Genomic DNA, 57,671 nt, shown 5'->3' with positions numbered 1-57,671 from the left:
AGAATTAGGTATACTGTCCCCCTAATTCCCCCCTAATTCCCACTCGCCATCTCCTCAATCGCGGCACTATCAATATACACCGTGACCGAGGTCTTCTTGTCCTTGGTGATCTCCTGTGCTTTGGCGAGGTCGCGGTTCAGGCCCTCCAGCCCGGCATCGGGGTCGGAACGGATGATGATCTCGCCCTCGCCGATGGTGGCGCGGTTGATCTGGCGGCGGTCGTGGGAGGAATGGGGGGGGGGTATGTAAAAGAAAAGGCCCGGTTGCGCCGGGCCTTTAAGCGGTTAAATACGTATGATCTCACTCTAATTCCTAGCAAAACAACAAAAACAAGACCTGCCCCCATTCTTATGATTCTTGTTATTTTTTATATGTAACTATGTACTTGCCTGCAAGCTGCTTCTTGAGCTGAGGATATAAATACTGTCCTTCTTCCTCAAGAGCTTGGGTGAGAAGCCTATTAGCACTCTTTGAAGAAAAACCAATTTCAGAGGGATCCTCTTGTACATAAGTAGACTGGAATACTTTATTCCATTTTTTTATATCTCTTTTTAATTTATCATCAATCGGTAAATCGTCTGCTTCCAAGGTGTAAATTGCTCCGCTATCGTTACTATACCATAAAGGAGAAGTGAGCCACTCAAGCATCAATCTAATTTTGTCCATAGCTATTTGCTCCATGGATAAGATGTTACGACAAAACCGTTGTTACCAATTACCACTCCCAAATCAAAGTCTTTCCCACCATAGTTCACTCTATAAATAGACAGGCCAGACTTTGTCACGGTGAAAGGGGCCTTGGTGGCAACTGTCTCCGTGAGAAGATTGATGGAATTAGAGGGACAGTATACCTAATTCCGCTTCTTCGGGCCGGGTTTCCGGCGTCGCAAGTCCACTCCTGTACGGGCTTGCAACCGATCGAAAAACGCGTCGTTGCCGAGTGGGCGGCCTGTCCGTGCATGCTTACTCAAGGCATCCATAGCATCCTGCGCATCCCCTGAGGCTATGAAGCTTCGCCAATCCGGAACCATGGAAAGCAGAGGCCCTGCCTTTACCAGAATATCGTCCCGCCCCTGCAAATGGGCCAAGGCGCTGCTCCAGGGGTAATCGGCAGGGTCCGAGACCATGCCTGCACGCACGGGATTGCGTTCGATATAGCGGGCAGCCGCGAGCGCATGCGCCTCATCCATGACAAAGGAGGAAAAGCGATCCTGCCACAGGTGGCCGGTCCATCCCTCACGCTTGTTGACATGGAGCGAGTAGCGGCGGTGAGCCTCCCCGAAAGCCAGGCGCAAACCGCTTTCGGTCTCTGGAACGGCAATCAGATGCACATGATTGGTCATCAGGCAGTAGCACCAGATGGCCACGCAATATCTGTCGCACCACTCCCTGACAAGTTCCAGATACAATTGGTAATCCGCCTCGCAAAAGAACGTGGGCAATCGGCGGTTTCCTCGCTGCACCACATGGTGGGCCTCACCGGGTACGACAATACGAGCAATTCTCGGCATGGGCGCAATATCCTACATGGACTCTACCAAGTCAAGAATTAGGTATACTGTCCCCCTAATTCTCATCACACTCATGCGGGCAAAAACCTTATAATTCAAGACCTGACCCCGTTCTTTACTTCTTGTAACAGGTCACAGATTCGACAAAGAGATTTCACATACATATCACATTTATGCTTTTCAATATCAGTTAATGATGTCTGAAAAGTGCTAATTAATGCCTCAATATAATGAAAATCAATAGTCACCTCCCTCCCATTAACAACTGAAAATGCCATGCCGAGATAGTAACTATCTGTTTCAATTAACTCTGAAATAAAATCAGCATAGATATCATTTTCACCAGCTGTAGGAATCTGTATTGACATATGACTTTTAATTGCTTTACTTAATTTTTCCATGTTAGTCCCAATAAGTAACTAGTTTTCCACCTTTAGTCCAATAGCCACCTTGTCTTACTGCCTTTCCGTTGACAATAGTCTTGATTTGAACTTTGAGACCTGGTGTGCCATCTTTAAGCAATACCTCTTGAGCCTCGCCTTTATGTTTTGAGAAAAACTCCATTGCATCATTGGTGTACTCTTCTGCGCTTCGACCTTTGCCATGTTTAGCAAGATGATAATCAATGGAACTAGTTGTATCTGGAAATGTTCCTTGATGCCAATTTTCTTCAACCTGAGTAACAACACCATTATAATCAACCTGCCCACTTGTATCTCCGCTGACCGTGCCGGAATCCACAAGTCCAGAATCGTCTGGTGTAGTCGTGCTTCCGCTGTCAACGACGGTGTCACTTGGAGATCCTTCTGTGCCAGTGCTTACACCATTGGTCGGAGTAGAAGAGGGTATCCCGATTATCTGTTGTTTCTCTTCGTCTGACAAGCTTGCACTCAGATTGGCAGCAAATTGTTTCAGTGCTGCCAAAGCACTGGCAGATCCTTGCCGTATTTCGTCCTGATGGGTTTGGATATAAATCGCACCTGCGGCTGTTCCCACCATCAAAGCAAGTACAACTGGATTGAGAGTGCAAAGAACGAATAGAAACTGAGCGGCATTATTAGCGGCTGCATTTTCTCCGGCATTGGCTGCCGTATCAATATCCTGACCAGCCGCAGCAGCTGCGAGCCCTGCGGCAAGCTTAGAAAGGTCCACGCCCGCGTCAGTCCATTCCTTGATACGACTAGAAGCAATGTCACCCGACAACAACGCTTCCTCAATTTCGCCCGCCAGAGCCTCACCGGTTATCTCGCCGACGACACCACCGATGGCTCCAGAGACACCATCGCCGCCCATTGCCACATCCATGGCACCGCCTAAGGCGGCATGGGCGATCTTGTGGGTGACGTAATTCAGATCGCCATCGGCGTAGGCCGAACCGATTTCGTTAGCGAGTTCAGCACCTAATGAGGAGACCGCAGCACTGCGCATATTCGCCAGGAGGTTCTCGCCCAAGTTGCCGCCGTTGATGGCGGTGTCTACTCCGGTGCTTACTCCGGCCTGGATAGCGTTGTCCTGAAGGCTCTGGGCAAGGTCGGCGATGAAGGAGGCCTCGTTGACAGTTTCGCTCGCATCTGAGGCTGCTTCGGTGGCTGCGGCAACTTGATCGCCACCATTGATGTAATCCGTGAGTCCTTTGCTCAGCCCAGCCGTGAGCATAGCCGTAGCCAGTGCGCGGATCGTGTCGATGGAGGCCAGAGCCTGCAACGCGGCTCCGATGTCGCCACCGTTGCCGACAATCTGCATGCCTGCCTGGATGACCAGGGAGTTGAAGCCTGCTGCTACGGCGGCTGTCATTGCAGAGTCTCCAGCCATTTTTAAGACGCCCGTGGCGAAACTCTGGCCGCCGGGAGTAAATGACAAAGCTACGGCCATGGCCAGAGACACGAGCTGCATGCCCGGTCCTCCGATGCCGCTATCGGATTCCTTCCATTGGTTGTGCACTTCCTGCACAGCCTGCCAATCCACGTCGTCACGCTGGGCTATCTCGCCCATCCATTCCAGGCCCGGTGCCTGGGCCAGTTGGGCGATGTCCTCCTGGACGTTGCCGGTCTCCTTATACTGGACCACCACGCCCTCGGCCGTGGTGATGGTCAGGCCACCTCCAGCTGTGATCTTGGTGTGCTGGACGGTCTCGTCATTGGTGCCCTCGTCCGAAGTGGACCAGGAAAAATACCCGGTACTCGATTTGACCACCCGCTCATACTCGCTGTCCTTGGTCACCAGCATGGCCACCTGGCCATCGGTACTGGTGATCTCGGTCTCATCTCCGGATTTGATGGTGGCGGCCTTGAGGGTGATGTCGTTTTTGGCTTCCAGCGCAACTTTACCGCCGCCTTCGACTTCGCTACGGACGGTGGATACACCGTTGTGCTCACTGAGCTCCATGGAGCCGGTGCCCATGAAGCCGGATTTTTTCTCCTCGTTCTTCTGGTAATGTTGTTCCTCGCCCGAAGCGATGAGCAACTCATTGGCGGATTTCAGCGTGATGTCATCTTCTGCTTCGAGTTTGCTGCCGACGACGGACAGGCTGCCGGTTGCGTCCGAGGTTCCCGACTCCATCGTGACTGAGCCGCCGGACTTGATGGAAGAGGCGACATTCTGCTTTTGCTGTAGAACGGCAGTTTGGGATTTCTTGCCGCCGAAGAGACCTCCTCCACCGCCGGAGATGTGGGAATAAAAGTCTGTGCTGTCTGTTGCAGCCGTGACAGACACATTGCCACCGGCCTTGATGTTAGTGTCGCCGCTGGACTCAAGTTGGCTGCCATGGACAGCAACATCCTTTCCGGCTTCAATCTTCAGGTTGCCGCCGGTATCGACCGTGCTCGACCGATTGTGTGTGATATCGGTGTGGGTGCTGAATCCCGACCCACTCAATTTATTGGCATACTCCAACTCTTGGGAACTGATGACCACAGAGTCTCCCGCCGAGAGGGTCGTATCCCCCCCTGACTTCAGATCCGTTCCCACAACAGTGACGTTGCCTCCCGCCTGTATGGAAAGACTGCCCGTGGATGAAATGTTTGCTCTCTTGGACACTTGGTCATAAGCGGTGCCAAGCCCAGAAAACTCCACGGTTTCAGACGTGGAAACCACATCTTTTGCTGCCGTTAATGCTACAGTGTCACCGGACACGGTGCCGCCGGTGTTATAGATGGAGTCCGTGGCCGTAATGGAGATATCCTGTCCGGCGACCGTGCCGCCCATGTTGAAAAACGATTCAGCCGTGGCGGTAAGCTGACCATCGGATTTTATCAGACCTGCATTTACCACAGTATCGGCGTCGATCTCCACTTCCCTGCCGATGATGGACGAGCCGTCCTGAATAATGTCCTTCATACTATTGGAGCAGAGGTAGACCACCGGTACCAACACTTCCTCGCCGTTGACCGTCTGCCGTTCAAGCCAGACAATATCCTGGGTCAGAGCGGCAACCTGCTCCCTGGAAAGGGCCACGCCCACACTCAGGCTGAGACCGGTCTGAGCCTGGACCGCATTATCCATGAGCTTGACGAACTGCTCGGTGTCCGTGGCGACCCCGTCTTCAAGGAACCGGCGGCCTGTCAACTCCTGGATCTGCTTGCTCACCGTTGTGGTTTCGCAATATCCGTCACACAGCCGCTTGTTCGCGATGTCGTTGGGGTCGAAGCCCATGTGCGTCAGGGCATAATCCGAGCCAAAGAAGTTATTCAGATCCGTCAGGTTCGGGTTGGTTTCAATCTGGTAATTCTGGGCAGGGTCAGTATTGGGCTGAAACAGGCCATTACTGGGCAAGGCATTGGTGATGGCAGCGACATCGTCCACTTTTTGGGCCTGGCTCGCCGGGTCGGGAGGATTGAGGACCCCGTTGTGCTCGACCACACCGTTGGCAACCACACCGGAACTAATGCTTACCTTGCCACCCGCTTCAAGCAGACCATAGGCAGAGTCGATGGGAGTCAGAGCCGTTTCCTTCCCTCCGCCGGTGGGCACAATGTGCGGAGTACTGTGGCTGTGGTAGACGCCACGACCCCACTCATAGGTCGTACGCTTGTAGATCCCCTGACCCACGTTTGCAAAAGTATCGGCATTGATCTGGATGTCGCCGGTGGCTGAGGTGATGGTGCTGACGTTGTTAGTGGCTGTGTCCGCTTCCACGAGAATATTGCCCTGAGCGGCAATGGCTGCCCCTTGGTCCTGGCCTGTAGCCGTATCTTGAGTGACCGAGGCGGCCACAAAATAGCCACTGGTGAAAGCCTCTATGGTTCCGAAGTACAGTTTTCCCGTATTGACCATCGTGCGAACCTGGTCCACGAGCAGGATTTGATCGGCAGTTAGGGCATCGGGGTCAGCGGCCTGGGCAGCGTCTACGATAGCCAGGGCGTCGAGCATCTCCTGCCGTGAATGGGCGTGGCGAGAAGAATCAAGCCCAATAGCCTCCAAATGGCCCGGATAAATAAGAGCTATGGTTCTGGGCGGTGATCCCAACGGCGCACGCCCAGTGTAGAGTTCAAAAATTGTATCGGTCCTGCCCCTATTGCGATCTCTTCCGGTCCAGTATCCTGCTTCTTCGTAGAACAGTACTTGGTCGCCCTCGACCAGGGTGAACAGCGAGTTGTTGTTATTGAATGTCTTGGCACGGAAGGTCAGCCCTCCATCAAGCGACTCTATGACCGCAGAGTCATTGTGCAGCGTCTCCATCTTCTGGCCCGCTGCTGCGCCTTCAAACACCATGTCACCCTTGGAAAGAATGGTGCCTTGGTTATTGTGCAGGGTGTCGCTGATCCGGAAAAGGCCGGTGCCCCCGGAGTAGAGCGTGCCGATATTGTTGAGGAAGGTCGCGGAGACGGTCAGATCAGTGTCGGCAGCAACAAGGTGCCGGTTATCCAGGGTGCCCGCATTGACCACGACCTTGGCCGCGCTGATTACGGCAGCATCCGTTGGATCGACCTTGGTCACGGTGACGGTCTGGCCGGCAATGGTGGCCGTGCCTGCGGCCTTGACCGTGCCGGATATCTCCACGGCATCGCTATTCGAGGTGAGCGCCAACGTTCCTGCCGAAGAGGCGCTGTCCTTGATCTGAATCTTGCCGTCCGCCGTCATTTCCAGATGCTGGGTTGCCTGGACAATGCCCTGGGTGTTGACACCCACGCCTGCCTCGGTGCCGACGAGCTTGATGCGGCCCGCGTACATGCCGCCCAGGGCGGTGGAGTCAATGGAAACAGTCGGGACCGGGGAGCCGTCTGCCGCAAGCGGAGTCGCGGTCTCCGTGGCCGGGTTATACAGGTTGCGGCCAGTGACGATGTTCAGCTTCTTGGCATAGATTTCGGCATTGATATTGGCAACACGCGTGACCAGCTCGAATGCGTCGATGTTGTTGGCGTTGATACCTGCGCCGTGCACGAGGATGTCACCGCCGGAGACATTCAGCCCGAGCAGATTGTTGCCGCTGAACTCCGGGGTGCCGGTGACCAACGAGGCCTTGGGCGTATTGATAAACCCGCCGCCGTTGACGGAAATACCATTGGGGTTGGCGAGGATGTAGTTGGCGGCCTGGCCGAATATCTCGGTGAAGCCCTGGATATTCGAACGCCCGTTGCCGGTCACCTCATTGAGGATGGTGGAAGCTGCCCGGCCATTGAAATTAGGGTTGGAAGCAAGTGCACCGCCAAGTTGGGACACACCGACCCCGGTGCTGTTGTTGATGACGACGCCCTGGGTGCCGACATTGAAGTCCGTAAACTGGTTGTGGGACAGGCCGCTGCCGTTGGGTGCGGCAATGTTGACCACCGGGACGCCGTTCCGGGCGGCCTCCATGGTGGCCTGGTGTTGTGCGGCGGCATTGGGGTCGACATGAATGCCTTCGGCATAGACCAGGGAGGGCGGACACAGGATCAGCCCGATCATGAAGGCAATCAGCAGTTGTTTCAAAGCGTTAAGCATAGCAGTCTCCCACAACTAAAAGGCGTATTGAATGGATGTGTAAAATTCGAGATCGTCGTTTATCATAGAGGCCGGCGCGTCCAGGGGCTTGGCAATGGCCATGTCCATGACAATGTTGCCGCCGGAAGTTCGGACACCGAGGACAGCGCCCTGAAGCGAGCCACGCTCTTCCAGCTCCTTGTCATCGGACTTGATTATTCCGGCATCGTAGCCCGCATAGAGCTGCGCCTTGCCCAGCATCTTTGCCATTAGGGACGCTGTGCCGCTGATGCCGGTCATATCCATGGCCAGCTCATTTCGGATGTACACCCCGGTGTCGCCGCTCAGGCTGTCCTCATGAAAGCCGCGCACCGTATACCGGCTGCCGATACTGATGCGTTCGGCGCTGTAAAGCGTGTGCTCCGACCATTGGCCGGAAAACCTGGTGCTCCAGGTAAAATTGGTCTTTTCGATCGTGAAGGGGCGGTAATAACTCCCGCCGAAGATGACCTTGGAAAACTGGGCGCGGGGAGTGTCCGGTGCGGGATTCCTGTCGCGTTCGGCACCCAGTATGGGAAGGCCATGGCTGATGCCGACTTGTCCGGAAACCAGCCCGCCAAAAAGCCGGTGGCTATGGTTGAGAGAAGCGCCCGCCACCGCCAGGACCTGGCTGGTTGCGGCCAGCTTTACGCCGCTGAAATAGTTTTGGGTGTCACGATGGGTGTAGGAGAGACCAAGTGAGGTTTTGCTGTTGGCATCACGCCTGAGCACCCGGTCCACGGACAGGCTCGTGGTCGTGGTGTTACCGGCGGAGCTGTATTCCGAGGCTCCGCTCTTGATGGTGGTCCGGTAGTCGTACCGGCTGAGTGATGTCGAAAAGGTCCAATATCCCAAAGGAATCGAGTAAAAACCATTGATCGTCCCGCTTTTCTGATGCTCCCCATTGGTCCAGGCTTCGGCATCGCCGTTTATATGCAGATCCAACAGGTCGTTCATTTCGAGCAGGTTGTCTTTGCCAAACGTCAAAATATACTGGTTGCGCCCGGTGGAATCCTGACCGGAGTTATCCAGCCCGGCAGATAACCGCCAAGACCGGGAGGGCTCGTTCTCCACCACAATCCGGCTCGTTCCCGGTTCGTCGCCGGGTACTAACTCCATCTTGGCGTTGTTGGACGGAAGCCGGTTCATTTGATCCAGCCCCTGCTCGATATCGCGCAGATTCAGGTACTCGCCGGCAATGCCGGGGAAGGCTCCCCTGAGTTCTCTGACAGCTCCCTGACCGTCCTTGAACTCAATGCCTTCCACCTTGCCCTCCACAACGAGGATGACCAGATGCCCGGCAGATAAATCTTGCTGAGGAATAACGGCACGTGTGGTGACGTAGCCCTTGTCGATATAGGCGTTGGTCACGTCGCGGACGAGGTTGTTCACGTCATTCAGCGTCAGGCACTTGCCGAGATATTTTTTCGTTATGCTGTCGACTTCAGATCGACTGAGGAGGGTGACGCCCTTGAGTTCAATGGATTTTGCCTGGAAGCACGTTGCACCCGGAGCGGCCTGGGGGACTTCGGGGAGACGCAAGTCTTCACCGGAAGGCGGCTTTTCAAGCCCCTCCAGGTGTTGGCGTTCCAGCTCCTGGCGACGCTGTTCCTGCTGTTGCTGAATCTGCTGTTGCTGTCGGATGGCGTCGTCAATGGGTGCGCCGCAGCAAAGGCTGGGTGCAAAAAGCGCGATACACAAAAGAAAATAGAATGCAAATTGTCGGTGGCAGCGAGTGCCTCCACCGTGCTTTCTCTTGTGAAAGAGAAGCATCCCCCGCTCTTTGACCACAGCAAAGCCCTCGCAGCTTGCCGCATGGCAAACTCGGTTAGGCCAAAATTTAGACTATGATAGGAGAATGGAAGCTCTGACGCAGCTTTCACTCGGCAACCCGGCTGTCTTCAATCAACATGAAGACCCGTGGCTTTCCGTCTCCGCCTCACGACGAATTTGGCTTTATTTAGAATATCAATTGGTTAAGATTCCACCCCGGAATCACATTCAGATCAGCAATGAGCTCTATAGAGGATAGATATACAAAACTCAACAAAGAATGCAGCAGTGCATTAAATATGGACATTCAGATAGCCGACAGCTGTCAGAATACTTAAAACGTTAACAAATGCTTAAAAATTTCATTACGCAGCACAAACGATAAAATTTGGCATAAAAAACACTGGTCTGACATAGATCTCTCTCCATATAAGGGAAACCATGAGGTTAAAGAGATCACGTTTATCGGGCGTATTTCGGATCGCCTCATTGAACATTTCGTTGCAGGCACCCCATCCCGAACTGCCAGTGACTTGGTAGGGGTAAACCGCAATACGGCAATTAGCTTTCACCAAAGATTGCAGTGTATTATAGACCATCAAACGCCCTCAGTTGAGATGTTTTCTAGTGAAGGTGAATCGACGAAAGCTACTTTGGTGGCTACAGGCGTGGGATTCGAGGCCGAGGAACTGCTGGCAAAGTCGCAGTATTTGGCATTCTTAAGCGGAATGGAAAGGTCTTCGCTCAGATTCTGCCAAATACTCAATCAAAAACCGTAAAAAAGAGCATCGACTCTCAGGTACAGCCCGATAGCGTTGTTTATACGGATGGATTGTCGTCATATAAAATACTGGATGTATCTGAATTTAAACACTATCGCATCAACCACCTGAAAAGGTATGTTGATGGACACAACCATATCAATGGAATTGAGATTTTTTGGAACCAGGCCAAGCGCCAACTGAGGAAATACAATGGGATTCCTCGCCAGTATTTTTGGCTGTATTCAAAAGAATGTGAATTCAGGTGTAATTACGGCTCTCCAAAAGAGCAGTTATCTATGTCAGCCCAAAAAGTTCAAATCCGCATGGCGGGTTTGAACCTTTTTTTGGTCATGAGATTATGAGTATCGACTCAGAGGAGGAATAGATGTGTCCCACCTCAGTACGGCACGGCGGATACTCCGAGTTCAGATATTGTTCCAATGCCGCCCCTTCCAGATGAGCTTAACAGCCCAAATCATACCCCATTTCCGACTCGTCAGGCTAACGGCCACGCAAATGATGCCAAGTCTCCATATTGATAATATAAATTGCCACCATTGATACTTTCGCTGTATAGCCCAATACAATTCATCATAGTGGGAGGCTTAATTGCGCGCAATACATAGCATAATTGGTGATAAAAGCCTGGATCGCACAAGCAGCGATCCAGCCGGCGCCATCAATACGATGGCGTTCGCCGGGCTGGACATCGGTTCAACAGCCACCAAGGCTGCGATTATAGACGGGATTTCCAATGAAGTGATCGCTGTTGCCGAGAAAAGCACTGGCTGGAATCCCAAAGCGGCGGCCCAAGAGGCTTTGGAGGAAGCTCTTTCCCTCCTGCCCTCCTCCGATTTTGAAATTATCCGAACGGTCGCAACGGGGTATGGCCGGAATATGGCCTCCGGGATTGACAAACGGGTAACGGAAATATCCTGCCATGCTCTGGGCGCGAAACATTTGGTGCCTGACGCCATGACCGTGCTCGACATCGGCGGCCAGGATTCCAAGCTCATTTCCCTGGATGAACACGGCAATGTCCGTGATTTCCTCATGAACGACAAATGCGCTGCCGGAACCGGCCGGTTCATTGCCAACATGGCAATAGCATTGGGGGTCGATCTCGATAATTTCGGAGTTCTTGCCTCCTTGGGAAACCCTGCCCCCATTTCGAGCATGTGTGCCGTTTTTGCGGAATCCGAAGTGATCGGCCTGACCGCCTCCGGTGTTTCCCGAAAGGACCTGGCGGCCGGAATCGTGATTTCCATTGCAAAACGATTGACCAGCCTGGCAGGGCGGATTCCACTGACTCCGAATATTGCCTTCACGGGCGGAACCGCCAGAAATGCCGATCTTGCCGAGTGCTTTTCCAAGGCACTCAACATTGAACTCATCGCCCCGCCGCTCGCCCCCTTTGCCGGAGCCATCGGGGCAGCCCTTATTGCAGCAAAAAACGCGTAACTGCATAGCCAATTCATTCTGACAACTTGAAGAAGGAGACTCCATGAACTACGCTTCTATTGACCAGTTGACCACGAGAGCAGAACAGAACCCCTTGGAGGTTGCCGGAGCCAAGGATAAAGGACAAAAGGTTTTCGGTTTTTACTGTCTGTATTCACCGGTTGAAATAGCTCTGGCAGCAGGCGGCATTACGGTCGGCCTGTGCGGCACACGGAACGACCCCATTCCCGCCGCTGAAAAAACACTGCCGCGAAACCTCTGTCCCCTGATCAAATCGAGCTTCGGGTTTGCGGTCGAAGATTCTTGCCCCTACTTCAAGGCAGCCGACCTTATCGTTGCCGACTCCACTTGCGACGGCAAAAAGAAGATGTTCGAGCAAATGGCCGAGCTGAAGCCGCTCCATCTGATGTATCTGCCGCACAATCAGGAACTTTCAGTGACAGCCCCGTTCTGGGAGGGCGAAATACTGCGCTTCAAGGAGCGAGTCGAACTGGAATGCGGGGTCGAAATAACCGACGCCATGCTGAGGGAAGCCATTCAACTGACCAATCGAGAGGCGGCCGCACTCAAGGGGCTCATGGATCTCAACCAACAGTCTCCCGCGCCGATTTCCGGCATGAAAATGCTTGAGATTATTTTCAAAGCGGGCTTCTTTGCGTCCAAGCAGGAGTCTGTCAAACTCCTTGAAGCAGTCGTCGATGAAATCGGCAACACGCCAATCGAAAAGATCAAACAAGGACCTCGTATCATCATTTCCGGTGTCCCCATGGGCATGGGCTCGCACAAGGTCTGCCAGCTCATCGAAGACGCAGGCGGCACTGTCGTGGCGTTTGAGAACTGCACGGGCTACAAGAAGACCATGATGGTGGACACTGACAAGGCTCCGATCACGGCCCTGGCAGAAAAGTATCTCGCAACCCCCTGCTCGATCATGTCTCCCAACCCTGGCCGAATCGAACTCCTCAACACCATGATCGATGATTTCAGCGCAGATGCCGTCGTAGACCTCACGTGGCAAGCCTGCCATACGTACAACGTGGAAGCGGAAACAATCCGCAAGTTCGTGCAGGGCGACAAGAAAATGCCCTACCTGCACATCGAGACAGACTATTCAGATGCGGACACCGAGCAACTGCGTGTTCGCATTGAGGCCTTTCTGGAGATGATCGGGTAAGCAAGGCTGGCGATATTCGCATAATTCCGGGTGGTCAGTAGAAATACTCACCACCCTTTTTTTGTGCAGAAAAGCTGCATGTCCATGGGCAGACTCCACCTGAACGGACAAGACATCCCAACGCTTCCGTACGTCGGGTTTTGTCAAAATCAGACATCAGTTTCACGTCCCGCCAGACAAGCTAACGGTTGCCTCGGATTGCATTATGCTGATAGTTCATCCCACATGATCACTTCAGATGAACCCCCAATCAACAGGAAAGCGGCCGAACAGGCGCTCCGTCACATAAATCACCATGGCGGCGTGAACCAAGGCTGGTATGTGGGCATTGATGATGCCGGTTCCAACCGGGACGACAGCAGCCACAAGCACCCCATGCGCTATGAAATGACATCTCGAGACGAGGCCATACACACCATGTCCTGGCTGCTGGACGCCGGGCTTCAAGCTGATGACGAGTACGGCGCAGAGCCGACCATTTTATTCATCTACAAAAGGACTTGAGCCGCTTTTTACAGAGTCACGTTCCCGCCTGTCCCAAGTCATTTGGGATGAAGCCGCCGCGCCTACGGACCGCCTTGGGCTTCTTCGCAGGTAAAGACTTTTCGAGCCCGAAGCAGGGACCGGCACCATCACACAAAAGATGTCAAACCATACCAACACGTTATCAGGCAACACCGTTGCCGGAGATCCAAAGATTTTTGTCGTGGATCACAACCCCGACCGAATAAACATGAGCATTCGATCACCCCTGTGTGCTACATGCAGGATCTGCCCGTTCGCCATGAGTTCTCGTTTTTCTCATGAGAAGCCTTTCATAATTCCGCAAATAGCTTAACATGGATTTCCTGCGCAAAATGAAAAGGCAAGGATTTGGACATAACAACAAAAGTAGAAAAAAAACAGTTCGCCGGCATTGAAACACCCCTTTTCGAACAGAAGAGGCGAACATGTCATCCGAAGGCGCCGCATTGCAACGATTCTGCCGCAGTACCACCAGGGGGGTTACGGAACTCCACCGGGATACTTGTTAAACTTGTGGTGGACTGATTCGAACGGCAGTGCTAGGTTGCGCATCTTCCTTGCTATTGGAGGTTTACATATGTTCGATTTCTTCTGTCTGAATTATAAAAAAGCGGCCATGACGTTTCTCAACCAACACCAGGTCGGACAGCGGCTTTTCTCCTATGGAGACGGCGGCAGAAAAATGCGCTACCTGCGTGAACGGGGATACGTTGTTTCCGACCGTGTCTCTGAAAACCGATGGGTCCATAAAATCGTGAAAAAGCCCTAAGATACGGCCCTCCCATCGAGAACAGCCCTTTGCTTTTCTCGATTTTTCATCCTGTCTCACCCAAAAAAAGACCCTTCCAACCGGAAGGGTCTTTTTTTCTGCCCCGAGTCCTCTCTGCATTCACTTGCTTCCCCCCAAAAAAAACAACCTGTTTCCATTTCCGGCATATAAATTTCTACTTTTTCAGTAGGTAATTTTCGCCACGGTGTTTTTCCAGAAAAACCGTGCCGTCTCTGACCGAAAAGCAGAACTTGAAAACAGTTTTCAACAAAACCTCCTAAACAGGTTCCTCTTTAATTCAATGTAGTTATAATACTTATAAGAATTATTACCAAAATGAAAAATATGCTTGACTAGTGCCTTATATATAACATACCGGCCCGGTATGGAGTAAAAACCTCGCGACCCGGTAGGTATTTTAACCAACCTGGACAGGAGGATTTTAAGACCAGTTTTTTGCGCGGCAATCTCAAGCCGCGCTTGGGGGCCGGAAGAGTCCCGTAAAGGGACTAGGGGAACGGGCCAAGAGGCCGGTTCATTGCCATCAACGCTTTTGAGTAAAGGGATCGACACATGGCAAACGGTAAACGGATACTGCGATTGACTGCCATCGTGATCGCGCTGGTCGGCGTGCTGGGCTTCCAGTTGGAAGCCATGGGTATGCTCGGCTCGGCGGATGAGGCCGCCGGGCGACCGGACGTGATCATGATCGACACCATCGCGAAACTAGAGGTACTCGAACAGTCTGCGGCCGTGTTCAAACACGACGCACACACCAAGGCCCTGAAAGATCAGGGCATGAGTTGCGAATCCTGCCACAAGAAGGACGCCAAGGGCGACATGGCCCTGACCTTCAACAGGCTGGAAGGCGAAGGTCAGCCGGAACTGACCGCGTCCGAGCTCAAAGACATTTATCACGACGGCTGCATCACCTGTCACGTCAAGAGCGACGACAAGGGATTCAAGACCGGCCCCATGGTCGGTGAATGTCGCAGCTGTCACCAGGCCAAGCCTGAGGTGACCTCCCGGCAGGTGAGATCGGGTATGGACAACATGCTCCACTTCATCCACTGGGATTCCAAGGTCATTCCTGCAGACGCCGGAGAGAAGACCAACTGCGGTTCCTGCCACAAGAAAAAGGGCGAGGAAGACAGCTGGCGCTTCGCAGCCGACAACGCTGGAAAGAGCACTCAGGAAGTCTTCCACAACCAGTGTGTCACCTGCCACCAGACGCTCATCGAAAAGAAAGCGGAACGCAGCGGCCCGGTACAATGTGCAAGCTGTCACGGCACAGAGGAAGTGGCCAAACGCAACGTCGAGCTGGCCAAGGACCTCAAGGCCATGGGCGGAGAACTGCCGCGCCTGCCGCGCAAACAGCCTGACGCTGTCCTGATGATGCCAAAAGCCGAAACCCCTGCGCCTGAAAAGGTCTCGGGCATGGCGTACGTTGCCTTCGATCACAAGTTCCATGAAGGAAAGGTGGACAACTGCCTGACCTGTCACACCAAGGGTGTCAACGCCAAATCCGACGAAATGACCTTCGAAGCCCTGCATGACGTCAAGTCCGACAGCTCCTGCATCGGGTGTCACGCCGTGGAACAGAAGAAGCCCGAATGCGCCGGTTGCCACGCAAGCCGTCCCGCTGCCAAGGTGCTCTCCGATGCCTCCTGCGTCGCCTGCCACAACGTGGGCAACCAGGAAGACGGCTCCCTCAAGATGCTGGCCGCCGCTCCCAAGGAAACCCTGGCAGCCAAAGCCGCCACCGTCATCGCAGCCCGTCCCCAGAGCCCGGCTCAGGTGGCTGTGGAGGACATCCCCGAATTCGTGAACATCGGGGTCATCTCCGACAAATACCTGCCGAGCAAGATGCCCCATCGCAAGATCGTGCTCTCGCTCATGGACGGCATGAAGGACAGCCAACTGGCCACCGCATTCCATGCCGCGCCTGAGGCCATCTGCGCAGGCTGCCACCACAACAGCCCGGCCACCAAGACGCCGCCCAAGTGCGCCTCCTGTCACGGCAAGCCGTTCGCTGTCGAGGGCAAGCCCGGCCTCAAGGCCGCCTACCACGGCCAGTGCATGTCCTGCCATACTGAAATGAAACTCGAAAAGCCCGCTGCCACCAATTGCGTTGCGTGCCACGAGAAGAAAACCAACTAACCGAAGGAGTAAATGATGTTACGCAGAACATTCCTCGGATTGTTGGGCGCCGCAGGCGCGAGCGTCGCGCTTCCCGTGTCGGCTACGGCCGGGGGCAAGAAATTCGGCCCGCATCCCGACACCAAGGGCGTGCTCTTTGACGCAACCCGCTGCATCGGCTGCCGCAAGTGCGAGCTGGCCTGCAACGAAGTCAACGAGCTGCCAGCGCCCGATATGCCTTTCGACGATCTGACCGTGCTGGAGACCCGGCGCCGGACCGACGAAAAGACCTATACCGTGGTCAACAAGTACCAGGGCAAGACCGGCCCGGTGTTTCGCAAGTCTCAGTGCAACCATTGCCTGGAACCCGCCTGCGCCTCCGCCTGTTTCGTCAAGGCCTTCAAGAAGGAACCCAACGGTGCCGTGACCTACGACGCTTCCGTTTGCGTCGGCTGCCGCTACTGCATGGTTGCCTGCCCGTTCTCGATCCCGGCATACGAATATGACGAGCCGCTGACCCCGAGGGTCATGAAGTGCACCATGTGCGCACCCCGCCTGGCCGAAGGCAAGCTCCCCGGCTGTGTGGAGAAGTGTCCCAAGGAGGCGCTGACCTTCGGGCCGCGCGCCGAACTGATCAAGATCGCCCGCGAGCGCATCAACACCTACCCCGAACGCTACGTGGACCACGTCTACGGCGAGCACGAGATGGGCGGTACCAGCTGGATGTATATCTCTGGCGAGCCCTTCTCCGAAATCGGCCTGCGCGAGGACCTGGGAACCCAGTCCGCGCCGGAGCTGACCGCCGGAGCCCTGGCAGCCGTACCCATCGTGGTCGGCCTGTGGCCCGTGCTGCTGGGCGGCATCTATGCCGTGACCCAGCGGAACGCGAAGATCGCCAACGACGAACGCGTCGCAGCTGTCAAGGATGCCCTGAAACGGGCTGGCGAAAAAGCCGAGCAGAAGCTCCACGAGGAGCTGGGCAAGGCCGAACAGAATAGCCAGCGTCGCATCGAGGTCGAGGTCAAGAAGGCCGTTGAAGAGGCTCTCGCTCCCAAGGCAGAGGACGCCGAAACCAACGAGGAGGAGTCCTAGATGTCTGTCGACACCACCATGGCCGAAAAGAGATCGCTCTTCACGCCGTTCAATATCATTGCTGGAATCATTCTCATCGCCGGACTCATCGTCACCGTGATGCGTTTCACCGTCGGCCTCGGCGCCGTCACCAACCTTGACCAGAACAACCCCTGGGGCATCTGGATCGGCTTCGATCTGATGTGCGGCGTTGCCCTGGCAGCCGGAGGATACACCACCTCGGCCGCCTGCTACGTGTTCGGTCTCAAAAAGTTCCATTCGGGGGTCCGCCCGGCCATCCTGACCGCCTTCCTGGGCTATGCCCTGGTGGTCTTCGCCCTGCATTACGATGTGGGCCGTCCGTGGCGTCTGCCCTACCCGATCTTCGTCCAGCAGGGCACCACGTCCCTGCTCTTCGAAGTGGGTCTCTGCGTGTTCCTGTACCTGACCGTGCTGTTCATCGAATTCACCCCGGCCCTTTTCGAATGGCTCGGCATGAAGAAGATCCGCAACGTCGTGGTCAAGCTGACCCTGGCCCTGACCATCTTCGGCGTGGTCCTGTCCACCCTGCACCAATCCTCCCTTGGCGCGCTGTTCACCATCGTGCCCTCGAAGCTGCACCCGCTGTGGTACTCCCAGTACCTGCCGGTCTTCTTCTTCGTGTCGAGCATCTGCGCGGGCCTGTCCATGGTCATCTTCGAAGGAACCCTCTCCCACAAGCCCATGCACCACTTGATGGATGAGGAGTACCTGAGCAACCACGATGGCCTTGTCCTCGGTTTTGCCAAGGCCGCTTCCCTCGTGCTGTTCGGGTACTTCTCCATCAAGCTCATCGGCCTGGCCTACGACAACAACTGGCACTACCTGACCACGGGCTACGGAGCCTGGTACCTGGTCGAGATGCTCGGTTTCGTGGCCCTGCCCTCTTTCCTCTACGCCATCGGCGTACGGGACAAGAATATCACCTTGATCAAATGGGCCGCGGGCCTCACCGTCCTCGGCATTGTCGTCAACCGGTTCAACATCTCCATGATCGCCTTCAACTACCAACTGCCTTCGGCGGAGCGGTACTTCCCGAGCTGGGGCGAGATCACCATCTCCCTGTTCGTGGTGACCATAGGCGTGCTTGTTTTCCGGTTCATCACCACCAGGATGCCCATCTTCTACGTGCACCCTGACTACAAGGACGAACACTAGGAGGCACCCAGATGGAATTCTTCACACTCCAAGACTACTACACGTTTACCAAGGGTACCGTGTACCTGATCATGGGCGGGATTCTCGTAGGGGTCACCCTCTACTGGCAGTTCCTCATGGGCGGCAACAAAAAGGACGACTAGCCTTCAGGGCCATCGTTTTCCGATTAACGATATGACAATCAAGGAGAAGCGGAAATGTACGATTTCCTGACAGGGCCGATGCTCTGGGTGACGTTTCTCGTCAGCTTTGGCGGCCTGCTCGTTCGCGCCGTGATGTACGTCCGAGGACTACACTGGCAGCTCGACCGGGTGGCATACCGCCCCAACATGAAATACGGTATGCGGGGCGGACTACGGTCCATCCTGGCCTTCATCATCCCGTTCAAGGCCCGGCTGTGGCGCGTGCGTCCCGGTTTCACCATCATCTTCTTCGCTTTCCACATCGGGCTGCTTGTCACCCCGATCTTCCTGGAAGCCCACAACGTGATGCTGAGCAAGGCCTTTGGCTTCAGCCTGCCCACGCTGCCCACCATGGTGGCGGACGTGCTCGCCTGGACCTGTCTGGTGGGCGGACTGTTCATGGTCCTTCGCCGTATCGCCTTCCCGGAAGTGCGCATCATCACCACCTTCTACGACTACCTGCTGATCGTCATCACCGTGATGCCCTTCATCACCGGTCTGATCGCACGGTACGAGATGGGTGACTACAACTTCTGGCTGATGGCGCATATCATCAGCGGAGAAATCTGGCTTCTGTGCCTGCCCTTCACCAAGCTCAGCCACGCCGTCCTGTTCTTCATGTCCCGCATGCAGCTGGGCATGGACTACGGCATCAAGCGCGGTGGCATGAAGGGCTCGGACATGGCCTGGTAACCAGGCGTCTCATACAGCCTACTCAGAATGGAGAAGCAAAATGCCTGAAGGAATACTTTGCAACAAGACGCCCATCAACACCGACGAACAGCTCAAGCTGACGCTGTCGGACAAGGGCGGCAAGCAATACTACGAAGAAATGAACCACCTGGAAGTTGACTCCGACAAGCTTTGGGGCGCCATCCAGAAAACCATGAAATCAAGAACCAAGACCTGGCTTGAGATCTGTGCTCACTGCGGCCTGTGCGCCGAGAGCTGCTTTCTCTATCAGGTCAACGGACGCGTCCCCGAACAGGTCCCGTCCTACAAGATCCAGTCCACCCTTGGGGTGATCGTCAAGAAAAAAGGCAAGGTCGACAACGCCTTCATGCAGATGTGCATGGAGACCGCCTGGTCCAAGTGCACCTGCTGCAACCGTTGCGGCATGTACTGCCCGCACGGCATCGACATGGGCGTCATGTTCGGTTACCTGCGCGGTCTGCTCTACTCCCAGGGCTTTGTGCCGTGGGAACTCAAGATCGGTTCCGGCATGCACCGCGTGTACCGCGCCCAGATGGACGTGACCACCGAAGACTGGGTCGATACCTGCGAATGGATGGCCGAGGAGACCGAAGAAGAATGGCCGGGTCTTGAAATCCCCATCGACAAGGAAGATGCGGATATCATGTACACCTGCAACGCCCGCGAGCCCAAGCACTACCCGGAAGACGTGGCCGAAGCAGCCATCCTCTTCCACGTGGCCGGAGAAAACTGGACCGTCCCCTCCGAGGGATGGGAACAGACCTCCCTGTCCATGTTTGCCGGTGACTGGGAATGCTGCAAGGACAACGTCCAGAACGTCTACGACGCCATCGAGCGGCTGCGGCCCAAACGGGCCATCGGCACCGAGTGCGGCCATGCCCACCGTGCCACGGTCATCGAAGGCCCCTACTGGACCGGTCGTCCCGACGGACAGCCCCCCGTGCCCTACATCCACTATGTGGAATGGCTGGCCGAGGCACTGCGCACAGGCAAGCTCAAGATCGATCCGACCAAGCGCATCAAGGAACCTGTCACCTTGCAGGATTCCTGCAACTACGTGCGCAACCAGGGGTTGAAAGACGTCACCCGCGAGATCCTCAGCTACATCGTGGAACCGGGCTACTTCGTGGAAATGGCCCCGGCCAAGGAGCACAACTACTGCTGCGGCGGTGGCGGCGGTTTCAACGGTATCGGCATATACCGCCCCCAGCGCAACATGGCCCTGCGCAAGAAGATGGAGCAGATCATCGATACGGGCTGCAAGCTCGTCATCGCGCCCTGCCACAACTGCTGGGACGCCATCCGCGACCTGGAGGAAGAGTATGAAATCGGCATCCGCTGGTCCTTCCTCAAACCGCTGGTGATCAAGATGCTGGATGTTCCCGAGCATCTTCTGCCCAAGGACGAGTAACCAAAGGACGAGGTGAAATATGTTCAAAAAGATTCTGTTGGCCACCAGCGGAGCTCCGTCCACCTTCGGTGCCGCCCGTGTCGCATTCGACATGGCCAAGCGCTATGGAGCCGAGGTCGTGGTGTTCAATGTCATGGGCGTCCCCACCAAGGCGTTTTCCCAGGTGGTCAATGACGTCCGCACCGGCGAAGAAATCGAGGTTGACGACGAATACCGCGCCTGGGTTGAGGAGGAGCTGAAATCCACCTTCCAGAAGCAGATCGAATCCGTGGAGTTCTCCAAGATCATCACCACCACCGGCGTGCCGCACCGCGAGATCCTTCGCGCTGCCCGCGCCGAGGACGTGGACCTGATCGTCATGGGTGCCAGCTCCGGCGACTCGTCCGCATACCGCAAGGGCTACCCCGGTTCCACCCTGCAACGCGTGGCCAAGGCCGCCCGGTGTCCGGTCATGACCGTGCACCGCGAAACCGCTTCCTACTGGGGCGGCTTCGGCAGCATCCTCTTTGCCACGGACTTCTCCAAACAGGCAGAGAGCGCATTCAAGTATGCCCTGGCCTCGGCCAAGGAACTGGATTGCGATCTGACGCTGTTCCACGCCCTGGATATCAGCGGCAAGGTGCTTGACCAGAACGCCATCGAAGACGAACTCATCGCGGCCCGTGAGCGCATCCGCGCCACCTACGTGTCGCAGATGGGCGACTTCAAGAACTTCGATGTCGAGGTGTGGGAAGGCGTGCCCTATGTGGAAATCGTCAAAATGGCCCGCGAGCGGAGCGCCGACCTCATCGTCATGGCGCACCACAACCGCGAACTGGACCCGGAACTGGCCCGCATCGGCTCCACCATGGAGCAGGTCATCCTGCGCGCCGGTTGCCCGGTGGTCAGCGTCAGCAAGCCTGACAAGGTCTAACGCGTGAACAACGCGCCCGGCATCAGCCGGGCGCGGATAAAATATTAATGCCGCAGTCGGCCTTGGCGGGAGCGACTGCGGCAAATCAAGAATCAATTCAATTGATTCATGCGTACCAGGAGGTATGTTATGTCCAAGAAGATTCTCATTGTCGATGATGACAAGGAAATCCGTTCTTACTTGTCCGAGCTGCTCGGCGACAACGGCTATGAAACCGTGACTGCCACCGACGGCTCCGAGGCCGTGGAGATCGCCAAGGCGGAAAAGCCCGATCTCATCACCCTGGACCTGGAAATGCCCAACGAATGGGGTCCGAGGTTCTACCGCAAAATCAGCCAGGATGAAGAGCTCAAGCGCACTCCCGTTGTGGTCATCAGCGGCCTCAACGCGATCAAGTACGCTATTCCCAAGGCAATCGCAAGCCTCACCAAGCCTTTTGAGCCTGCCCAGCTGCTGAAAATCGTCAAGGACGCTATCGGCTAGTCTGAGCAGTGGGGGGGGGATTTACCGGCCTGCGGATCGGAACCGATCCGCAGGCCGCATCTTCCGACTTGAACTCGCGTGCAGGTTGAGTATACGTTGCTGGCATTGCGGGACATACCCGCCACTCGAACACAGGTAGAGCACATGCCAAAGAAAATCATGGTGGTGGACGACGACCCTGACATCGTCGATTACCTCATCAGCGTATTCGAAGATCACGGATACGACACCTGCCGCGCCTCCGACGGGATATCCGCCTATGAGGTGGCCATGGCTCAAAAGCCGGACCTCATTACGCTGGATATTGAAATGCCCCACGAGTGGGGGCCCAGATTCTACCGTCGGCTGACCAATGAGGAGGAATTTTCGGACATCCCGGTGATCGTCATCAGCGGGCTGTCGGGAATTCATCTGGCCATCCGACGGGCCGTGGCAACCATCAAGAAGCCCTTTGATCCGGCGGATGTGATCCAGATAGTGCGCGAGGCTCTGGGCGATTAGCCGGACCGGCAAACAAGGGACTGGGAAACTCGCTTGCCCCATGCGCAGGGCAGGGAAGATCGGCAAACAGGGCTTTCCCGGAGGGTAAGATGAATTTCAGGAAATTGATGCTCGTCGATGACGAGGCAGGTGTCCGCCGCTTCCTAGGCCTCTCTCTCGTGGACCTCGGCTACGAAGTCGAAACGGCTGCCAACGGCAAGATCGCCATGGAGCTTTTCGACCGTTTCAAGCCCGACATCGTCTTCACCGACATCAAGATGCCCGTCATGGACGGCATCGAACTGCTCAAGGCCATCAAGGAAAAGTCCCCGGACACCGAAGTGGTCATGATCACCGGTCACGGCGACCTTGACCTGGCCATTGAATCCCTGAAATTCGACGCCTCGGACTTCATCACCAAACCCATCAACAACGATGTGCTGGAAGTAGCCCTGGAACGGGCGCGAGACCGCTTCACCATGAAGCGCCAGTTGCGCAACTACACCGAAAACCTGGAAGCCCTGGTCGAGGAAAAGACCCAGCGCATCGTGGAACTGGAACGACAGAAAGCGGCCTCCGCAGTGGTCCAGGGCCTCTCGGCCGCACTCTCGGACGCGGCTCAGGACGTGGAGACCGGCGACGGCCTGTTCAACGAACTGCCCTGTCTGGTCTCCATCCACAACCGCTATCTCGAAATCGTGGCCCACAACACCCTGTTCGAGGAACGGCTGGGCAATCAGGTCGGCTCCAACAGTTTCGACATCTACTCCGACCGCAACTCTCCGGGCAACGCCTGCCCGGTGCAACGGACCTTCGAGACAGGACACGGACAGCGCAGCAAGGAAAATTTCCTCGGAAAGGACGGCGAGGAGATTGCCGTCACGGTCTTTACCGCGCCCATCCCCGGCAACAACGGGGACATCGAACTGGTCCTGGACATCTCCGTGGACATGAGCGAGCTCAAACGTCTTCAGGACGAACTGTTGACCACCCAATACAAATATCAACGGCTTTTCGACGAGGCACCCTGCTACATCACCGTCCAGAACCCCGATCTTACCATTGCCGAGGCCAACAAGAAGTTCGTCGAGGACTTCGGCGAGGCCGCAGGCAAGCCCTGCTTTGCCTACTACAAGCACCGCCATGAGCAATGCAGCGACTGTCTTGTCGAAAAGACCTTCAAGGACGGCCTGTCCCGACAGCGCGAGACCGTGGTCACCACGTTGAACGGCGAGCAGAAGAACATGCTCGTGCAGAGTGCGCCCATCCACGACGCCTCGGGCAAGATCGTCCAGGCCATGGAGATGTCCACGGACATCACCGAAATCCGCCGTTTGCAGGATCACCTGACCTCTCTGGGCATCATGCTCGGTTCCATGTCCCACGGGGTCAAGGGCATGCTCACCTCCCTGGACGGCGGCATCTATCGGCTCGAATCCGGCCTGAACAAGGGTGACGGAAAACGCGTGGAAGACGCCACCAGGACGCTGAAGACCATGATCGGCCGGGTCAAGAAAATGGTCCTGGACATCCTGTATTACGCCAAGTCGCGGGAGCTGGAGGCCGAAACCGTGGATGCCTCCCAGTTCCTCAGGGACACTGCGGCAATAGCTGCGGCCAAGGCTGACGCGGCCTGTGTGGAATTCGTCTGCAACGTGCCCGACGATCTCGGAGAGTTGCAGGCCGACACTGCGGCCATGTCCGCAGCGCTGATCAACTTTCTGGAAAACGGGGTGGACGCCTCCGAACGCATCAAGGGCGGCCGGGTGGAGCTGGCCGCCGAGCGCCAAGGAACCGATCTGGTCATCACCATCACCGACAACGGCATGGGCATGGACCAGGAGACCAAGGAAAAGATCTTCACCCTCTTCTTCTCGTCCAAGGGCAAAAAAGGCACGGGCATCGGACTGTTCATCTCCAATCAGACCATAGAACAGCACGGCGGCTCCATAACGGTAGCCTCCTCCCTGAACCAGGGGTCGACCTTCACCATAACCCTGCCGGAAAAGGCCGGACGGTAGTTTGCCACCGAGCCGAATGGCCCGATTGATCTTCCCGTATCTTTTCCATATGCTGGATGGCGCAATGAATTCACTCACCATCTACGCCACCAGGGACAGGCATTTATGAAACTGACCACACGCAGCAGATACGGCACCCGGTTGCTCCTGGACATCGCCCTCCACTCCAAGGACGGCACCCCTGTCCCGAGCAAGGACACTGCCGAGCGCGAGGGGTTATCCATCAAATACCTGGAAAAACTCATCAAGATGCTCAAGCAGGAAGGGTATGTGACCGGCAAGCGCGGCCCCAACGGCGGCAACGTCCTGGTCAAACGCCCCGAGGACATTTCCATCGGCGAGGTGGCCCGCATTCTTGACGGCGAAGAACAGGTGCTGGGCTGCGAGGGCGACGTGTCCACCTGTCCGAGGGCAGCGGTCTGCCTGAAGCGCTCCATCTGGGACGACGCCAGCATGGCCATGTACAAGATGCTCGATTCCTATTCCCTGGCCGACCTGATGAAGGACGCGTTCCTGTGTCCGCAGAACCCGCCGCTCCAAGAGTAGCATCCGGCCGCAATCCATGCCCCACGGGCCAAAGGAGTGAGCATGTTCAAGAGATTCCGCGAAAGCCTGATCGCCAAGATGATCCTGTCCGGCGGAGTCACGCTCCTGTTCTGCATCTTCCTGTGGAGCGGGTTCAACGTCTATTACTTCAAGCGCAACGTCCTCTCCAACGTCATGTCGGACATCGAAATGATCTCCGACACCATCATGCTCGCCCTGCACTATGCCATGATGCTCGACAACGAAGAGGACATCAAAGAGAACATCAACAACATCAGCAAGCAGGAAGAAATCGAATCCATCCGCGTCTACAACAAACAGGGACGCATCGTCTTTTCCAACATTCCCGAGGAGATCGGAACCGTTATCGGGCTTGAATCGCCCTCCTGCTGGAACTGCCACCAATACGACCCGCCGCCGCCCACCATGCCCCTGTCCAAACGGACCCGGATGGTCGAGTCCGGCAAGCGTCAGCTCATGGCCATCATGACTCCCATCGCCAACACCGAAGGATGTTCTCCCGGTCCCTGCCATGTGCACAAGGAGGACGAACAGGTCCTCGGCCTGCTGGACGTGACCGTGAACATGGATGCCAAAAATTCCATGATCATGCTGTTCGAGCGGGCCAACATGGGCATCTCCATAGTGGTCTTCGCGGCCACGTTCCTGGCCCTGTTCGCCTTTACCTACAAATTCATCTTCCGGCCCATCAAACGTCTCATTTCCGCCACCGAGGGAATCAGTGCAGGACGGACCTTTTCGGACATCAGGATCGAGCAGGTGGACGAAATCGGCACCCTGGGCCAGGCCTTCAACATGATGGGCCAGCGTGTTCACGAAAAGCACCACGAACTCATGGAACAGCGCGAGGAATTCCGCAACCTGTTCGAAAACGTCCCGTGCCTGGTCAGCGTGGTGGACACCGATTACCGGGTCATCCGCCACAATTCGGCCTATGAACGCCACTTCGGATTGCCCATGGGAAAACGGTGCTGGCAGGTGAACAAGGGGAGAATCGAAAAATGCGAGGTCTGTCCTGTGGACCGCACCTTCAAGGACGGACTGTCCCACATGTCCGAGGAATCCGGCCTGTCCAAGGAAGGCATGCCCATCCACTGGATAGTGTACACCTCACCCGTCAAGAACAAGGACGGCCGGGTGGTGGCGGCCATGGAGATGATGATCGACATCACCCGCCGCAAGGAGCTTGTAAACCAGCTCGCCGCCTCCGAACACCGGTATCACGCCATTTTCGATTCCATCCCGAACGCGGTCTTCGTGCTGGACCGGGATACCCTGGAAATACTCAACTCCAACGAGTCGTCCCACGACATCTATGGTTGGCACCACCTGGAACTGCGCGGCCGGTCGTTCATGCAGTTTTTCCGCGAAGAAGAGGCCCTCGACTGGGAGGAAGCCGTCCGCACCAGACCCGAAATCGAGCTGTGCACGCACGTGACCAAATCCGGCAGGCCCATTTTCGTTTTCCTGCGCATCTCCCCGGCCCGGTTCGAGGATAGGGACACCCTCATTGTCACCTGCACCGACGTGTCCAGGAAGATCGAGGCCGAGCGGCAACTCATTCAGGCCAGCAAGATGACTACCCTGGGCGAAATGAGCACCGGTGTTGCCCACGAGCTCAATCAGCCCCTGACCATCCTCAAGGCCATCTCCAACCTGCTCTCGCGCAAAGTGGAAACCAATGCGCCGCTGGACCCGGAGATCATGGCGGAAATGGCGGAAGGCATCTCCACCCACGTGGACCGGGCCAGCAAGATCATCGAACACATGCGCGAATTCGGACGAAAATCAGACCTCAAGACCATGCCCGTACAGATCAACGAGGTGTTGGCGCGCGGCTTCGAATTCTTCAGCCAGCAGCTCATAGTGCACAACATCGAAATGATATGGGAACTGGAAGAGGGACTCCCGCTGATCATGGCCGACTCCAACCGGCTGGAGCAGGTGGTCATCAATCTCCTGCTCAACGCCCGGGACGCCATTGAAGAAAAGTGGAGCAAACACAAGCTCGATGCCGACAAACGCATCAAGATCACATCCTTCAGCAGCAAGGGCATGGTCGTATTCAGGATATGCGACACCGGCGCGGGCATCCCCCCGTCCATTCGGGAGCGTCTGTTCGAGCCCTTCTTCACCACCAAGAACGTGGGCAAGGGGACCGGGCTGGGCTTATCCATCTCATACGGCATCGTCACCGACTACGGCGGGGACATCAAGGCACAGTCCTGGGAATCGGAAGGCGCCTGTTTTGAAATATCCTTCCCCAAGGCCGAGTGCGAACTGTAAACAGTCACTGTATACACAGCCTTCACCGGGAACGTCAGGGGAGACACTCCCCTGACGCTCCTCTCATCCTTCAGGGACAGCCAATGAATAACTCCCAAATAATAACATTTCAGTACTTTCCTTTTTCCCCAAATCTGATAAACAGATACAGACTTCCCCTATATCCGGGCCGGGGGTGATTTGCCCGAGTAGGAACACTGCAACCAGGAGGAGGTATGGAACGAAAAACCAAGTCGATCCTGTTGGTTCTCTTCGGCGTATTGATTGCCTTTCCGCTTTTCAGCATGACCTATTACACCATGGTCAGGACCTCGACACCGGAATTCTGCGGCTCATGCCATGAAATCCAACCAGCGGTCATGGCCTGGAAGATGTCCACCCACGTCAACAACGGGCAGGGGTTCGTGGCCGACTGCATGGACTGCCATCTGCCCGCTCCTCACGACACGGTCGACTTTTTCTTCACCAAGACCCTGCACGGGGTCAAGGACGTGGTCTCCCACTTCACGGGAGGCGCCGAACGCTATGACCGCAAGGTCATGCGGGAACGCATATGGGCGACCATGAAGAACGACCAATGCATGAAATGCCACCGGAACATCCTGAACATGCCGGCCAAACGCGGAGCCATGCTGGCCCACCGCCGAGTGCTCTATGCGGGTGGCGGCGAGGAGTACCGGTGCACGGACTGCCACAGGAATCTGGTCCATGCGGACAGGCAATTTTTCGACTACAAACAGTTCAATGCGCCTTACAGGGCCAGCGGGCTGTCAACTCTGGGTATTTAGGAGGTTGTTGTATGTATCGCAAAGTGATTCTCATGCTTGCCGCCCTGCTGGCTATCACCGCCTTCACTGCGGTCACTGCCGGAGCGCAAAATTTCCCCAAGGTTCGCGAACTTCGCATGGACCGGGCCACGCCGCCCCAGGGCACGGCCTGTATCGAATGTCATAAACAAGAGACCCCCGGTATCTTCGCTGACTGGGCCATGAGCCGTCATGCGGCGGCAGGCATCACCTGCCTGGACTGTCACCAGGCACAGCCCGGCGACCTGGACATCAGCGTAGACCATGAAAAATACTACTCCAAGGGCGACATGCCCATGGGCGAAAAACAGTACTTCGTCCCCATTGCCTCGCCGGTCACCCCCAAGGACTGCTCCAGGTGCCACCCGGACGAGGCCAAATCCTATGCCAAGAGCAAACATGCCAACACCATCGAAATCATGTGGAAGCTTGATCCGTGGTTGAACAAGGGCATGAATTCGGACAATGAACGCAAGACAGGCTGTTACTACTGCCACGGCACCGTGCTCAAGATGGTGGACGGCAAGCTCGATCCGGCCACCTGGCCCAACGTGGGTGTCGGCCGCCTGAACCTGGACGGCTCCCTCGGTTCCTGCACCAGCTGTCACACCCGCCACAGGTTCTCGGTAATGGAAGCGCGCAAGCCTGAGACCTGCGGCCAGTGCCACCTCGGCCCTGACCATCCGCAGATCGAAATCTTCAACGAATCCAAGCATGGTGACATCTACCAGGCCTTCAAGCACGAATACAACTTCAACTCCGCCCCCGGCGCATGGACCCCCGGCGTGGACTACCGCGCCCCCACCTGCGCCGCCTGCCACATGTCCGGTTCCGGCGCCCAGCCCACCACCCACGACGTGACCGAGCGCATCTCCTGGGAAACCCAGGCCCCGCTCACGGTCAGGCCGCAGGACTTCAAACCCTTCCCGTCCGGCACGGATTGGAGTGTCGAACGCGACAAGATGAAGGACATATGCAGACAATGCCACGGCCAGACCTGGATTGACGACTTCTACATTCAGCTAGACACGACCGTTCAAGAGTACAACGAGGTCTACTACAAACCCGCCAAAAAGATGCTCGACGATCTTTATGAAAAGGGTTTGCTCGACAAGACCACGTACTTCGACGAACACTTGGAAGTCGAGTTCTACGAACTGTGGCACCATGAAGGCCGCCGCGCCCGCATGGGCACGGCCATGATGGCCCCGGACTACGCATGGTGGCACGGCTTCTATGAGTGCAAACACCGTTACAACAAGTACATGGAAGAGGCCCGCCACCTCATTGAGACAAACACCAAGGCCTACATCTATCCAGACTTCCCGAACACGGGAGGAGATACCACGAAGCCGGTAGAGATATTCGGCAAGGAATAGGTCAAACAGACGACCACACACCACGGGGGGGGCATATGCCCCCCCCCTTCCTTTTGCCGCACCCTTTTCGACCCATGGTCTGAACCGTTCTTACCCGGCACGAAACGATTTCATTGACCTTGTGCCAAAAAACCGCAATATAAGTATACGATACACGGGGAAAAACAGTATACGAAAGGCCGTTTCCGACAGACCTGCCAAAGGCTCCCTATCCAAGGATACAACAGCATGAGCAACCCAAGCCTGACAACCCACTTTGCTTCCCCGGAAAGGGACTCGCTGGAAGTCATCAGATCTCTTGCAGGGCAGTTGCAGCAGGAAACGACACTCTCCCTGCTCAACGCCGTTCCCATGGGAGTTGTCCTAGTCAACCGTCATCGCCAAATCGTCTTCTGCAACGACCTGTTCCGGCAATTATCACTCAAGAACAAAGAAGAGGTCCTCGGCTTGCGCCCAGGAGAAGCATTGGACTGCGTCAATTCCTGCCTGGAAAAAGCGGGCTGCGGCTGCTCGATCTTTTGTGATGTGTGCGGAGCGGCCAAGGCCATCGTAAAGAGCCTTGACGGCACGGCTGATTGCGAGGAATGCCGAATGGTGAGACGTGTGAACGAAACGGAAATGCAACTCGACCTGCAAATATTCACCCGACCGTTCAACCTCAACGGTCAATCCTTGACCCTCGTTTTTACCATGGACATAAGCCATGAACTCCGGCTGCGCTACCTCAACCGGACATTCTACCACGGCCTCATCAACGGCGTAGGCGGCATATCCATGCTTACGGAGCTGATCGAGGCAGAGCCTGAGGACACCAACCTGTTTCCCCTGCTTGTCGATTCATCCCGACGGACTCTCAAGGAGGTTCTGTATCACAGAGACCTTTACGCTGCGGAAACAGACAGACTCAATATCAACATGGCCCTGTTCAAGGCAAAACCCTACCTGGAAAACCTGATCGGGGAGGAGTGCCGGTTCAAGAACACGCAGCCTTCCTGCGTCGAAATGAAGCTGGAAGACGACATATCCCTTTTCAGCGACAAACGCCTTCTGGGACACGTCCTGCGCAACATGCTCGACAACGCTCTGGAAGCGAGAGAAAACAATCCTGGAAGAATCACGCTCAGCTGCCGCCGGTCAAAGGATGGCCGGACGACCATATCTCTGGAGAATCCGGGACTCATACCTGAAGACATCCAAAAGGAGCTGTTCAAACGCTATGTGTCCACGAAGTCCAGGGACCGTGGGCTCGGAACCTATGTCATCAAACTTCTTACCGAAACATACCTGAATGGCAAAGTGAATTTCAACTCAAGAAACGGGATGACAACGTTTGAGATCATGCTCCCCTCAACAACCCGGACTGAAGCCTAATCCTGACGGGGCGACGTAATATGGGAAAAACAAGTCTGCGCAAACAGCTTGACGAGGCGCAAAAGCGCATCAGGGAGCTTGAATCCGAACTGGCACCTGACAGCGATGCGGCCTGCCCCATACTGTACGATCTCATCTTCGAAAACGCACCCGGCGGCATGACCATCATCTCCCGGCAGGGCGAAATCCTTGCCTGTAACAGAGAAGCGGGCCAAATCCTGGGATACGACTCCACAGAGTTGATCGGACGCAGCACCGAGGACTTCTACGCCAATCTGACCGACAGAATCGACTGGGACGCCCTCCTGCAACAGGAGGACATCAGTGCGTATCAAATCCCCCTTCGCCGCAAGGATTGGAAAGTTGTCTGGATCAACTTCAACGCCAGGGCCACCGACTATGGCAGCGAGAAAGCGGTACTCATCTCCTTCACCGACATCACGGCCCACCGCGAGGCCCTCAAACGTGTGGAGCTGGACGAAATCCGCTTTGAAAAGCTCTATGCCCTTTCGGAGATGACCCGAAAATCCGAGGCTGAAATCCTCAGTTTCACTCTGGAGGCCATCACGGAAGTAACCGGAGGCCGAATCGGATACATATTCCGGGTCAACGAAGATGAAACCGAACTGGCCCTGTACGCCTGGTCCATGAAAGTCATGAAACAATGTACCATGGAACCCTTGTCGGAAAAGTACAAGGTCTCCGAAACAGGGCTGTGGGGCGACGCCATCCGGCAGCGCAGACCTGTCATCCACAACGACTACCAGGGCATTCCGAACAAACGGGGGTACCCGGAAGGGCATGTTCCCATCGTCAACCACATGAACGTCCCGGTTTTAGACGAGGATCGCATCGTGCTCCTGGCAGGGGTGGGCAACAAGAGCGAGGACTTCTCCCAAACCGATGTCCGTCAGATGCAACTGATCATGAACGGTGCCTGGCGCGTCATCCAGCGCAAGCGGGCACGGGCGGAACTCAAGGCAGCCCATGAAGAACTCGAGGCAAAGGTAAGTCGCCGCACCGCCAGGCTGGAGGAGGCCAACAAGGAACTGGCTCTCCTGAACATCCAGCTGGTCAAGAAGGACCGGGAACGGGAACTGACGCAAAATGCCCTTATCCGGTATGAGCGCATCATCGAGACCAACCCCGACCTCATCTCGCTCATCGACAAGAACTACCGCTACTGTATGGTCAACGACGCCTATGCCCTGGCGCTCGGGAAAAAACAGGAAGACATCGTGGGCAAGACCATGGTGGACATTCTCGGGCACAACAGATTCGAGGCGGCTTCAAGACCGCACATAAACAAGGCTTTCAATGGGGAAATCGTCAGGGTGGAGAGTTGGTTCGACCTGCCGAAAACAGGCAAGCTCTACATGGCCATCACCTATCACCCGGTATCCATTGACGGCATCAATATCGATTACGTGTCCATCGATTCCCGCAACATGACCGATCTCAAAAAGAACGAAGAGGCCCTGAAGGAAATTGCCGACCGGCTGGATATGGCCACCGATGCAGGCAACATCGGCATATGGGAATGGGATCTGCTCACCGATGAGCTTTTCTGGGACCACAAGATGCTGGAACTGTACAAGGTGGAGCAGGACGCATTCAGTGGCATGTTCGAATCCTGGCGCTCCCTTGTCCACCCCGAGGACCTGGCCGGGACCGAACAGAAAATAATGCAGTGCATCGAATTAAAAAACCCGCTGCAAATGGAATTCAGAATAGTATGGCCCGATGGCTCCATCAGAACCATACGCGTCGACGCCCAGGTCCAGGTGGATGAAAACGCCACCCCCTTGCGCGTGATCGGGGTCAGCATGGATATCACTGAACAGCGCACCATGGAAAACGAACTGCGCAGACTGGCATCCACCGACCCCCTAACCGGCGCGAGCAACCGGCGCCAATTCATGGAGCGGCTGACCGAAGAATTCGACCGCTGCAAGCGGTACAACACTTCCCTGGTCCTGCTCTCGCTGGATATCGACCATTTCAAAAACATCAACGACAATTTCGGACATCCTTCCGGCGACGATGTACTCAAGGAACTGGTGGTCCTTTCCAAAACGACCCTGCGGACCACGGACCTGTTCGGTCGTGTCGGAGGCGAGGAATTCCTGGCCGCCCTCACCCAAACCAGCATCACCGCCGGAGTCAACACAGCCGAACGGCTCCGTAAACTCATCGAAGAAAGTCCGGTTGAAACCCATGGTCACGCCATCAGCTATACCATCAGCATCGGCGTGACCGAAATCCACCCCGACGATAATTCCATTGAGGATATCCTCAAGCGGGCGGATGAAGCCCTTTACGAGGCCAAGCACAAGGGACGCAACCGAGTGGTGGTGCTTTGATTTCCGCATCCACGAACGCCCTTGACGCCACCTGAGCGGCCTCGTATCTTGGAAGATAGGCATACACCAAGAAACACGAACGAGGTCACCCATGCCCCCCACCCTGAAGAACGACAAGCCCACTGAAGAATTCCTGCCCAAGGAGGTCCGCACCCAACTGACCAAGACCTTCAAGGATCTCAAGGGCGAAGTGACGCTTGAAGTTTTCACCACCCCCGGCGTCAACGACGAATTTTCAGACTATGCCATCAAGTTCTGCACGGCCCTTTCCCGGCTGAACGACAAAATACGGTTGCGCCGCTTCGAGATTCCGTCCGACCGGGCCAAGGAACTGAGCGTGACCGCGTCCCCCACCCTGTGCCTCAACCCGGACGACTACCACATCAGGTTCCTGGGTGCGCCGCTGGGTGAAGAAGGCAAATCGTTCATCACCGCCATCATGCTTGTCTCCCTGGGCATAAGCGGCCTTTCCGAGGTTTCCGCACCCCTGTTGGACCAACTGGGCGAAGAGCGGCTGGCCCAGGTCTTTGTCTCCCCGACCTGCCCGTATTGCCCCGGACAGGTCATGTCCGCCATCAAGTGCGCCATCGCCAAGCCCGGCATGGTCAAGGCCGAGTGCATTGAAATGAACGAGAACCCGGAGCTGACCGCACGCTACAACGTCGGGTCCGTGCCGCACACCATCTTCAATGAGGGCAGGCACGAGGCGTTGGGCCTCATGCCTGAAGAACGATTCGTGGTGGAAATGGTGTATCTCAAATCTGCCGAGGATATTATGGCAGAGGGGTTGCTGCCGGGCCAGGACAGTACCAAGGCTGCGACAGGATACGGCACCATCGAACCGGGCGAAGTGGATCTGGTCATCGTGGGCGCCGGTCCGGCAGGCCTGACCGCAGGCATCTACGCCGTGCGCGCCGGGCTCAAGGCCGTGGTCCTGGAAAAAAGCATCGTGGGCGGACAGGTGGCCCTGACCCCGGTGGTGGAAAATTACCCCGGCTTTGCCTCGGTGCCGGGCAAACAGCTCATGGATATCATGAGCGAGCACGCCCGCGGCTACCTTCCGATCAATGAAGGCGAAAGCGTCGACTCCGTCGACATGGGCGATGCGGGCAAGGGCGGGCCCATCACCGTGACCACCAACCGGGGCACTTACTCGGCCAAGGCGATCATCCTGTCCACGGGCGCAAGCTACCGCAAGCTGGGCGCCATCGGCGAAGACACCTATTTCGGACGCGGCATAAACTACTGCGCCTCCTGCGACGGGTTCCTCTACAAGGGCAAGTCCGTGGCCATCATCGGCGGCGGCAACACGGCCCTGACCGATGCACTGCACCTCAAGAACCTCGGCGTATCCGTGACCCTCATTCACCGCCGCGATTCCTTCCGCGCCCAGAAACCCCTTCAGGACTCCGTGGAGCACGAACGCATCCCGGTGCTCTGGAATACCGTGGTCGAGGAGATTCAGGGTGACGGCAAGCAGGTCACTTCCCTGCGCCTGCGCAACATCAAGGACGACACCGTGACCGAATTGCCCGTGGACGGCGCGTTTGTGGCCATAGGCCAGGTGGCGGCCACAGATCTGGCCAAGACCCTCGGCGTTGCACTCAAGGAAGACGGATTCGTCAAGGTCGGCCCCGACATGCGCACCAACATACCCCGCGTCTATGCGGCAGGCGACCTGACCGGCGGACTGCAACAGATTGTCACCGCCATCGGCGAGGGGTCCATCGCGGCCATGTCCGCCTTCGAAGACATCAGCCACCCGTACTGGAAGGTATGACCCGACAGGGCACGCCGGATGAAATTGACAGAGGGTGTGGGCTGGAATAGAGTTTTACCGCCACAAAACACCAATCCCGGAATCCCATGGTTGCCGTCATGCAAATACGTACTCTCATAGTCGACGACGAAGCTCCGGCCCGCAGCGAACTGGCCTACCTGCTGGCCAGCTATCCGGATCTCGAAATTCAGGAGACGCAAACCGCGGGAGAAGCGCTGACCACCATCCGAAACGACAGACCGGACCTCGTGTTTCTGGATATCCAGATGCCGGGAATGGACGGATTCGATGTGCTGCGCGAAGCCCGGTATCTGCCTGAACCCCCGCTGTTCATCTTCGTGACCGCATACGACCAGTATGCGGTACGCGCATTCGAAAAAAACGCCGTGGACTATCTGCTCAAACCCGTTTCATCCGAACGCCTCAAGAAAAGCGTGGAGCGGGTCAGGGAGATTCTCGGGCGGCAGGAAAAGGCCGCCGATGCCCAGCCGGAACTGGGCGACCTGCTCAAGACCGTAGCCGGGGACCGCCCTCTTCCCAGGTTCACCGTGGAACGGGGCGGGCGCATCCAGTTCATCGATTTCGAAAACATCATCTACTTCGAACTGCATGACCGAAAAATCCTGGTGAACACGCGCGACGCAAGCATCCCCTGCCACGGCCTGACCTCGCTGGACGAAGTGGAGGCGCGGGTGGCATCGCAACCCTTTTTGCGCATCAACCGCAGCACCGTGGTCAACCTGAACCGCATCCGCGAATTCACGCCGTGGACCGGCGGCAAATACTGCCTCATCCTGGACGATGACGGGTCCACCGAAGTGACCCTGAGCCGCAGCCGGGTCAGGGAATTCAAGAAGCGGATCGGCCTCTAGCGGAACCCGGACACAGCATGCTGGAACACATCCTCGATCTCCTGGTCACGCTGGTGGGCCGCTTCGGCGCCATGATGGCCATCGGCCTGTTCGTGCTGACCCTGTCCCCCCTGGGAAAGCTCGGCATGAATCGACGCCCGGAGAAAAAATACCGGCTCATGCTGGCCGTCCTGTTCGGCCTGCTCGGCATCATGGGCACCTACAGCGGCGACATCGTGTTCGACTCCTACGCCAACCTGCGCGGCGTGTACGTCATCACCGGCGGCCTGCTCGGTGGCCCGCTTGTGGGTTTTGGCGCAGGGCTCATCGCAGGCGGCCATCGATTCCTTATCGATATCAACGGATTCAGTTCCATCCCATGCGGACTGGCCACCTTTGTTGAAGGCATTATCGCCGGGTATATCTCCACACATCTCAAAGGCAACAACCTCAACTGGCGAGTCGCGTTTTACGTTGGTCTGGGGTGCGAGAGCCTGCACCAGTTACTGGTGCTGACCATGGCCAAGCCGTTCGAGCAGGCAGTGGAACTGGTCAAGGTCATCTCCCTGCCCATGATCGCCGTGAACACCTTCGGCGCGGTCCTGTTCGTGCAGACCCTGCACCTGCTGTTCGAATACCGCAGCAAGCGCGACTCCAGCCGTATCAGTCAAATCATGGCCATAGCCAACACGACCGTTGCCCATCTCCGTTCCGGCCTTGATGAAGCCTCAGCCCAGGAAACCGCCCGGATCATCTGGGAACGGGTGCCTGTGGCCGCCGTGGACATCGCCAGCAACACCAGGGTCCTGGCCCATCTGGGCGCGGGCAATGACCACCACAAGTCGGGCGAACCCCTGCGAACCCAGGCCACCAGGGATGTCCTGTTGTCTGGAAAGCCGGTCTTCCTCCAAACCAAGGAAGCCATTGGTTGCGACGAACCGGACTGCCCGCTCACTTCGGCCATCATCGTGCCCATGCGCAAGGGTGACCGCATCGTGGGCTGTCTCAAGTTTTATGGAACCGAAGTCATTCCGTTGCACAATTCGCATTTCGAGCTGGCCAAAGGACTCGCGGGGCTCTTTTCCACCCAGCTGGAATTACAGGATATCCAAACGAAAAACCAACTGCTCGCCAAGGCGGAAATCCGCCGATTGCAAACACAGATCAACCCGCATTTCCTGTTCAATGCCCTGAACACCATCGGCGCGTTCTGCCGCACCAAGCCGGAGCGAGCGCGCTCGCTGCTGTCGGAACTGGCCATGTACATGCGCCGCAACCTGGATGCGGGCGACGGGTTCGCACCCATCGGTTCCGAGCTGGAGCAGGTCCGGTCCTATCTGGAAATCGAACAGGCCCGATTCGGTGACCGGGTGAAAAGCCGGTGGAATCTCGACGAAGGCGTGGAGGACATCGAGATCCCGACCCTGATCATCCAACCCCTGGTGGAAAACGGGGTCAAGCACGGCATCCTGGGCCGCGACAAAGGCGGGACCATCCGCATCAGCATCAGCCGCGCCAAGGGCCTGGTTCATGTGCGTATCGAAGACGACGGCGTGGGCATGGATAAAACAACTCTCGTCAACGTGCTGAAAAGCAAAAACGAGTTTTCCGGAGACGATCACATCGGTGTGCGCAACTGCAACCAACGGCTGGAACAGATATATGGCCCCTCGCACACCCTCTCCATTGTCAGCCGCCGGGGCACTGGAACCAGTGTCTCCTTCACCATTCCCCTGGAAGAATCCGCCGCGGCCTGACCGTCTGTGCATCTCAGGCACCCTTTTTGACACCTCGCGCCTGAAAAACGCCATTTCCGTCCAAGCAAAGGACATCCATCCGCATCATGCAGTAATATGACCCCATTGTTATAGAAGGGGCGCATGTGTCTGTGCGCCGAATCCCGGACTGGGGGCAGACCGGGAAATCGCTCAACGCTATACAAGGAGAGGTTTATGGATGCCATGTTAATGATGCTGGCGGCATTTGGGGGTTACATAATCATGTATCGCCTCTACGGCCGTTACATCGGAAAGAAAATTTTCGCCCTGTCGGGCGCGAACAAGGTCCCTGCCGTGGAAATGGAAGACGGGGTCGATTACGTCCCCACCAAAAAGGAAGTCATCTTCGGCCACCACTTCACGTCCATCGCGGGCACCGGTCCCATTGTCGGCCCGGCCATCGCAGTCATCTGGGGATGGGCTCCGGCCATGATCTGGATCTTTGTCGGGTCCATCATGATGGGAGCGGTTCACGATTTCGGCGCACTGATATTGTCCATGCGCAACCAGGGCAAATCCGTTTCCGAGATCACCTCCAAGTACATCAACCCGCGCACCAAACTGTTCTTCTTTGTGGTCGTGTTTCTTGACCTGCTGATCATCACCGCCATATTCGGACTGGTCATCGCGGTCATCTTCAACATGTTCCCGGCGTCCGTCCTGCCCGTGTGGCTGGAAGTGCCCATCGCCATGGTGCTCGGCTACATCATCTACAAACGCGGCGGCAACGCCATGACCTGGTCCATTGTCGCCCTGGCCGTCATGTATGTCACCGTGGTCATCGGTGTTTACGCCCCCATCAAGATGCCCATGATCGGAAGCATGCCGCCCACCGGTACCTGGACCGTCCTGCTGCTCATCTACGCCTTCATCGCCTCCACGCTGCCCGTGACCGCACTGTTGCAACCGCGTGACTTCATCAACTCCCACCAGCTCCTCGTGGCCCTGGCCCTGATGGTAATCGGCGTGTTCGCCGCCACCTTCTCCGGCACCCAGCTCCACATAATAGCTCCAGCCGTCCAGGCCGCGCCGGAAGGGGCTCCGCCCATGCTGCCCTTCCTGTTCATCACCATTGCCTGCGGGGCCATCTCCGGATTCCACTCCCTGGTCTCTTCAGGCACCACGTCCAAACAGGTGGCCAACGAAGAGGACGCCCTGTTCATCGGCTACGGCAGCATGCTGACCGAAGCCACCCTGTCCACCCTGGTCATCGTGGCCGTGGCGGCAGGCATCGGACTGGGCTACCACACTGCGGACGGCGCCACCCTGACCGGTCTCGACGCATGGTCCACCCATTACTCCTCCTGGGCAGCCGCTCAGGGACTGGGTTCCAAGGTCGCGGCCTTCGTTTACGGCGCAGCCAACATGATCGAAGCCGCAGGCATCCCGCACAGCGTTGCCTTGGCCATCATGGGCGTGTTCGTAGCCTCCTTTGCCGGTACCACCATGGACACCGCCACCCGTATCGAGCGCTACGCCCTGACCGAACTGTTCAGCAACACGCCCATCAAGATCTTCAACAATAAATATGTGTCCACGGCTGCGGCCGTGTTCCTGGCCGGCTGCCTGGCCTTCTCGTCCGGCGGCGGCGGCAATGGCGCCCTGGCGTTGTGGCCGCTGTTCGGTTGCATCAACCAGATTCTGGCCGCCCTTGTCTTGACCACCGTCACCGTGTACCTCAAGGGCCGTGGCGGACTGAGCTGGCTCATCGCTGGAATCCCGGCCTTGTTCCTCGGCTCCATGACCGTGTGGGCCATTCTCATCAACCAGGGCATGTACATTGACAAGGGCAACATCCTGCTGCAATCCCTGAACCTGCTGGTTCTGGCAGTGTCCCTCTGGGTGGTCGGCGAAGGACTGTTCAAGTTCTTCAAAACCGATGGCACCACCCCTGTAACCGACACGCCGTAAGAGCAACAAACCGTCTCACCTCCCCGGCCGGACCCGTTTCCGGCCGGGGTTCCAGGAGGACCCGACATGCCTGACGCACCGAACTGCACTTCCCTGCAAAAAACCCTGTTCCGCCGCTACCTGCTCATGCTCGCGCCTGCGGCCCTGATCTTCGGCGGATGGGCTGCCTGCAGACAGGCGGGGCTGACGCCGAACATGCCGAGCGGAACAGCGGCCGTCATCGGTCCAATCGTCTTCATAGCGGCCATTATTCTGGCCGTGGCCCTGCCCCTGCTCTGCAGGGTCGGCTTTGTCCGCAAGGTCGAAGGGCAGAAAAACGTCGAATCCGCGCCCTTCCTCGATTTCCAACTGACTCTCATGAGCATTGCACTGACCGCTCCCTTTGCGGCCGCAGCCGGATACATAGCCGGGGTCGCCAATTTCCATTTCGCCGGGGCCTTCCTGGCTTCGCTCTACGCCGCCTATTACTATTATCCTTCAGAAAAACGGATACACCAGGAAATGCGGCTGTTCCGCGTCACTTCCAACACGAAAACCGCATGAAGAACCGTTGCAGAAAAGCCCTCGAGGCCATCAGAAACGCATACCGATTCGCGGACGAAATCCATCGGAGCAAGGCCACGGAGCGGCTGGAATGGGAAACGCGGGAACTGGAGAACATCTTCAGCCTGCTCACCCTCGGTGCCTTTGTGGGCATGCAGGCCCCTCCCATGCACATCTCGCTCGAACTGCTGCCCGAAATGGAGCAGGAGCTGACCATCATGACCAACCGCGTCTGCACGGCCAGCGATCCGCTGGGCGACCTCTTTTCCATGTTCGACGCCTTCTAAGCGGAGCCAGCCATGTCCCATCAGCACTATTATTTCCACGCAGGCAAGGGCGGCGTCGGCAAGTCCACCACCTCGACCCTGTCCGCCCTGCACCTGGCGAACACGGGCAGGCGGGTGCTTTTGGTCTCACTGGACCCGGCGCACAATCAGGCGGACATCTTCGATACAGACTTCACGGGCAAGCCGATCCAGGTCGCGCCGAACCTGCGCGTGGCGCAGGCCGACATCGACAAGTGGATCAAACACTACCTGCAAGGCGTTGAGGACCAGATCCGGGCCAATTACACCTACCACGCCGCCTTCAATCTGGGAAAACACCTGAACGTCATCAAGCACTCTCCGGGAATCGAGGAATACGCGCTCCTGCTCGCCTTCCAGCACTACCGTACCAAGTTTGCCGACGCCGACGTCATCGTGTTCGACATGCCGCCCACCGCCCTGACCACCAAATTCTTCAACCTGCCGTCCCTGTCCCTTGTCTGGCTGGAGCACCTCCTGGCCCTGCGCTGCGAGATCATGGAAAAGAAACAAATCATCACCAAGATCAAACTCGGCACCAAGGAATTCGAGTGCGACAAGATCACGGCCAAACTCGACCAGCAGCAAAGCTTCTTTACGGAACTGCGCGACATCTTCAAAGACCCGTTGCGCAGCTCCATCAACCTGGTGGTCAACCCGGACCGCCTCTCCTTTGCCGAGGCCGAACGCATCGACAAGACCCTTGAGGAAATGGGCATGCGGCTGGCCCGCATCATCATGAACAAGGTCTCCGAAAACAGCGAATGGGACACCTCGTCCATACTCATGGACAGACATGCCGTCTGCCCGATCCCGCTCTCCTCCACGCCGCTCATCGGCCAGGCCGCCCTGAACGACTACCTTGCCCTCCATGACCGCTCCTTCCGTTTTCTGGACGAGCAGGCACACCGGGCCTGATCATGCGAAACGGCTCGATCCGTCCCTGATTCTCAGACCAGATTCCACATACCCCCTTGACACCGGATTGGCTGCCTGCTACCTCTGATTTTCCCAGAGTGACTATCGGTCACTTTTTGACCAGAAGTCACAAATTGACCATTGGTCATTTAAAATCACTAATGATAACGGGAAACAAAAGACATTTACATGGCAAAAAAACAGCAGGAAAAATCCCAACAGACCATGCAGGAACTGATGACTTCGGCCATCGAGTTGTTCGGCTCCAAAGGGTTTTCCTCCACGTCGGTATCCGAGATCACCGACAATGCGGGGTACGCCAAGGGAAGCTTCTATCGTCACTGGAGTTCCAAGGACGAACTGTTCCTGCAGATCGTGGAACAGAAGTTCAGACAGTATCGCGCCACCAGACACGACAGGATCCGCACTGCCGCAAATCTCGAACAGGCCATGGAGATCATCTGGGATTTCCTTGAAACCATCGTCAGCGACCGGGACTGGTCGTCCATTTTCCTGGAGTTCACGGTCTACTCCGCCACCAACGAATCCCTGCGCAAGGTGCTGAACAAATCCGACTACCGGCTGTCCAACAAGGTGTTTGCGGACCTGGTCCGCGAGCACCTGGAGACCGATTTCCCGCCGGAAAAGATCGGCGCGCTCAACACGGCCCTGTTCGAGGGCTACCTCATCCACCGCGCCCTCGGCACCGAAGTCCTCTCCTTTGCGGAAGTCAGGAAAGCGGCCATTGCCATGGCGCTCACGAACGGAACACGGCAGGGATGAATCGGGTATTTCATCCCTGCTTCATGAATATCACTTTTATACAAACGAGATACACCATGCGAAAACACCTCATGACCCTGACGGCTCTGTTCCTGTTGACCCTCGGTATGGCCTCCATGGCTTGCGCCGAATCCGTCCGCCTGTCCTATTCCAGCTTCTTCCCGCCCACCCATGTCCAGTCCAAACTGGCAGAACAGTGGTGCAGCGAGGTGGAATTCCGTACCGGCAAATCCGTGATCATTGATTTCTATCCCGGCGGCACCCTGACCAAGGCCAAGCAGTGTTACGACGGTGTTGTCGAGGGCATCTCCGACATCGGCCATTCCGCACTGGCCTATTCACGGGGCCGTTTCCCTGTCATGGCCGCCGTGGACCTGCCCATGGGCTACAAGAACGGCGTCCAGGCCACCCGCGTGGCCAACGAGGTCTATGCCAAGTTCATGCCCGCCGAGTTCAACGACGTGAAGCCCCTGTATTTCCACGCCCACGGTCCCGGCCTACTCTTCACCACCGACAAGCCCGTCAAGACCCTGGCAGACCTCAAGGGTCTGAAAATCCGGTCCACCGGCAACTCTGCCAAACTGATTCAGGCCCTGGGCGGCACTCCCGTGGCCCAGCCCATGCCTTCCGCCTACCAATCCCTGCAAAAGGGTGTTGTGGACGGTTCCGTGCACCCCATGGAATCCAACAAGGGCTGGAAATTGGGCGAAGTGGTCAAGCATTGCACCCTGTCCGTCCCGGTAGGCTACACCACCACTTTCTTCGTAGTCATAAACAAGGACAAGTGGGACATGATCTCCCCCAAGGACCAGAAGATCATCGAACAGATCAACGAGGAATGGTCGATCAAGCACGGCCAGGCCTGGGATGAATCCGACGCGTTGGGCAAGCAGTTCCTCCAGGAAAAGGGAGGCGACTTCACAGAACTTGATCCCGCCGAGGCCGCCATATGGGTCGAGACCGCGCAACCTGTCCTCACAGACTATGAGCAGGGCGAAGGCAGCACGGTTGACGGCAAGGCCGTGGTCGATTTCATCAAGACCGAAATGACAAAAAGTCCATAGGGGACTTGCCGCCCGCGCGCCGGACGGCGTGACGGCGGGCTCGATATAAGGGTGGGGCTGGCGGCCCCTCCTCGGAACCAAGCAACTTCCCGGAGATGAACCATGAAAAGAATTCTGACAACGCTGACGGCTGTGGCTGTCCTGTGTATCGCCCTGCCAACCCTGGCCCGGGCCGAGACCAAACTGACCTACTCCAATTTCTTTCCGCCCACCAACCACCAGTCCAAACTGGCCGAGGCATGGTGCAAGGAAGTGGAGAAACGTACCCACGGCAAGGTCGTTGTCGAATACTATCCCGGCGGCACCCTGACCAAGGCCAAGCAGTGTTATGACGGCGTGGTCGAAGGCATGTCCGACATCGGGCTATCCTGCCTCGCCTACTCCCGCGGTCGCTTCCCGGTCATGGCAGCCGTCGATCTCCCTCTGGGGTACAAGACCGCAGCCCAGGCCACGGCCACGGCCAACGCGGTTTACGAGCATTTCAAACCCGAGGAACTGGCCGATGTCGAACCCATGTACTTCAACGGCCACGGCCCGGGCCTGCTCTTCACCGTCAACAAGCCCATCAGAACCCTTGAAGACATCAAGGGCGAGAAAATCCGCGCCACGGGCAACTCGGCCAAACTGGTCGAGGCCTTGGGAGGCACCCCGGTTGCCAAGCCCATGCCGGAGAACTACCAGCTCCTGCAAAAGGGCGTGGTGGACGGAAGCATGCATCCCATCGAGTCCAACAAGTCCTTCAAGCTGGGCGAAGTCTGCAAATACGGCACCGACGACTTTGCCGTGGCCTACACCACGGTCTTTTTCATCGTCATGAACAAGGACAAGTGGGCCGCCATTGACCCCGAATCCCAACAGGCCATCCGCGAGATCAACAGTGAATGGGCCGCCAAACACGCCGCCGCCTGGGACGAGGCCGATGCCGAAGGCCGCCAGTTCTTTGTGGACAAGGGCGGCGAGATCGTGGAACTGACCGCCGAGCAGTCCGCTGCCTGGGTCCAGGCCGCCAAGCCGGTTCTGGACGGATACGTGGCCGAGGTGAACGAGAAGGGGCTTGACGGCAAGGCCATCCTGGAATTCACCCAATCCACCCTGAAGTAATCATAGAATCACGAACCGGGGCGGATCTCTGGTCCGCCCCGGTTTCGTCATAAAACCATAAGGATTTGAAATGGAAGAAGAGAAAGGGCTGCTCTCGGTGACCGAAAAGGTCATGCGCGTCATTGCGGCCGTCTGTCTGGTAAGCATGGCCGCCATGACCGGGGCGGACGTGTTTTTCCGGGGTGCATTCAACTCGCCTATCTTCGGCTGCGAGGAGATCGTCGCCATTCTGGGCGTGATCGCCGTCGGTTTTTCCCTGCCCTATACCCATTATCAGAAAAGCCACATCGGGGTTGAGATTCTGGTTCGCCGCCTCCCGAAGAGGACCCGCGATGCCTGCAAGCTTGTCACCAACGCCGCCACCCTGTTCCTGGTGGCCATCATCACCTGGCGCATGTTCCTGTACGCCGGGACGATGAGCGACTCGGGCGTAGTCTCCATGAACCTGGAACTGCCCGAATACTGGGTGGTCTACGTCCTCTCCTTCGGATTCTTCGTCTACTCCGTGTGCCTGATCATGGACATCATCACATTTTTCAAGGGAAGCGAGGCCTAGACATGGACCCGACCACCGCCGGAATCATCGGCATCATCGTCATGGTGTTCCTGTTCATGACCCGCATGCCCGTAGCCTTCGTCATGATGCTCGTGGGCTTTATCGGGTTCTCCCTGCTCACCTCATGGAAGGGCGGGCTGAACCTCATGTCGCGCAACATATACGACGCCTTCGCCTCCTATGAACTTTCCACCATCCCGCTGTTCATCCTCATGGGCCAGATAGCCTTCAACTGCGGCATTTCGCGCAGGCTTTACCAGACGGCCTACCGTTTTCTGGGCAACACCCGAGGCGGGCTGGCCATGGCCACTGTCTCGGCCTGCACCGCGTTCGGCGCGGTCTGCGGCTCCAGTCCGGCCACGGCAGCCACCATGTCCACGGTCGGCATCCCGGAGATGAAACGATACGGCTACGCCAATTCCCTGGCCACGGCATCCGTCGCCTCGGGCGGGGGCCTGGGCATGATCATGCCGCCTTCCGTCGTGCTGATCATCTACGGCGTGCTCACCGAGCAGTCCATCGGCGCGCTCTTCGTGTCCGGCATCTTCCCGGCCATCCTGCTCACGGCCCTGTTCGTGGGGGGCATCTACCTCCAGTGCAAGATAAACCCGGCCCTCGGCCCCAAAGGCGACACCTTCACCTGGGCCGAGAAATTCAAATCCCTGGCCAATCTCATCGACACCCTGCTCATCTTCGCCCTGGTCATCGGCGGCCTGTTCTGGGGGCTGTTCACCCCAACCGAGGCCGCGTCCATCGGCGTCATCGGCGTTCTCACCCTGGCTTTGGTCAAACGCCAACTCTCATGGGCGGCCTTTGTCAATTCGCTCTACGAAACCCTGCGCACATCCTGCATGGTCCTGGTGCTCATCGCGGGCGCGGTGGTCTTCGGCAAATTCCTGGCCGTGACCCGCATCCCGTTCGACATCGCCAACTGGGTGTCCGCGTTCGACATGCCGCCGTTCGCCATCATGGGTGCCATCATCCTGATCTATTTCATCGGCGGCTGTTTCATGGATTCCCTGGCGTTGATCATGCTGACCATCCCGGTCTTCTTCCCGGTGGTCACGGGCATGGGCTACGACCCCATCTGGTTCGGCATCATCATCGTGCTGATCACCGAGATGGGCGTCATTACCCCGCCCGTGGGCATCAACGTCTATGTGGTCTACGGCATGTGCCAGAAGATCGCGCCGGACGTGACCCTTGAAGACGTGTTCAAGGGCATCCTGCCCTTCATGCTGGCCATTATCGTGGGCATCACCCTGCTCTTCATCTTCCCGCAGATCATCCTGTTCCTGCCGGGCCTGATGTATTAGCCAAACCGGTACAGCAACAAAAAAGGCCTCGCCGTCCGAAATGGACGGCGAGGCCTTATCGCTGTCGAGGCAGAGGCCTACTGCTGTCCGGCCCTGATCCGCGCCGCGTTCAAACGACCGTCAATGTACTGCGCAATGGCGGCCACGGCCTGATCCGAGGTGCGGAAGACGCACAACCCGACCGCCTTCAGCCGGTCCACCAGGGGGTCGTACTGGCGCCCGCCGTCCACCACGCCGATGACCGGAGTGTCCAGGACCGGCAGGAGGTCAACCAGAAGCGCGGCAATGGAACGTTCGTCATCCATGGTCAGGGGCGTATCAGGATCAGCCAGGGTGCGCATGACCGGGGACATGGGGTCCAGCCCGGCCACCACGGCATCCACATGGGGATCGGTCGCCAGTAGTCGGATGGCCTCGGCATGAACACGGTCGTCCGCACCGGGCGTGATGTCCAGAGGGTTGGTCACCGTGACCAGCCCGGCCAGCCGGTTGGCGACCATCAGGTTCCCGAGCGCCTCCCGGGTCTTCTCCGAAAGCGGGGCCAACTGCATGGAGTAGTCGTCCGTCTGGATGGAATCGGCCATGCCCACGGCCTCGAAACCGGCACCGGACATGGCGGCCAGCCGATTGCCGCTTATGGTCTTGCCATGCAGCCGCTCGGCCAGCATGAACAGATTCTCAAACTGCGTGAAGGAATGGGCCACGATGGCGCCCGACTGGCGGACGCAGGATTCGCAGACCGCATAATCCCCGGCCAGGGAAGCGGTATGACCGCTGGTGGCGGACTTCCCTTCCGGGGTCCGGCCCGCCTTGTAAAAGACCACGTCCTTGCCAGACAGCACGGCCCGGCGGACGGAGCGGCAGAAATTCAGGCCGTCCATGTCGTTGAACCCTTCCGCATAGATCGCGATGACGTCCACGTCGTCGGAATCCGCAAAATGGGTGAGCATGTCGCCGAGGGTCAGGTCTGTCTGGTTGCCCATGGAGACCATGTACGCAGGGTCCAGGATGGGGCACTGCGAGAGCCGGGTCAGCATGAACGCCCCGGACTGCGAGATGAAGGCTGCCCGGTGGTGGCCCCCCTTTGTGAAGGCGGGCAGCTTCTCCTCGGGGATGAACCAGGTGTCGTAGTGGCCCGGCCGCGAAACCACGCCCATGCAGTTGCCTCCGAGGAACACCGGACCCACGCCCTGCGAATGGGCAATGTTGATCTTGCTGATCACGGCCGCTGCCCGCTCCCGGCTTTCCTCGGTCTCGCCAAGGCCGCCGGGGATGAGCATCACGGACTCTGCCGCATCCAGTTCGACCAGTTCATCCACCAGGGCCGGAACCTGCGGCGACCCAACCGCCACCACGAACAGGTCCAGCTTCATGTCCAGGGACTTGAGGTCCGGCACACAGGTCACTCCGTCGATAGCGGTTTCACCCGGCTTGACGATGCGAACGCTGCCGGACGGGAACCCGGCGTCGAGGACGTTCTTCAGGATAATGCGCCCGAAATTCATGCGGGAGGCCGACACTCCGACGATGCCTATGGACTTCGGACGGAGCAGGTTCGCGATCTTGCCCACGGGCCTGGAAGCCGGAACCGACTTGGGCGCGGAAAACCGGCACATGCCGTCCAGCGGGACCATCAGATAATCGGCATAGGCGAACGGGTTGATCTCCAACTCCTCAATGTGAAACGGCGCATCCGGGTTCTCCGGGGAATAGTGGTTGGCCATGTCGATGAAGGAGGAAAAGCACTCGATGAGCTGCTCATCCGTGACGATGCGCCGCTGGCCCCGAGTCAGACCGGCCAGCTTCTTATAGGAAATGGTTTGGCGAAACAGCTCGAAAAACTGGGCACCATCGGTCATGGCCGTGGAGGAAAGGGTCACCGCCTGTCCTTTTCTGAATCTTTCGGCATACAACTCAGTGTCGGTACCACCAAGTCCGGCTCCTATAACCATGCCGAATTCGCGAGTCTTCCTGATGCCGACCAGGAGCTCGTTGCCGAAGGCCGTGGAGTCCGGCTCCATGAACTGCACCAACAGCACGCCGCGCAGGTCCCTGGCAATGGCCGAGACCAGGTCTTCGCCTCTCAGATCCCGGTACGGCTCGGGAGAGGCCTCGGGCTGCCGCGCAAGATACGCCGCATAGTTTTCGGGAACCTCATAGAGCATGCGCCGCCAGGCTGAACGAATGGCCTCCGGCCTGTTCTCGACGACGCGCACCCCGCCCACCTCGGTCTTGTGGATGATGGCGGGCGACACGATCTTGAGCACCACCTTGTCGCCGGACAGCCCGGCCAGCTGTTCGTCAACCGGTCGACCGGCCCGCTCGAGCAACACGCACCGGGGAGGCGTTTCCGCACCCGAGGCCTTCAACAGATCATAGACCTCGTACTCGAACAGGGTGTCGCGCCCCTGGGCAGACGCCTGCTTGAACAGCGCGTCAATGGCGTCGTAGTTGATTTCCACCTGAACCATGCCAAAGGCATAATGCGTATCCGCCATTTGGGTATCTCCTCAAAACATTCTTGGAGCGACAGTCTGCCTATCGCTCAAGGTCGGCTACCAGCATCAACAAAAACATGTGCTTCGATCTTCGCACGGCAGGACATACCCGCCTCTCAGTATACGGCCAAGCCTGAAGCATACCCATCACAACCAATGCACCCCGGGCATGGGGCGCGGCGGGATGGCCGCAACCCGGCGGACGGGTCGGCCGAGCACGAGCGCGCCGTAGACCACATGCCCTTCGGGCACCCCGAGCAGACGGCACAGGTTCCGGTCATGGGCCGCGGCAATGGGGACGTACCCGCACCAACACGCCCCCAGCCCTGCGGCCGTGGCTGCCAGTTCGAGATAGGTGACGGCGATGACTCCGTCCTCCTTAGGGGTAATGCCCTTTTCAGGACCATAGGCCACGGCCAGGACCGGAGCACTGCGGCATATCATGTCCTGTCCCTGATCCCATACCCGGACGATGCCGGAGAGATGCAGGGCATCGGCAAGCGGGGTCGCGTCCGCAACCTGAGCGCGCATCCAGCCCACCACAGCCCCGGCCACCTCGGCAACCTTGTCAGGGGTTGCGGCGACCGCCCAGCGGGTGAGCCGCGCATTGTGCCCGGACGGCCCGTATTCAGTGACCGCCAGCAGGCCTTCAAGCGCGCCCCGATCCAAAGGATCGGCTTTGAAAGCGCGCACGGACCGACGCCCCTTGAGGAATTGCCCGGCCTGCTCAAAGGTGATGTTCAGCGCCTTGTCTTTGCGCACGCCACCGGACCTGAACCGCTCCAGCCGAATGGCGTCCGCGGGGCACACCGCCAGGCAATGGCCGCAGGACAGGCAGTAGGCCTGCTTTTTCTCGTGCGGGACGGGCAGCGCTCCCTGCTCGAAAACGATGCACCCCACCGGGCACTCGGCAGCGCAGAGTCCGTCACGGTTGCACCTGTCGGGATCAATGGTGAATAACGGCATATTGGAATCTCCTGAAGTTATCCGGCATTGTGTCCGTTTGCATTCCCGGAGGCAAGCCTTGCGTTGACCAGTGTACGGTTTTACCGTATTTCCAATGCCACGGGAGACCGAACGCTTCCGCCAGAATCAGACACACCGACCCGTCAGGTCCATCTATACAGTGAGGTTTTCATGAGCAACAACCCCGAGGCCCCGGAAAAGGGCAAGGATTTCATCCGGCAGATCGTCGAAAAAGACATTGAAGCCGACACATACAATGGCCGCGTCCACACCCGGTTCCCGCCCGAGCCGAACGGTTACCTGCACATCGGCCACGCCAAATCCATCTGCCTGAACTTCGGCGTTGCCCGCGACTACGGCGGCAAGTGCAACCTGCGCTTCGACGACACCAACCCGGTCAAGGAAGACGTGGAATACGTGGACTCCATCCGCGAAGACGTCACATGGCTGGGCTTCGAGTGGGACAACAACTTCTACGCTTCGGACTATTTTGAAAAACTCTATTACATAGCCGAGCTCTTCATCAAGATGGGCAAGGCCTATGTGGACCACCAGTCCGCCGAAGACATCCGCGAAAACCGCGGGACCCTCAAGGAGCCGGGAAAGAATTCCCCTTACCGGGACCGGACCGTGGATGAAAACCTCACCCTGTTCCGCGCCATGCGGGCGGGCGAGTTGAAAGACGGAGAGTGCATCCTGCGCGGCAAGATCGACATGGCCGCGGCCAATGTCATGCTGCGCGACCCGGCCCTTTACCGCATCAAGCACGCCACCCACCACCGGACCGGCGATGCATGGTGCATCTATCCCATGTATGATTTCACCCATGGGCTGTCCGACGCCATCGAAGGCATCACCCACTCCGTCTGCACCATGGAATTCGAAAACAACCGCCCCTTGTACGACTGGTGCGTGGACACCCTCATGGCGGGTTTGAAGCAGCCCGAACTCTTCGGCGACAACGCAGCCATATATAATGAATTGGCCGCCCTGCCCGGTTTCACCAACCGCCCGAGGCAGTATGAATTCGCCCGGCTGAACATTACCGGCACCGTGCTTTCCAAGCGCAAGCTCATCCAGCTGGTCCAGGAAGGCCATGTCCTGGGATGGGACGACCCGCGCATGCCCACCATTTCCGGCTTCCGCAGACGCGGCTTCACGCCCGAATCCATCCGCGACTTCTGCGACCGCATCGGCGTGGCCAAGGCCGACTCCACCGTGGAATACGCCCTGCTCGAATATTGCCTGCGCCAGGATCTCAATGATCGGGCAACGCGCTATATGGGCGTCATGGACCCGGTCAAGCTGGTCATCGAGAACTATCCCGAAGACCAGGTGGACGAATTCGAGATGGCCCTGCACCCCGAAGAAGACTCCTATGGCAAACGCATGGTCCCGTTCACCCGCGAACTGTGGATCGAACGCGCGGACTTCATGGAGAACCCGCCCAAGAAATTCCATCGCCTGTTCCCGGACAACGAAGTCCGCCTGCGCGGCGCGTACTACATCCTGTGCACCGGCTACGACACCGATGCCGACGGGAAAGTCACCGAGATCCGCGCCACCTATGATCCCGAGACCAAGGGCGGCTGGCTTGAGGGCGGCCGCAAGGTCAAAGGCACCCTGCATTGGGTCTCGGCCTCGCTCGGCGTCAGGGCCGAAGTGCGCAACTACTCGAACCTGTTCACCACGGACAACCCCAACGTGACGGAAGAAGGCAAGACCTTTATCGACTACGTAGACCGCAATTCCCTGGAAGTCCTGACCGAATGCTGGGTGGAACCAGCCGTCGCGCAAATGGAACCGGGCGTGAACTTCCAGTTCGAACGCACCGGCTACTACTGCTCCGACTCCAAGGACCACAAGCCGGGCGAAAAACCTGTCTTCAACCGGACCGCTACCCTGCGGGACAGTTGGGCCAAAATCCAGAAACAGACGGGAAAATAGCCGTTCACACGGGACTTTGATGGTCCCCCTTTGAAAAGAAAAAACAGGAAAAAGGCCGCACACTGCGGCCTTTTTCCTGCCCCCCATGCCCTTGCTAAAATTCCTCTCGACTTTCCGCTTGACTTTGATTGCACAATCAATCTATACGGAAATCAACAATTGATTGTTCGATCAATCACACAAGGAAACCCGGACATGACAAAGAAAGAAGCCATACTCAGAGCCGCCCAGGAGGCCTTCGGCCAGCTGGGGTTTACCTCCGCCACGGTCAAGGACGTGGCCGGGCGGGCCGATGTCTCTTTCGGTCTGGTTTCGCATTATTTCGGCAGCAAACACGACCTGTTTCTTGCCGCTGGATTCGATATGGCAGACCGCCTCGTGGCCCAGCTCACCGCAGCCACTTCCGAGGCCACCAGCGGCATTGAAGCCATCAGATGCTACATGACCGCCTATTTCGACTTTACCGAAGAACACAGGAACCGGTTTCCGATCCTGCTTCGCTGCTCTCCCTTCAGCCACATGGAACCTGGCGTCGACGCCGCAAAGGTGGCCACCAAGTTCATTGTCTTCATAGATGAGTTGAAACGCTGCGTTGCTCTTGGCATTGAAGACGGAACGATCCGCCCCCTTCCTCTGAAAGAAACCGCGTTGATCATTTACGGCAACATTGTCGGTTCCGTCCGAACCAGTCTCCTGACACCGTACAAGACCGGAAACATTTTCGCCGAGACCATCAACCATGTTGAGCGCAGCCTGACAAACAGCCTCCCCCAGGTTGGCTGATAAAAATCACCTGGCATGTCACTGGTACACGTTTATCGCAAACTGACCGACACGACACCGCATCAAGGAAGGATACCAATATGTTCAACAACCTCACCGCATCCAGATTCATGGAAATCATTCTGGGCAGCCGTTCCTGGTTGACCTACATCGATTCCTGGAAGTCCTGGTCCCAAGACTGGGCCAACAGACAAAACCCTTAGTCCCAAACGGATCACACCTCCGAAGGCGCACAGATTGGACCGCAACCCACACCTGACAGCCTGACAGATACGTTTTGGACACCCCGGTACGCCGGGACACAGGGAGCCGCTCAGCGGCTCCCCTTTTTTTTACTGTCGCAAAAGCAACATGTGCTGCACTTGTGTCGCAGATGCGACAGCAATATGCGACAACAGTGCGACACTCACCCTTTTCCTGCCAGAGACTCACCCCTTTATAACTCCTAGCATTGCTTAATATAATCAGAATAAAGACTCAATGGCATAACCATTGCTTTATCTATCTTACAACAGCCGTGTACTGGATTTCTCAAACCATACTCTGTGGGAGGGCAAAATGTTTGAAAAGAACGTGACCAAAGTTGTACAGGACTGCATTCTCGACAGTGGCATCCAGGCCAAGATCGTGGCCCAGAAAATCAACAAGCCCTATTCGACTCTGATGCGCGAAATCAATCCCTTCGACATCAGCGCCAAACTGGGAGCCGAAACACTCCTGGAAATCATGAAAGTGACCCATGATATCCGTCCGTTGCAGTACATGGCATCCGAAATGGGTTTCTCCCTGGACACCGGAAACGCTTGAACAGACCTTTGATTTTCCATGGCCGGGCAGCACGCCCGGCCTTTTTTTTTGCCTGCTGAATCCGCGCCGCACTCAGGAGAATGTCTGAACAAGAAAGCATCCAGACTTCTTGCCAAATTATCCTTAACAGAATAGGTTTATAAAGAGCCAATAAATAAGGATAACAATCGGCAATGACCCATCAATCCAGCATGAAATCCCCCAGGGCAGACTCCCTGAGCCGACGAGCCAAATTCATCCAGCTGGTTTTCATCACTGTTATTGTCTCTTGTTTCTCCTGCGCCCTCATTCTCTTCAATGCCTACAGGTTGCATGTCCAGCTTGCCGAACGGGCCGAAAACATCTCCCATTTGGCTCGGACCAGCCTGGCGAGCGCCGTCTGGCAGGTGGACCACGCCTCGGCCAGCGACTTCATTGACGCCGTGCTTCAGGACGATGCCGTGGTTTTTGCGCAGGTTGTCACCGGCCGGGAAATCATGGCCTCCAAGACACGCCCTCAGTATGTGGGCCTGAATTTTGCTGACTTCAAAAATGACAACGGATTCCTGACCAAATCCGTGGAAATCAGGAAATACGGTGACTGGATCGGCTCCTTCAATCTGGCTATTTCGACCGAAGGGTATTTTCAGGAAATTGGGATATACATCGGAGCCACTGTCGCACTGGCCCTACTGCTCACCCTGGCACTGACCATGACTGCGGTCCGATTCACCAAAAAACACTTCCTTGTTCCATTGATCACCTTGGAAGAATCGGCCTCCGCCATCGCTGATGGCGACCTGGACGCCTTCATCGACACCTCAGCACCCAACGAACTCGGCAACCTGGCCAGGACCATCGACGACATGCGGGAATCGGTCCGGCATCTCATCAACGATTTGCAGGAGGCCAACACCAAACTGCAAAACCACCAGAATCTCCTCGAAAGCAGGGTCAGGGACCGAACCGAAGAACTCAAACGCAAAAACGCCTCTCTGAACGAAGCTCTCGGAGAGATCCACACCGCAAAAATGGCGGCAGAGGTCGCAAACCTCGCCAAGAGCAGCTTTCTGGCGAGCATGAGTCATGAAATCAGGACGCCCATGAACGCCATTCTGGGCATGGCCGACATCCTCTGGGAAACCGAACTGACCGATGACCAGGCCAAATATGTCGATGTCTTCAAGACCGCAGGGGAGAGCCTGCTTGAGATACTCGACGACATCCTGGACCTGTCCAAGATCGAAGCCGGTCATCTGGAACTGGAAAACACCTGGTTCTTCCTCAGCGAGGTTCTGGACAAGACCTGCGGAGTCATCCAGACCAAAGCGGACCAAAAGGGGTTGCATATATCCTGCTCCCTGGCGCCGGACATCCCGGACCGACTGGAGGGTGACCCCAACCGCCTCAGGCAGATCCTCATCAACCTGCTCGGCAACGCCGTCAAGTTCACCGACCAAGGGTCCGTAAACTTGAATGTTGAACGCACTCCCGACTCCGGCAGCGACACCCTGCTTCACTTTTCCATTGCCGACACAGGCGTCGGCGTTTCCAGCGACAAACTCGCTTCCATCTTCGACGCCTTCACCCAGGCGGACAGTTCCACCACACGGCAATTCGGCGGGACCGGCCTCGGACTGGCCATCAGCAAGGAGCTGGTTCACATGATGGGCGGACGCATCTGGGCCGAAAGCACGCCCGGCAAGGGAAGCACCTTTCATTTCACGGTCCGCCTGACGGCCTCGGCAGCCGAGTCGCCCGTGAAAACCGGAGCAGCAGTCGGGGGGGATGAACCGCCTCTCCCGGCGATCAACATCCTCATGCTGGAGGATTCAAAATATAACGCCTTCGTGACCGAGACCTACCTCAAGTCCACTCCCTGCCGGATGACAGTGGTGGAAAACGGCCAGGCGGGGCTGGACGCCTTCAAGCAGGGAGGATGGGACCTGGTCCTCATGGACATCCAGATGCCTGTGATGGACGGTTTTGAAGCCACGAAAGCCATCCGGGAATGGGAGCGGGACAACGGGCTGCCCCCTGTCCCCATCGTGGCCATGACCGCATACGCCTTGAACGAGGATGCCCAACGATGCCTGGAAGCAGGTGCGGATCTCCACCTGCCCAAGCCGATCAAGAAAAGTGCGTTGTTCGACACCATCCGCCAACTCACCGGGGCACAAGCGATCCAACCGGACAAGGGAGAGCGGCATGGCTGATATGAATCTTGTATGGTGCCACGGCTCCTTAAGCCAACCATGGGGGGCCAAAAGCCTTGCCTTGGCAGCCACGGCCAAGGGTCTGGCCCTGGACATGACCGCCCCGGATTTTCAGGATTTGGAAAACCCCGACCAGCGGGTTGAACGGCTGACCGCCCTGCTCGAAAAAGACGGTAGACCGACCATTCTCGCAGGTTCGAGCATGGGCGGATACGTGGCCGCCGCTGCCGCCAGAACAACGAATGTCGCGGGCCTCTTCCTCCTTGCTCCTGCTTTCTATCTCCCCGGATATGCCATACATGTCTTCACGAACCTGCCGCGTCACGTCACACTTGTTCACGGCTGGTCCGACGATGTGGTCCCGGTGGACAATTCGATACGGTTCGCCCGTTCGCACTCGGCCGATCTGCACATCTTTGACGACGGCCACCGGCTCGAAGGTTCAGGACACAAACTGTGCATCCTTTTCGGACAACTTCTAACGATCATCACAAAAATGGAAACGGCATGATCCCAACCAAAGCCCAGCCTCTTTTTATCGCGCTCATCACTGCGGCCTCGCTCCTGCTGGCCGCAACCGGTCGGGCACAGGAGGACTACCCCCTGCGCCCCTACTATCCCGAGGTCCCCTACATGACTACGGATCGGTTGATGAACGAGTACGACAGCACCATCGTCGTGGATATCCGGTCCCGCTTCGAATACGAAGTGGCCCGCATCAACAAGGCGATCCTGCTGCCGCTGACCGGCAAGGATTTTGCCCAGCGGCTGGAAGAAATTCGCCCCAAGCAGTCCGAGCAGTCCCTTATTTTCTATTGCAACGGCCATTCATGCGCCAAGAGCTACCAGGCAGCCCAGTTGTCCCTGTCCATGGGATTCGAAAACGTCTTCGTCTATGACGGCGGCATATTCGACTGGATCATGGCCGCCCCGGACAAGGCCACGCTCATGGGCTCCACCCCGGCAAGAGCGGACCGGGTCATCTCCAAGGAAGCCTTGAATCGGCGCATGATGACGTATGAGCAATTCGAAAACGAAGCCAGGAAACCAAACACCATAGTCATCGACATCCGAGACCCCTTCCAACGGGATTTGACCCCGAGAATCGACGGCATTCGCAACATCCCCCTGGACCCGCTCCTTGAACTGGTCACCTCCCGGATCTGGACCGAAAAACGGCTCCTGTTCTTTGATGCGGTGGGCAAACAGGTCCGCTGGCTGCAATATTTTCTCGAATCCTTCGACTATTTCGACTACGCCTTTCTGGACGGCGGCATCCGATCCATTGCCGACAGCGCATCCAAACTCAAGCCGGTCATAGAATCCGACCGGTCCGTGGTCAGCAGCCAGGCAATGCTCCTCAAACTCACCGCCGACCAGAGGCTGAACAATTCCGACCGCAAGGTGATCAGCTACCTGCTGGCCAACATCAAATTCAACAACTATGTGGTCATCGACATGGAACGATTAAGCCTGGAAACGGGCATCAACGATTCCCTGCTCCTCAGTTCCATGAAGAAACTGACCTCCTTCGGCTACGCCACGCACTCGGTCATACAGGGAATGCTCATTGTCCAGGTGGACCCGCGCCTGGCCTGGAAGGGCGACAATGACAGCGCCCTGTGGGAAGAGAAAGTCCATGAATTCGAAACCTCCATACTGAAATAGGCACAACCATGCGCACATCCAATTCACAGATATCTCTTCTGGGCACCGTCGCGCTGCTGCTGCTCCTGCTGCCAGCACCCGCCAGTGCGCTGGAACCAGCCTCCATCATCCTGCAATGGCTGCCCCAGGCCCAATTCGCAGGATTTTTCGTGGCCAAGGACAAAGGCTTTTACGAGGAGGAGGGCATTGACCTTACCATCCTTTCCGGCGGCCCCGACGTCCTGGCCAGCGACTACCTGGATACGGGCAAAGCTGATTTTGCCACCCTGTTCCTGTCCACGGGACTCAAACGGCGGGAAACGATGCCCATCGTCAACATCGGGCAATTCGTGCAACGTTCGGCCCTGATGCTGATCACCAAGAAGTCCGCGAAGATCAATTCTTTCAAAGATCTGGACGGGAAAAAGGTCGGACTTTGGGCCAACGAATTTCAAATCCAGGCCATCGCCCTGTTCCGGCAAAACGATATCAGGGTCACGGTGGTTCCGCAGTCAAACTCCCTGGATCTGTTCATGCGCGGCGGCGTGCAGGCGGCCTCGGGCATGTGGTACAACGAATACCACACCCTGCTGACCTACGGTCTGGACGAATCCGATCTGCACCC

At 57.2% G+C, this 57,671-nt stretch carries 47 protein-coding genes, 1 pseudogene and 1 riboswitch (1 of these 49 cut by a window edge); of the genes and pseudogenes, 41 read left to right on the top strand and 7 right to left on the bottom strand.

The genetic code is table 11. The annotated features are described in order from the left end of the window. Positions 1-360: 360 nt before the first annotated feature. From DWB63_RS10255 to DWB63_RS10235, 5 genes are all read right to left on the bottom strand, one after another. A complete protein-coding gene (locus DWB63_RS10255; protein WP_128328742.1) occupies positions 361-666 on the bottom strand; it encodes a hypothetical protein in 306 nt (101 codons plus the stop codon). Positions 667-851: 185 nt separating this feature from the next. Beyond that, positions 852-1,511 (bottom strand): transposase, encoded by a 660-nt coding sequence (locus tag DWB63_RS10250; protein WP_128328741.1) that lies wholly within the window; start codon positions 1,509-1,511, stop codon positions 852-854. Positions 1,512-1,606: 95 nt separating this feature from the next. Next, positions 1,607-1,912: a hypothetical protein gene (locus tag DWB63_RS10245; RefSeq protein ID WP_128328740.1), complete on the bottom strand. Its 306-nt coding sequence runs from the start codon at positions 1,910-1,912 to the stop codon at positions 1,607-1,609. Between the two features lies 1 nt (position 1,913). Further along, complete coding sequence (locus tag DWB63_RS10240; protein WP_128328739.1) at positions 1,914-7,430, bottom strand: DUF637 domain-containing protein; 5,517 nt, start codon at positions 7,428-7,430, stop codon at positions 1,914-1,916. A gap of 15 nt (positions 7,431-7,445) precedes the next feature. Further along, positions 7,446-9,149 (bottom strand): ShlB/FhaC/HecB family hemolysin secretion/activation protein, encoded by a 1,704-nt coding sequence (locus tag DWB63_RS10235; RefSeq protein ID WP_241648779.1) that lies wholly within the window; start codon positions 9,147-9,149, stop codon positions 7,446-7,448. A 181-nt stretch (positions 9,150-9,330) separates the two neighbouring features. Next, a riboswitch (cyclic di-GMP riboswitch) is annotated at positions 9,331-9,413 on the bottom strand. 249 nt (positions 9,414-9,662) lie between these two features. Between DWB63_RS10235 and DWB63_RS10230 the strand changes: the two are divergent. The 33 genes and pseudogenes from DWB63_RS10230 (at position 9,663) to DWB63_RS10070 (ending at position 46,203) form a co-directional block, all read left to right on the top strand. Continuing rightward, positions 9,663-10,347: pseudogene (locus DWB63_RS10230) on the top strand (IS1595 family transposase). Between the two features lie 247 nt (positions 10,348-10,594). Continuing rightward, positions 10,595-11,446: an acyl-CoA dehydratase activase gene (locus tag DWB63_RS10225; protein ID WP_241648776.1), complete on the top strand. Its 852-nt coding sequence runs from the start codon at positions 10,595-10,597 to the stop codon at positions 11,444-11,446. Between the two features lie 43 nt (positions 11,447-11,489). Next, the gene (locus DWB63_RS10220; RefSeq protein ID WP_128328737.1) at positions 11,490-12,620 is read left to right on the top strand and encodes a double-cubane-cluster-containing anaerobic reductase; all 1,131 of its coding nucleotides are present in this window, start codon (positions 11,490-11,492) and stop codon (positions 12,618-12,620) included. A gap of 225 nt (positions 12,621-12,845) precedes the next feature. Next, positions 12,846-13,124 (top strand): hypothetical protein, encoded by a 279-nt coding sequence (locus DWB63_RS10215; RefSeq protein WP_128328736.1) that lies wholly within the window; start codon positions 12,846-12,848, stop codon positions 13,122-13,124. 598 nt (positions 13,125-13,722) lie between these two features. Continuing rightward, positions 13,723-13,914, top strand: a complete 192-nt coding sequence (locus DWB63_RS10210) for a hypothetical protein (RefSeq protein WP_128328735.1) — start codon at positions 13,723-13,725, stop codon at positions 13,912-13,914. 573 nt (positions 13,915-14,487) lie between these two features. After that, the gene (gene hmcA / locus DWB63_RS10205) at positions 14,488-16,074 is read left to right on the top strand and encodes a sulfate respiration complex hexadecaheme cytochrome HmcA (protein ID WP_128328734.1); all 1,587 of its coding nucleotides are present in this window, start codon (positions 14,488-14,490) and stop codon (positions 16,072-16,074) included. Positions 16,075-16,089: 15 nt separating this feature from the next. Continuing rightward, positions 16,090-17,145 (top strand): sulfate respiration complex iron-sulfur protein HmcB, encoded by a 1,056-nt coding sequence (hmcB, locus tag DWB63_RS10200; RefSeq protein ID WP_128328733.1) that lies wholly within the window; start codon positions 16,090-16,092, stop codon positions 17,143-17,145. After that, positions 17,146-18,321, top strand: coding sequence for a sulfate respiration complex protein HmcC (hmcC, locus tag DWB63_RS10195; protein WP_128328732.1), 1,176 nt, complete (start codon positions 17,146-17,148; stop codon positions 18,319-18,321). 11 nt (positions 18,322-18,332) lie between these two features. Continuing rightward, positions 18,333-18,464, top strand: a complete 132-nt coding sequence (gene hmcD / locus DWB63_RS10190; protein WP_128328731.1) for a sulfate respiration complex protein HmcD — start codon at positions 18,333-18,335, stop codon at positions 18,462-18,464. A 54-nt stretch (positions 18,465-18,518) separates the two neighbouring features. Next, on the top strand, positions 18,519-19,196 hold the full coding sequence (gene hmcE / locus DWB63_RS10185) for a sulfate respiration complex protein HmcE (protein WP_128328730.1): 678 nt from the start codon (positions 18,519-18,521) through the stop codon (positions 19,194-19,196). A gap of 40 nt (positions 19,197-19,236) precedes the next feature. After that, positions 19,237-20,628, top strand: coding sequence for a sulfate respiration complex iron-sulfur protein HmcF (gene hmcF, locus DWB63_RS10180; protein WP_128328729.1), 1,392 nt, complete (start codon positions 19,237-19,239; stop codon positions 20,626-20,628). A 19-nt stretch (positions 20,629-20,647) separates the two neighbouring features. Then, positions 20,648-21,541, top strand: coding sequence for a universal stress protein (locus tag DWB63_RS10175; protein WP_128328728.1), 894 nt, complete (start codon positions 20,648-20,650; stop codon positions 21,539-21,541). A 129-nt stretch (positions 21,542-21,670) separates the two neighbouring features. Beyond that, positions 21,671-22,024: a DVU0259 family response regulator domain-containing protein gene (divK, locus tag DWB63_RS10170; RefSeq protein WP_128328727.1), complete on the top strand. Its 354-nt coding sequence runs from the start codon at positions 21,671-21,673 to the stop codon at positions 22,022-22,024. A gap of 144 nt (positions 22,025-22,168) precedes the next feature. Beyond that, complete coding sequence (gene divK, locus DWB63_RS10165) at positions 22,169-22,525, top strand: DVU0259 family response regulator domain-containing protein (protein ID WP_128328726.1); 357 nt, start codon at positions 22,169-22,171, stop codon at positions 22,523-22,525. Between the two features lie 89 nt (positions 22,526-22,614). Continuing rightward, a complete protein-coding gene (locus DWB63_RS10160) occupies positions 22,615-24,525 on the top strand; it encodes a response regulator (RefSeq protein ID WP_128328725.1) in 1,911 nt (636 codons plus the stop codon). A gap of 105 nt (positions 24,526-24,630) precedes the next feature. After that, positions 24,631-25,071, top strand: coding sequence for an Rrf2 family transcriptional regulator (locus tag DWB63_RS10155; protein ID WP_128328724.1), 441 nt, complete (start codon positions 24,631-24,633; stop codon positions 25,069-25,071). A gap of 42 nt (positions 25,072-25,113) precedes the next feature. Then, entirely contained in the window at positions 25,114-27,378 is a 2,265-nt protein-coding gene (locus DWB63_RS10150; protein WP_128328723.1) for a PAS domain-containing protein, read from the top strand. 215 nt (positions 27,379-27,593) lie between these two features. Next, the gene (locus DWB63_RS10145; protein ID WP_128328722.1) at positions 27,594-28,166 is read left to right on the top strand and encodes a NapC/NirT family cytochrome c; all 573 of its coding nucleotides are present in this window, start codon (positions 27,594-27,596) and stop codon (positions 28,164-28,166) included. Between the two features lie 11 nt (positions 28,167-28,177). Next, positions 28,178-29,563, top strand: a complete 1,386-nt coding sequence (locus DWB63_RS10140; protein WP_128328721.1) for a multiheme c-type cytochrome — start codon at positions 28,178-28,180, stop codon at positions 29,561-29,563. A 228-nt stretch (positions 29,564-29,791) separates the two neighbouring features. Beyond that, the gene (locus tag DWB63_RS10135; RefSeq protein ID WP_128328720.1) at positions 29,792-30,934 is read left to right on the top strand and encodes an ATP-binding protein; all 1,143 of its coding nucleotides are present in this window, start codon (positions 29,792-29,794) and stop codon (positions 30,932-30,934) included. 20 nt (positions 30,935-30,954) lie between these two features. Continuing rightward, positions 30,955-33,297 carry a diguanylate cyclase gene (locus DWB63_RS10130; protein WP_128328719.1) on the top strand — a complete coding sequence of 781 codons (2,343 nt, stop codon included), beginning with the start codon at positions 30,955-30,957 and terminating at the stop codon, positions 33,295-33,297. A gap of 91 nt (positions 33,298-33,388) precedes the next feature. Then, positions 33,389-35,077, top strand: coding sequence for an FAD-dependent oxidoreductase (locus tag DWB63_RS10125; RefSeq protein ID WP_128328718.1), 1,689 nt, complete (start codon positions 33,389-33,391; stop codon positions 35,075-35,077). A gap of 98 nt (positions 35,078-35,175) precedes the next feature. Next, positions 35,176-35,949 (top strand): LytTR family DNA-binding domain-containing protein, encoded by a 774-nt coding sequence (locus tag DWB63_RS10120; protein WP_128328717.1) that lies wholly within the window; start codon positions 35,176-35,178, stop codon positions 35,947-35,949. Between the two features lie 17 nt (positions 35,950-35,966). Continuing rightward, the gene (locus tag DWB63_RS10115) at positions 35,967-37,685 is read left to right on the top strand and encodes a LytS/YhcK type 5TM receptor domain-containing protein (RefSeq protein WP_128328716.1); all 1,719 of its coding nucleotides are present in this window, start codon (positions 35,967-35,969) and stop codon (positions 37,683-37,685) included. Positions 37,686-37,880: 195 nt separating this feature from the next. After that, a complete protein-coding gene (locus DWB63_RS10110; protein ID WP_128328715.1) occupies positions 37,881-39,617 on the top strand; it encodes a carbon starvation protein A in 1,737 nt (578 codons plus the stop codon). A gap of 66 nt (positions 39,618-39,683) precedes the next feature. Then, on the top strand, positions 39,684-40,160 hold the full coding sequence (locus DWB63_RS10105; protein ID WP_128328714.1) for a hypothetical protein: 477 nt from the start codon (positions 39,684-39,686) through the stop codon (positions 40,158-40,160). Then, complete coding sequence (locus DWB63_RS10100; RefSeq protein WP_128328713.1) at positions 40,157-40,447, top strand: hypothetical protein; 291 nt, start codon at positions 40,157-40,159, stop codon at positions 40,445-40,447. Before DWB63_RS10105 ends, DWB63_RS10100 begins: the two co-directional genes overlap by 4 nt. A 12-nt stretch (positions 40,448-40,459) precedes the next feature. Next, positions 40,460-41,383 carry an ArsA family ATPase gene (locus DWB63_RS10095; protein ID WP_128328712.1) on the top strand — a complete coding sequence of 308 codons (924 nt, stop codon included), beginning with the start codon at positions 40,460-40,462 and terminating at the stop codon, positions 41,381-41,383. A gap of 189 nt (positions 41,384-41,572) precedes the next feature. After that, complete coding sequence (locus DWB63_RS10090; RefSeq protein WP_128328711.1) at positions 41,573-42,166, top strand: TetR/AcrR family transcriptional regulator; 594 nt, start codon at positions 41,573-41,575, stop codon at positions 42,164-42,166. A 56-nt stretch (positions 42,167-42,222) separates the two neighbouring features. Beyond that, positions 42,223-43,230 carry a TRAP transporter substrate-binding protein gene (locus tag DWB63_RS10085; RefSeq protein ID WP_128328710.1) on the top strand — a complete coding sequence of 336 codons (1,008 nt, stop codon included), beginning with the start codon at positions 42,223-42,225 and terminating at the stop codon, positions 43,228-43,230. Positions 43,231-43,332: 102 nt separating this feature from the next. Then, complete coding sequence (locus DWB63_RS10080) at positions 43,333-44,331, top strand: TRAP transporter substrate-binding protein (protein ID WP_128328709.1); 999 nt, start codon at positions 43,333-43,335, stop codon at positions 44,329-44,331. 70 nt (positions 44,332-44,401) lie between these two features. Continuing rightward, positions 44,402-44,887: a TRAP transporter small permease gene (locus tag DWB63_RS10075; RefSeq protein WP_128328708.1), complete on the top strand. Its 486-nt coding sequence runs from the start codon at positions 44,402-44,404 to the stop codon at positions 44,885-44,887. 2 nt (positions 44,888-44,889) lie between these two features. Next, on the top strand, positions 44,890-46,203 hold the full coding sequence (locus DWB63_RS10070; protein ID WP_128328707.1) for a TRAP transporter large permease: 1,314 nt from the start codon (positions 44,890-44,892) through the stop codon (positions 46,201-46,203). A gap of 77 nt (positions 46,204-46,280) precedes the next feature. On the opposite strand, the gene DWB63_RS10065 is transcribed toward DWB63_RS10070, so the two are convergent. Together DWB63_RS10065 and DWB63_RS10060 are read right to left on the bottom strand one after the other, a co-directional pair. Further along, positions 46,281-48,701 (bottom strand): acetate--CoA ligase family protein, encoded by a 2,421-nt coding sequence (locus DWB63_RS10065; RefSeq protein ID WP_128328706.1) that lies wholly within the window; start codon positions 48,699-48,701, stop codon positions 46,281-46,283. A 147-nt stretch (positions 48,702-48,848) separates the two neighbouring features. Beyond that, positions 48,849-49,667: a nitroreductase family protein gene (locus DWB63_RS10060; protein WP_128328705.1), complete on the bottom strand. Its 819-nt coding sequence runs from the start codon at positions 49,665-49,667 to the stop codon at positions 48,849-48,851. A gap of 171 nt (positions 49,668-49,838) precedes the next feature. On the opposite strand from DWB63_RS10060, the gene DWB63_RS10055 reads away from it, so the two are divergent. The 8 genes from DWB63_RS10055 to DWB63_RS10025 all read left to right on the top strand — a co-directional run. Continuing rightward, entirely contained in the window at positions 49,839-51,614 is a 1,776-nt protein-coding gene (locus tag DWB63_RS10055; RefSeq protein ID WP_128328704.1) for a glutamine--tRNA ligase/YqeY domain fusion protein, read from the top strand. A gap of 195 nt (positions 51,615-51,809) precedes the next feature. Continuing rightward, a complete protein-coding gene (locus DWB63_RS10050; protein WP_128328703.1) occupies positions 51,810-52,397 on the top strand; it encodes a TetR/AcrR family transcriptional regulator in 588 nt (195 codons plus the stop codon). A gap of 80 nt (positions 52,398-52,477) precedes the next feature. After that, positions 52,478-52,600, top strand: coding sequence for a hypothetical protein (locus tag DWB63_RS17525; protein WP_277749741.1), 123 nt, complete (start codon positions 52,478-52,480; stop codon positions 52,598-52,600). 355 nt (positions 52,601-52,955) lie between these two features. Next, positions 52,956-53,204 (top strand): phage regulatory CII family protein, encoded by a 249-nt coding sequence (locus DWB63_RS10045; RefSeq protein WP_128328702.1) that lies wholly within the window; start codon positions 52,956-52,958, stop codon positions 53,202-53,204. A gap of 173 nt (positions 53,205-53,377) precedes the next feature. Further along, on the top strand, positions 53,378-55,399 hold the full coding sequence (locus tag DWB63_RS10040; protein WP_241648773.1) for an ATP-binding protein: 2,022 nt from the start codon (positions 53,378-53,380) through the stop codon (positions 55,397-55,399). Continuing rightward, a complete protein-coding gene (locus tag DWB63_RS10035) occupies positions 55,392-55,910 on the top strand; it encodes an alpha/beta fold hydrolase (protein ID WP_128328701.1) in 519 nt (172 codons plus the stop codon). Before DWB63_RS10040 ends, DWB63_RS10035 begins: the two co-directional genes overlap by 8 nt. Next, complete coding sequence (locus DWB63_RS10030) at positions 55,907-57,067, top strand: rhodanese-like domain-containing protein (protein WP_128328700.1); 1,161 nt, start codon at positions 55,907-55,909, stop codon at positions 57,065-57,067. Before DWB63_RS10035 ends, DWB63_RS10030 begins: the two co-directional genes overlap by 4 nt. Positions 57,068-57,075: 8 nt before the next feature. Further along, a protein-coding gene (locus DWB63_RS10025; protein ID WP_128328699.1) for an ABC transporter substrate-binding protein crosses the window boundary here: on the top strand, positions 57,076-57,671 show its 5' portion. It continues 376 nt past the right edge of the window; only the first 596 of its 972 coding nucleotides appear in the window; the start codon lies at positions 57,076-57,078; the stop codon falls past the right edge of the window.

It is taken from the genome of Pseudodesulfovibrio sp. S3 (assembly GCF_004025585.1).
Lineage (GTDB): Bacteria > Desulfobacterota > Desulfovibrionia > Desulfovibrionales > Desulfovibrionaceae > Pseudodesulfovibrio.
This window is presented reverse-complemented; position numbering and strand designations above follow the sequence as displayed.

Bases quoted from the DNA above. Each gene is read 5' to 3' on its own strand.
- hmcC (WP_128328732.1), top strand. From the start codon at position 17,146: ATGTCTGTCGACACCACCATGGCCGAAAAGAGATCGCTCTTCACGCCG.
- DWB63_RS10075 (WP_128328708.1), top strand. From the start codon at position 44,402: ATGGAAGAAGAGAAAGGGCTGCTCTCGGTGACCGAAAAGGTCATGCGC.
- DWB63_RS10055 (WP_128328704.1), top strand. From the start codon at position 49,839: ATGAGCAACAACCCCGAGGCCCCGGAAAAGGGCAAGGATTTCATCCGG.
- DWB63_RS10240 (WP_128328739.1), bottom strand. From the start codon at position 7,430: ATGCTTAACGCTTTGAAACAACTGCTGATTGCCTTCATGATCGGGCTG.
- DWB63_RS17525 (WP_277749741.1), top strand. From the start codon at position 52,478: ATGTTCAACAACCTCACCGCATCCAGATTCATGGAAATCATTCTGGGC.
- DWB63_RS10120 (WP_128328717.1), top strand. From the start codon at position 35,176: ATGCAAATACGTACTCTCATAGTCGACGACGAAGCTCCGGCCCGCAGC.
- DWB63_RS10215 (WP_128328736.1), top strand. From the start codon at position 12,846: ATGATCACTTCAGATGAACCCCCAATCAACAGGAAAGCGGCCGAACAG.
- divK (WP_128328726.1), top strand. From the start codon at position 22,169: ATGCCAAAGAAAATCATGGTGGTGGACGACGACCCTGACATCGTCGAT.
- DWB63_RS10130 (WP_128328719.1), top strand. From the start codon at position 30,955: ATGGGAAAAACAAGTCTGCGCAAACAGCTTGACGAGGCGCAAAAGCGC.
- DWB63_RS10160 (WP_128328725.1), top strand. From the start codon at position 22,615: ATGAATTTCAGGAAATTGATGCTCGTCGATGACGAGGCAGGTGTCCGC.
- DWB63_RS10085 (WP_128328710.1), top strand. From the start codon at position 42,223: ATGCGAAAACACCTCATGACCCTGACGGCTCTGTTCCTGTTGACCCTC.
- divK (WP_128328727.1), top strand. From the start codon at position 21,671: ATGTCCAAGAAGATTCTCATTGTCGATGATGACAAGGAAATCCGTTCT.
- DWB63_RS10115 (WP_128328716.1), top strand. From the start codon at position 35,967: ATGCTGGAACACATCCTCGATCTCCTGGTCACGCTGGTGGGCCGCTTC.
- DWB63_RS10135 (WP_128328720.1), top strand. From the start codon at position 29,792: ATGAGCAACCCAAGCCTGACAACCCACTTTGCTTCCCCGGAAAGGGAC.
- DWB63_RS10175 (WP_128328728.1), top strand. From the start codon at position 20,648: ATGTTCAAAAAGATTCTGTTGGCCACCAGCGGAGCTCCGTCCACCTTC.
- DWB63_RS10050 (WP_128328703.1), top strand. From the start codon at position 51,810: ATGACAAAGAAAGAAGCCATACTCAGAGCCGCCCAGGAGGCCTTCGGC.
- DWB63_RS10245 (WP_128328740.1), bottom strand. From the start codon at position 1,912: ATGGAAAAATTAAGTAAAGCAATTAAAAGTCATATGTCAATACAGATT.
- DWB63_RS10065 (WP_128328706.1), bottom strand. From the start codon at position 48,701: ATGGCGGATACGCATTATGCCTTTGGCATGGTTCAGGTGGAAATCAAC.
- DWB63_RS10140 (WP_128328721.1), top strand. From the start codon at position 28,178: ATGTATCGCAAAGTGATTCTCATGCTTGCCGCCCTGCTGGCTATCACC.
- hmcD (WP_128328731.1), top strand. From the start codon at position 18,333: ATGGAATTCTTCACACTCCAAGACTACTACACGTTTACCAAGGGTACC.
- hmcF (WP_128328729.1), top strand. From the start codon at position 19,237: ATGCCTGAAGGAATACTTTGCAACAAGACGCCCATCAACACCGACGAA.
- DWB63_RS10105 (WP_128328714.1), top strand. From the start codon at position 39,684: ATGCCTGACGCACCGAACTGCACTTCCCTGCAAAAAACCCTGTTCCGC.
- DWB63_RS10110 (WP_128328715.1), top strand. From the start codon at position 37,881: ATGGATGCCATGTTAATGATGCTGGCGGCATTTGGGGGTTACATAATC.
- DWB63_RS10220 (WP_128328737.1), top strand. From the start codon at position 11,490: ATGAACTACGCTTCTATTGACCAGTTGACCACGAGAGCAGAACAGAAC.
- DWB63_RS10080 (WP_128328709.1), top strand. From the start codon at position 43,333: ATGAAAAGAATTCTGACAACGCTGACGGCTGTGGCTGTCCTGTGTATC.
- DWB63_RS10095 (WP_128328712.1), top strand. From the start codon at position 40,460: ATGTCCCATCAGCACTATTATTTCCACGCAGGCAAGGGCGGCGTCGGC.
- DWB63_RS10155 (WP_128328724.1), top strand. From the start codon at position 24,631: ATGAAACTGACCACACGCAGCAGATACGGCACCCGGTTGCTCCTGGAC.
- DWB63_RS10040 (WP_241648773.1), top strand. From the start codon at position 53,378: ATGACCCATCAATCCAGCATGAAATCCCCCAGGGCAGACTCCCTGAGC.
- DWB63_RS10145 (WP_128328722.1), top strand. From the start codon at position 27,594: ATGGAACGAAAAACCAAGTCGATCCTGTTGGTTCTCTTCGGCGTATTG.
- DWB63_RS10255 (WP_128328742.1), bottom strand. From the start codon at position 666: ATGGACAAAATTAGATTGATGCTTGAGTGGCTCACTTCTCCTTTATGG.
- DWB63_RS10035 (WP_128328701.1), top strand. From the start codon at position 55,392: ATGGCTGATATGAATCTTGTATGGTGCCACGGCTCCTTAAGCCAACCA.
- DWB63_RS10125 (WP_128328718.1), top strand. From the start codon at position 33,389: ATGCCCCCCACCCTGAAGAACGACAAGCCCACTGAAGAATTCCTGCCC.
- DWB63_RS10070 (WP_128328707.1), top strand. From the start codon at position 44,890: ATGGACCCGACCACCGCCGGAATCATCGGCATCATCGTCATGGTGTTC.
- hmcE (WP_128328730.1), top strand. From the start codon at position 18,519: ATGTACGATTTCCTGACAGGGCCGATGCTCTGGGTGACGTTTCTCGTC.
- DWB63_RS10090 (WP_128328711.1), top strand. From the start codon at position 41,573: ATGGCAAAAAAACAGCAGGAAAAATCCCAACAGACCATGCAGGAACTG.
- hmcB (WP_128328733.1), top strand. From the start codon at position 16,090: ATGTTACGCAGAACATTCCTCGGATTGTTGGGCGCCGCAGGCGCGAGC.
- DWB63_RS10210 (WP_128328735.1), top strand. From the start codon at position 13,723: ATGTTCGATTTCTTCTGTCTGAATTATAAAAAAGCGGCCATGACGTTT.
- DWB63_RS10150 (WP_128328723.1), top strand. From the start codon at position 25,114: ATGTTCAAGAGATTCCGCGAAAGCCTGATCGCCAAGATGATCCTGTCC.
- DWB63_RS10030 (WP_128328700.1), top strand. From the start codon at position 55,907: ATGATCCCAACCAAAGCCCAGCCTCTTTTTATCGCGCTCATCACTGCG.
- DWB63_RS10100 (WP_128328713.1), top strand. From the start codon at position 40,157: ATGAAGAACCGTTGCAGAAAAGCCCTCGAGGCCATCAGAAACGCATAC.
- DWB63_RS10060 (WP_128328705.1), bottom strand. From the start codon at position 49,667: ATGCCGTTATTCACCATTGATCCCGACAGGTGCAACCGTGACGGACTC.
- DWB63_RS10250 (WP_128328741.1), bottom strand. From the start codon at position 1,511: ATGCCGAGAATTGCTCGTATTGTCGTACCCGGTGAGGCCCACCATGTG.
- hmcA (WP_128328734.1), top strand. From the start codon at position 14,488: ATGGCAAACGGTAAACGGATACTGCGATTGACTGCCATCGTGATCGCG.
- DWB63_RS10045 (WP_128328702.1), top strand. From the start codon at position 52,956: ATGTTTGAAAAGAACGTGACCAAAGTTGTACAGGACTGCATTCTCGAC.